The sequence below is a fragment of the Ensifer sp. Root31 genome, from assembly GCF_001424825.1.
GTDB classification, from domain to species: domain Bacteria; phylum Pseudomonadota; class Alphaproteobacteria; order Rhizobiales; family Rhizobiaceae; genus Ensifer; species Ensifer canadensis.
Genome location: NZ_LMCO01000016.1, coordinates 36639 through 93507, shown reverse-complemented (window position 1 = coordinate 93507; position 56869 = coordinate 36639). Strand labels below are relative to the sequence as shown.

The 56869-nt window shown below is 62.6% G+C and carries 53 protein-coding genes (1 of these 53 running past the window's edge); 25 read left to right on the top strand and 28 right to left on the bottom strand.

Annotated features, from left to right (window positions below; all coding sequences use genetic code 11):
• Positions 1-869, bottom strand: partial view of a PLP-dependent aminotransferase family protein gene (locus ASD00_RS16780; RefSeq protein WP_057207623.1) — the 5' portion only. The gene continues 610 nt to the left of window position 1, outside the view; 869 of the gene's 1479 nt are visible here — the first part of the coding sequence; its start codon is at positions 867-869; the stop codon falls past the left edge of the window.
• A gap of 74 nt (positions 870-943) precedes the next feature.
• Between ASD00_RS16780 and ASD00_RS16775 the strand changes: the two genes are divergently transcribed.
• Both ASD00_RS16775 and ASD00_RS16770 read left to right on the top strand, forming a co-directional pair.
• Positions 944-1582, top strand: a complete 639-nt coding sequence (locus ASD00_RS16775; RefSeq protein WP_057207622.1) for an FMN-binding negative transcriptional regulator — start codon at positions 944-946, stop codon at positions 1580-1582.
• Positions 1583-1591: 9 nt separating this feature from the next.
• Positions 1592-2155 (top strand): GNAT family N-acetyltransferase, encoded by a 564-nt coding sequence (locus ASD00_RS16770; protein WP_063963281.1) that lies wholly within the window; start codon positions 1592-1594, stop codon positions 2153-2155.
• Positions 2156-2274: 119 nt separating this feature from the next.
• Here ASD00_RS16770 and ASD00_RS16765 read toward each other — a convergent pair whose 3' ends face one another.
• On the bottom strand, positions 2275-3177 hold the full coding sequence (locus ASD00_RS16765) for a LysR family transcriptional regulator (protein ID WP_057207621.1): 903 nt from the start codon (positions 3175-3177) through the stop codon (positions 2275-2277).
• A gap of 191 nt (positions 3178-3368) precedes the next feature.
• On the opposite strand from ASD00_RS16765, the gene ASD00_RS16760 reads away from it, so the two are divergent.
• Positions 3369-5096 (top strand): amidohydrolase family protein, encoded by a 1728-nt coding sequence (locus ASD00_RS16760; protein ID WP_057207620.1) that lies wholly within the window; start codon positions 3369-3371, stop codon positions 5094-5096.
• A gap of 193 nt (positions 5097-5289) precedes the next feature.
• A complete protein-coding gene (locus ASD00_RS16755; RefSeq protein ID WP_057207619.1) occupies positions 5290-6000 on the top strand; it encodes a DUF6198 family protein in 711 nt (236 codons plus the stop codon).
• Positions 6001-6079: 79 nt separating this feature from the next.
• Here ASD00_RS16755 and ASD00_RS16750 read toward each other — a convergent pair whose 3' ends face one another.
• Entirely contained in the window at positions 6080-6460 is a 381-nt protein-coding gene (locus tag ASD00_RS16750) for a YciI family protein (protein WP_057207618.1), read from the bottom strand.
• 226 nt (positions 6461-6686) lie between these two features.
• On the opposite strand from ASD00_RS16750, the gene ASD00_RS16745 reads away from it, so the two are divergent.
• Positions 6687-6896 carry a hypothetical protein gene (locus ASD00_RS16745; RefSeq protein WP_025429512.1) on the top strand — a complete coding sequence of 70 codons (210 nt, stop codon included), beginning with the start codon at positions 6687-6689 and terminating at the stop codon, positions 6894-6896.
• Between the two features lie 226 nt (positions 6897-7122).
• Here the strand turns inward: ASD00_RS16745 and ASD00_RS16740 are convergent, their stop codons facing one another.
• The 9 genes from ASD00_RS16740 to ASD00_RS16700 form a co-directional block, all read right to left on the bottom strand.
• Positions 7123-7974, bottom strand: a complete 852-nt coding sequence (locus tag ASD00_RS16740) for an alpha/beta hydrolase (RefSeq protein ID WP_057207617.1) — start codon at positions 7972-7974, stop codon at positions 7123-7125.
• A 529-nt stretch (positions 7975-8503) separates the two neighbouring features.
• The gene (locus ASD00_RS16735) at positions 8504-9181 is read right to left on the bottom strand and encodes an RraA family protein (protein ID WP_057207616.1); all 678 of its coding nucleotides are present in this window, start codon (positions 9179-9181) and stop codon (positions 8504-8506) included.
• A gap of 119 nt (positions 9182-9300) precedes the next feature.
• Positions 9301-10329: a hydroxyacid dehydrogenase gene (locus tag ASD00_RS16730; protein ID WP_057207615.1), complete on the bottom strand. Its 1029-nt coding sequence runs from the start codon at positions 10327-10329 to the stop codon at positions 9301-9303.
• Between the two features lie 41 nt (positions 10330-10370).
• Positions 10371-11219: a CoA ester lyase gene (locus ASD00_RS16725; RefSeq protein ID WP_063963280.1), complete on the bottom strand. Its 849-nt coding sequence runs from the start codon at positions 11217-11219 to the stop codon at positions 10371-10373.
• On the bottom strand, positions 11216-12430 hold the full coding sequence (locus ASD00_RS16720) for a CoA transferase (RefSeq protein WP_057207614.1): 1215 nt from the start codon (positions 12428-12430) through the stop codon (positions 11216-11218). The genes ASD00_RS16725 and ASD00_RS16720 overlap by 4 nt, the downstream gene beginning before the upstream one ends.
• Before the next feature lie 22 nt (positions 12431-12452).
• Entirely contained in the window at positions 12453-13532 is a 1080-nt protein-coding gene (locus ASD00_RS16715) for an ABC transporter ATP-binding protein (RefSeq protein WP_057207613.1), read from the bottom strand.
• Entirely contained in the window at positions 13525-15243 is a 1719-nt protein-coding gene (locus tag ASD00_RS16710; RefSeq protein ID WP_057207612.1) for an iron ABC transporter permease, read from the bottom strand. Before ASD00_RS16710 ends, ASD00_RS16715 begins: the two co-directional genes overlap by 8 nt.
• A gap of 127 nt (positions 15244-15370) precedes the next feature.
• Positions 15371-16483 carry an extracellular solute-binding protein gene (locus tag ASD00_RS16705; RefSeq protein WP_057207611.1) on the bottom strand — a complete coding sequence of 371 codons (1113 nt, stop codon included), beginning with the start codon at positions 16481-16483 and terminating at the stop codon, positions 15371-15373.
• Positions 16483-17247, bottom strand: a complete 765-nt coding sequence (locus tag ASD00_RS16700) for an IclR family transcriptional regulator C-terminal domain-containing protein (RefSeq protein WP_057207610.1) — start codon at positions 17245-17247, stop codon at positions 16483-16485. The genes ASD00_RS16705 and ASD00_RS16700 overlap by 1 nt, the downstream gene beginning before the upstream one ends.
• Positions 17248-17601: 354 nt before the next feature.
• Here ASD00_RS16700 and ASD00_RS16695 point away from each other — a divergent pair, with 354 nt between their 5' ends.
• Positions 17602-17787 (top strand): hypothetical protein, encoded by a 186-nt coding sequence (locus tag ASD00_RS16695; protein ID WP_057207609.1) that lies wholly within the window; start codon positions 17602-17604, stop codon positions 17785-17787.
• 375 nt (positions 17788-18162) lie between these two features.
• Here the strand turns inward: ASD00_RS16695 and ASD00_RS16690 are convergent, their stop codons facing one another.
• Genes ASD00_RS16690 through mtnK form a run of 5 tightly spaced genes read right to left on the bottom strand, consistent with a single transcriptional unit; the run spans position 18163 to position 23586 of the window.
• Positions 18163-19281, bottom strand: coding sequence for a RuBisCO large subunit C-terminal-like domain-containing protein (locus tag ASD00_RS16690; RefSeq protein WP_057207608.1), 1119 nt, complete (start codon positions 19279-19281; stop codon positions 18163-18165).
• Positions 19281-20282, bottom strand: coding sequence for a transketolase C-terminal domain-containing protein (locus ASD00_RS16685; RefSeq protein WP_057207607.1), 1002 nt, complete (start codon positions 20280-20282; stop codon positions 19281-19283). The genes ASD00_RS16690 and ASD00_RS16685 overlap by 1 nt, the downstream gene beginning before the upstream one ends.
• A 2-nt stretch (positions 20283-20284) precedes the next feature.
• Positions 20285-21220 (bottom strand): hypothetical protein, encoded by a 936-nt coding sequence (locus ASD00_RS16680; RefSeq protein ID WP_057207606.1) that lies wholly within the window; start codon positions 21218-21220, stop codon positions 20285-20287.
• A 3-nt stretch (positions 21221-21223) separates the two neighbouring features.
• Positions 21224-22318: an S-methyl-5-thioribose-1-phosphate isomerase gene (gene mtnA, locus ASD00_RS16675; protein ID WP_057207605.1), complete on the bottom strand. Its 1095-nt coding sequence runs from the start codon at positions 22316-22318 to the stop codon at positions 21224-21226.
• On the bottom strand, positions 22315-23586 hold the full coding sequence (gene mtnK, locus ASD00_RS16670; RefSeq protein ID WP_057207604.1) for an S-methyl-5-thioribose kinase: 1272 nt from the start codon (positions 23584-23586) through the stop codon (positions 22315-22317). The genes mtnA and mtnK overlap by 4 nt, the downstream gene beginning before the upstream one ends.
• Positions 23587-23731: 145 nt before the next feature.
• On the opposite strand from mtnK, the gene ASD00_RS16665 reads away from it, so the two are divergent.
• From ASD00_RS16665 to ASD00_RS16655, 3 genes are read left to right on the top strand one after another with little or no spacing between them, the layout of a single operon-like run.
• Complete coding sequence (locus ASD00_RS16665) at positions 23732-25255, top strand: sugar ABC transporter ATP-binding protein (protein ID WP_057207603.1); 1524 nt, start codon at positions 23732-23734, stop codon at positions 25253-25255.
• A complete protein-coding gene (locus ASD00_RS16660) occupies positions 25245-26312 on the top strand; it encodes an ABC transporter permease (RefSeq protein ID WP_113569627.1) in 1068 nt (355 codons plus the stop codon). Before ASD00_RS16665 ends, ASD00_RS16660 begins: the two co-directional genes overlap by 11 nt.
• A 52-nt stretch (positions 26313-26364) precedes the next feature.
• A complete protein-coding gene (locus ASD00_RS16655; protein ID WP_057207602.1) occupies positions 26365-27408 on the top strand; it encodes a substrate-binding domain-containing protein in 1044 nt (347 codons plus the stop codon).
• An 82-nt stretch (positions 27409-27490) separates the two neighbouring features.
• On the opposite strand, the gene ASD00_RS16650 is transcribed toward ASD00_RS16655, so the two are convergent.
• The 6 genes from ASD00_RS16650 to ASD00_RS16630 form a co-directional block, all read right to left on the bottom strand.
• Positions 27491-28471 (bottom strand): sugar-binding transcriptional regulator, encoded by a 981-nt coding sequence (locus ASD00_RS16650; protein WP_057207601.1) that lies wholly within the window; start codon positions 28469-28471, stop codon positions 27491-27493.
• Between the two features lie 92 nt (positions 28472-28563).
• Positions 28564-28839 carry a LysR substrate-binding domain-containing protein gene (locus ASD00_RS16645; RefSeq protein WP_057207600.1) on the bottom strand — a complete coding sequence of 92 codons (276 nt, stop codon included), beginning with the start codon at positions 28837-28839 and terminating at the stop codon, positions 28564-28566.
• 284 nt (positions 28840-29123) lie between these two features.
• Entirely contained in the window at positions 29124-30350 is a 1227-nt protein-coding gene (locus ASD00_RS16640) for an alanine racemase (protein ID WP_057207599.1), read from the bottom strand.
• Between the two features lie 41 nt (positions 30351-30391).
• Positions 30392-31348 carry an ATP-binding cassette domain-containing protein gene (locus ASD00_RS38860; RefSeq protein WP_082523602.1) on the bottom strand — a complete coding sequence of 319 codons (957 nt, stop codon included), beginning with the start codon at positions 31346-31348 and terminating at the stop codon, positions 30392-30394.
• On the bottom strand, positions 31345-32271 hold the full coding sequence (locus tag ASD00_RS38855; RefSeq protein ID WP_082523601.1) for an ABC transporter ATP-binding protein: 927 nt from the start codon (positions 32269-32271) through the stop codon (positions 31345-31347). The genes ASD00_RS38860 and ASD00_RS38855 overlap by 4 nt, the downstream gene beginning before the upstream one ends.
• Positions 32272-32538: 267 nt before the next feature.
• A complete protein-coding gene (locus ASD00_RS16630; protein ID WP_025429490.1) occupies positions 32539-33492 on the bottom strand; it encodes a LysR family transcriptional regulator in 954 nt (317 codons plus the stop codon).
• A gap of 123 nt (positions 33493-33615) precedes the next feature.
• Here ASD00_RS16630 and ASD00_RS16625 point away from each other — a divergent pair, with 123 nt between their 5' ends.
• From ASD00_RS16625 to ASD00_RS16600, 6 genes are all read left to right on the top strand, one after another.
• The gene (locus ASD00_RS16625; protein WP_057207598.1) at positions 33616-35544 is read left to right on the top strand and encodes an ABC transporter substrate-binding protein; all 1929 of its coding nucleotides are present in this window, start codon (positions 33616-33618) and stop codon (positions 35542-35544) included.
• A 131-nt stretch (positions 35545-35675) separates the two neighbouring features.
• The gene (locus ASD00_RS16620; RefSeq protein ID WP_244496071.1) at positions 35676-36713 is read left to right on the top strand and encodes an ABC transporter permease; all 1038 of its coding nucleotides are present in this window, start codon (positions 35676-35678) and stop codon (positions 36711-36713) included.
• A complete protein-coding gene (locus ASD00_RS16615; protein WP_025429487.1) occupies positions 36710-37582 on the top strand; it encodes an ABC transporter permease in 873 nt (290 codons plus the stop codon). The genes ASD00_RS16620 and ASD00_RS16615 overlap by 4 nt, the downstream gene beginning before the upstream one ends.
• A gap of 34 nt (positions 37583-37616) precedes the next feature.
• Positions 37617-39293: a serine hydrolase domain-containing protein gene (locus ASD00_RS16610; protein ID WP_057207597.1), complete on the top strand. Its 1677-nt coding sequence runs from the start codon at positions 37617-37619 to the stop codon at positions 39291-39293.
• Positions 39290-40396 (top strand): pyridoxal phosphate-dependent aminotransferase family protein, encoded by a 1107-nt coding sequence (locus ASD00_RS16605; protein WP_244496070.1) that lies wholly within the window; start codon positions 39290-39292, stop codon positions 40394-40396. Before ASD00_RS16610 ends, ASD00_RS16605 begins: the two co-directional genes overlap by 4 nt.
• A gap of 17 nt (positions 40397-40413) precedes the next feature.
• The gene (locus ASD00_RS16600; protein WP_057207595.1) at positions 40414-41211 is read left to right on the top strand and encodes a M55 family metallopeptidase; all 798 of its coding nucleotides are present in this window, start codon (positions 40414-40416) and stop codon (positions 41209-41211) included.
• Between the two features lie 131 nt (positions 41212-41342).
• Here the strand turns inward: ASD00_RS16600 and ASD00_RS16595 are convergent, their stop codons facing one another.
• The 4 genes from ASD00_RS16595 to ASD00_RS16580 all read right to left on the bottom strand — a co-directional run bounded on the left by ASD00_RS16595 (position 41343) and on the right by ASD00_RS16580 (position 45464).
• On the bottom strand, positions 41343-41846 hold the full coding sequence (locus ASD00_RS16595) for a DUF1801 domain-containing protein (protein WP_057207594.1): 504 nt from the start codon (positions 41844-41846) through the stop codon (positions 41343-41345).
• Between the two features lie 168 nt (positions 41847-42014).
• Positions 42015-42719 carry a DUF899 family protein gene (locus ASD00_RS16590; RefSeq protein ID WP_057207593.1) on the bottom strand — a complete coding sequence of 235 codons (705 nt, stop codon included), beginning with the start codon at positions 42717-42719 and terminating at the stop codon, positions 42015-42017.
• A 155-nt stretch (positions 42720-42874) separates the two neighbouring features.
• A complete protein-coding gene (locus ASD00_RS16585; RefSeq protein ID WP_057207592.1) occupies positions 42875-43630 on the bottom strand; it encodes an alpha/beta hydrolase in 756 nt (251 codons plus the stop codon).
• A 58-nt stretch (positions 43631-43688) separates the two neighbouring features.
• A complete protein-coding gene (locus ASD00_RS16580) occupies positions 43689-45464 on the bottom strand; it encodes a cytochrome c biogenesis protein DipZ (protein ID WP_057207591.1) in 1776 nt (591 codons plus the stop codon).
• A gap of 356 nt (positions 45465-45820) precedes the next feature.
• Between ASD00_RS16580 and ASD00_RS16575 the strand changes: the two genes are divergently transcribed.
• The 5 genes from ASD00_RS16575 (at position 45821) to ASD00_RS40950 (ending at position 49982) form a co-directional block, all read left to right on the top strand.
• The gene (locus ASD00_RS16575) at positions 45821-46873 is read left to right on the top strand and encodes an alpha/beta hydrolase (RefSeq protein ID WP_057207590.1); all 1053 of its coding nucleotides are present in this window, start codon (positions 45821-45823) and stop codon (positions 46871-46873) included.
• A gap of 119 nt (positions 46874-46992) precedes the next feature.
• The gene (locus ASD00_RS16570) at positions 46993-47733 is read left to right on the top strand and encodes a response regulator (protein ID WP_057207589.1); all 741 of its coding nucleotides are present in this window, start codon (positions 46993-46995) and stop codon (positions 47731-47733) included.
• Complete coding sequence (locus tag ASD00_RS16565) at positions 47730-49052, top strand: HAMP domain-containing sensor histidine kinase (protein ID WP_057207588.1); 1323 nt, start codon at positions 47730-47732, stop codon at positions 49050-49052. Before ASD00_RS16570 ends, ASD00_RS16565 begins: the two co-directional genes overlap by 4 nt.
• A gap of 272 nt (positions 49053-49324) precedes the next feature.
• On the top strand, positions 49325-49741 hold the full coding sequence (locus ASD00_RS16560) for an organic hydroperoxide resistance protein (RefSeq protein ID WP_057207587.1): 417 nt from the start codon (positions 49325-49327) through the stop codon (positions 49739-49741).
• Between the two features lie 82 nt (positions 49742-49823).
• The gene (locus ASD00_RS40950) at positions 49824-49982 is read left to right on the top strand and encodes a hypothetical protein (protein ID WP_164474920.1); all 159 of its coding nucleotides are present in this window, start codon (positions 49824-49826) and stop codon (positions 49980-49982) included.
• A 71-nt stretch (positions 49983-50053) separates the two neighbouring features.
• Here ASD00_RS40950 and ASD00_RS16555 read toward each other — a convergent pair whose 3' ends face one another.
• Positions 50054-51436: a nucleobase:cation symporter-2 family protein gene (locus ASD00_RS16555; protein WP_057207586.1), complete on the bottom strand. Its 1383-nt coding sequence runs from the start codon at positions 51434-51436 to the stop codon at positions 50054-50056.
• A gap of 371 nt (positions 51437-51807) precedes the next feature.
• Here ASD00_RS16555 and ASD00_RS16550 point away from each other — a divergent pair, with 371 nt between their 5' ends.
• The 5 genes from ASD00_RS16550 to ASD00_RS41760 all read left to right on the top strand — a co-directional run.
• Positions 51808-52176, top strand: a complete 369-nt coding sequence (locus ASD00_RS16550; RefSeq protein ID WP_057207585.1) for a hypothetical protein — start codon at positions 51808-51810, stop codon at positions 52174-52176.
• A gap of 461 nt (positions 52177-52637) precedes the next feature.
• Positions 52638-54161, top strand: coding sequence for a sugar ABC transporter ATP-binding protein (locus ASD00_RS16545; protein WP_057207584.1), 1524 nt, complete (start codon positions 52638-52640; stop codon positions 54159-54161).
• A gap of 15 nt (positions 54162-54176) precedes the next feature.
• Positions 54177-55181: an ABC transporter permease gene (locus ASD00_RS16540; RefSeq protein WP_025429471.1), complete on the top strand. Its 1005-nt coding sequence runs from the start codon at positions 54177-54179 to the stop codon at positions 55179-55181.
• A gap of 72 nt (positions 55182-55253) precedes the next feature.
• Positions 55254-56213 carry a substrate-binding domain-containing protein gene (locus ASD00_RS16535; protein WP_057207583.1) on the top strand — a complete coding sequence of 320 codons (960 nt, stop codon included), beginning with the start codon at positions 55254-55256 and terminating at the stop codon, positions 56211-56213.
• Between the two features lie 144 nt (positions 56214-56357).
• On the top strand, positions 56358-56869 hold a 512-nt coding region (locus ASD00_RS41760), incomplete at its 3' end, for a TIM barrel protein (protein ID WP_244496074.1).

Sequence of the window (56869 nt, the reverse complement as noted above, 5' to 3'; positions counted from 1 at the left end):
TCGATGATATAGGCTCCGACCGCATAGGCCCATTGGAGCAACGCGTCCCGCCGGCTCTGCGGCAGGACGCCACCGAGCGGAAACTGGTGGCTCGGCGTCACGTAGGCGAGCGCTGATTTTCCACGGGACGGCAGGTGCCCCACGACAAGGCCGGCATGGTCGCAGGGAGCGGCAACGATTTCAGCGCCGGCGGCGACCATGACGTTGCGCGCCATGGCATAACACGGTTCCTCAACAATGACGCGGTCGCCGCGATCGACGAGAACGCGGGCGCAGAGATCCAGCGCCTGTTGCGAGCCGGAAACGACGACGATCTGATCGGCGTCGCAGCGGATGCCGCGCACACGCCAGAGATAGCCCTGAAGTTGTTGTTTCAGGGCGGCGGAGCCGGCCGGATGCTCGTAGGAAAGGCTATCACGGCGGCGCAGCAGCGCCGCATTCATCGCCCGCCGCCACAGCAGCGTCGGAAAGTCGGCGGCGGCAATATCGCCATAGCGAAAATCGAACTCCAGTGCCGGCCGCCTCTCAGCATAGTGGATCGGAAGCTCCATCAGCCGGGCAGCATAGTCCGACATCGGCCATTCCAGGCGAGGCTCAGCCTGTCGGCTGTGTCGCGTTCCTGGCCCGGCCATATCCGAGACGATCGACGCCGAGCCCTGGTGGCTGATCACGTAGCCCTCGGAGACGAGCTGGTCGAAAGCGGCCGTGACCGTCGTGCGCGACACGCCCAGTTCCTCGGCGAGCGCACGGCTCGATGGCAGCCTGTCACCGGGCGCATAGACGCCAGCACCGATCTGCTCTTGCAGCTCAAGGTAAATGCGGCGGGCTGCGCCCGTGCGTTGTGATCTCCCACCGCTCAACTGGCCCAATGAAAATCTCCGAAACTGGACGTTTATTTTGTGCCAGTTAACGCCGATGCTGCGCGAAGTTCAAGGAGAGTTCCATGTACACGCCGCCAGCTTTTGTGGTCGACGACACCAGCGAAATACACGCGATGATGCGGGCATGCCGCATCGCCAATTTTATCACCGCGACGGCGCAAGGTCCCTTGGCGACACCGCTGCCGATGTTGCTCGACGCTGAGGAGGGAGAGATGGGTATGCTTTATGCCCACCTCGCCCGCCCCAATCCGCAGTGGCAAACGCCCATGATTGGCGATGGCCTCGCTGTCTTCATGGGTCCCGACGCCTACATCACCCCGGCCTGGTATGCAGCGAAGGCCGAGCATGGAAAGGTGGTTCCGACATGGAACTACACTGCTGTTCAAGCAAAGGGCCCGGTCGAGTTCTTCGATGATCCGGCCCGGCTGCTCGATGTCGTCAAGCGGCTCACTGATCTCCACGAGGCGGCGGCCGCAAAACCGTGGGCCGTCAGCGATGCGCCTGCGGCTTATATCACAGCGCAATTGCGCGGCATCGTCGGTATTCGAATGTCGATCACGCATCTGACAGGCAAACGCAAGCTGAGCCAGAACCGTCCAGAGCCGGACAGGATGGGCGTCAGGAACGGCCTTTCGGAAAGTCATCGCGATTTCGACCGCGTAATTGCGGACATGATCCCCGTTCCATCATCATCATCATGAGACAAGAGCATGTTCAAGTCTGATTTCGATCCACAACCCGCATTGAGCGGCGACGCCATCCTCCTCAGGCCGCTGCGGCCGGAAGACCTCGAGGGCCTTTACTTCGCAGCAAGCCATCCCGACGTCTGGGCAGGGCATCCAGCAACGGATCGCTACAAGCGGGAGAAGTTCGAGCCCTACTTCGCGTTGTTGCTTGCAAGCGAAACGACGCTCGTGGCGATCGATCGGCAAAACGACAGGATCATCGGATGCTCCCGCTACTACGTCGCTCCTGACATGCCGGACAGCATTTCGATCGGTTTTACTTTCCTCAACAACGCCTATTGGGGCGGCGGCACCAACTTCGACCTGAAGCGGCTGATGCTCGGCCATGCCTTCGGTACTTATCCGGAAGTCTGGTTCCATATCGCGCCGACAAACATTCGTTCGCAAAAGGCGACTGCCAAGCTCGGTGCGGCGCATGTCTATGACGCGATATTGGACCTTTCGGGCACGCCGTCGCCGTGGATGTGCTTCCGGCTGCGGCAGGACGATTGGAACCGTGTCGTCGCCGGCAGGGCCGAGGTCGCTTGATCCGCTTCGTTGCCGCGGTCAGGCTTTTCCCGGCGTCGAAAGTCAGTGCAAACAAGCGCAAACCCCGAGGATGGTCGCGCGAAGAAGGTTGTTTCGACTGACCTGGTTTCGCCGGCTCGTTAATCCATCGTTGCCCGCAAGGCGCGGATGATTTCCTCCGCGAACATCGAGGTGGCGAGGCCGTGGCTGCGTTTTTCGCGCTGGACGAGGGAAAGCACGTTCTTTCCGAATGTACGGTCGCGGATCTGCAGATAGGTGAGCACGCCGTTGCGTTGCTCCTCGGCAATATCGAACTTGCTGAGGAAGGCGATGCCGTCGCCGGCGGCGGCCAGGCACTTCATCGCCTCGATCGAGTTGGTCAGGAACGCCGGCTCGACCGTGAGCCCGGCATTGGCGAAGGCGTCGGCGACGATGCCGTGGATGAGCATCGACCGGTCAGCGAAGATGAGCGGATAGGGCTCGCAATGGGCGAGCGGCAGGGACTCCAGGCCGACGAGCGGATGTTCAGGTGAGACGACCGCGCCCAGCCGCGTATCCATCTTCCAGAGCGTTTCGAGTTGCGGCGACGGCGGCAGGTTGAAGGCGAGGCCGAGATCGGCCTCGCCGTCGACGACCGCCTGGACGATGTCGTGGATGAACATCACCCGGATCGAGATCTTGAGGCGCGGATGGCGGGCGCAGAAGTTGGCTGCCGCCTTGGGCACGATGCCGCCGGCGAGGCCGTTCATGGTGGCGATGATCACCTCGCCGCTCTGAAGCGCCTTGAGGTCGCGGATCTGGGCCTCGACCTGGCTGTATTCCTTGATCGTCCGGCGCACATGCGCGACGAGAATCTCGCCGGCGGGCGTCAGCCGCAGCCCTCTCGGCAAGCGCTCGAACAGCGGCTCGTCGATCATCTCTTCCAGTTGCAGCACGTGCTTGTTGATCGCCGACGCGGCCACGTTCAGCCGTTCGCCGGCGGCGCGGATCGAGCCGGATCTTGCCACTTCGTCGATGTAGCGCAGCACGCGCGAGTGCAACATCTTCCGTTTCCTTTGCTCCGAGTGCTCTCGAAAAGAGAACGATATGTGCAGAAAATACTGCTTTTCGGAAGCGGTGCAATGATTTCTTATGGCCTCCGACACGTGAAGCGTTGGTGCGGGATGCCGCCCGCGACGGACCGGAAGCTCGGCCCTGCCGATGCCGACGAGACTTGAAAGTGGAGGAAATACGCGTGAACAAAACCGAAGCCGTTCACTATGCCAAAGTGCGCGCCATCTTTGATATCCTGAACGGAAAGAAGGTGGCGGATCTCCTTCTGAAGAACCTGAGCATTCTCGATGTGCACGGCGAGACCGTCTATCAGGGATCCATCCTCGTCTATGACAAACGCATCGTCGCGCTCAATCCCGATGAGACAATCCTGAAGGTGAAGGACGTTTTCGATGGCAAGGGGCTCTATGCTATCCCCGGCCTGATTGATGCGCATCTGCATTTCGAATCCCAGCTGGCGCATCCGACGGCACTGGCCGAGGCCTTGGTTCCCTGCGGCACCACGACGATCTATGCCGAATGCCTGGATCTGCTGAGTGCGGCGGGCGACGAAGGCGTTGAGGCGGCCGAAAACCTGTTTAAGGACTACGACAAGCTGCCTTACCGGCTCTATGCGTTTGCGCCGGGTAAGAAGACGGCCGCCTCCATCACCGAGGCGGTCTTGAAGATGGAACCGGTCATCGGTCTCGGTGAATTCGAACACTTCACCTATAGCTCGGGCGATGACGACGATTTCCGCAAGGCCGCCTGGGTGCGCGCCAAGGGCGGCTTCATGAACGGCCACTGGGGCGTGACCGCGCTGTCCGACATGGTCCTGAACTATCTGCCGGCGATCGGCGTGTCGAACAATCACGACGTCTGGAACGAGAAGGACATCGAAAAGAGCATTCGCTACGGTTTTCCGACGCACATCAAGTTCGGAGTCGGCAGCAGCGAGGTGATCAAGGTGCTGCTGCGCGCTATCGTCGACCGCAAGTGGCCGACCGACAATTTCATGCTGTGCACCGACAACATTTCCGTCGAGCGCCTGCTGACGATGGGGCACATGGACTGGATCATCTCTCTCTGCGCCGAGATGGGGTTCAACCCGATCCATGCGATCAAGATGGCAACCTACAACACGGCGAGGTCGTTCCACATGGAAGACCGGATCGGCTCGCTCACCCCCGGCCGGTTTGCCGACATCGTCCTGACCGACAGCCTGTCGAAGATCAACCCGCTCTACGTCTTCAAGGACGGCGAACTGGTGGCAAAGGATCGCAAGCTGCTCAGGAACGCCGACATCGACTATTCCGGCATGTGCAAAAAAGGCGTTCCGGGTCTCGATGACCTGACGCCCGATCAGCTCGACATCGTGCCGCTTGAACTCTCCGAGGATGGCAGCCGGGCCAAGGTCTACCTGTTTGATGTCTACGGCCGCGGACATGCGAAATTCTACCAGGAAGTCTGGGTGCCGATGAAGGACGGCAAGGTTGTCGCCGAGCATGAGGGGGTGAAACTGAGCCGGCTGTCGGTGGTCCAGCGCTATGCCGATGGCCAGCGCCACGTCGTCAGCGGCCTGTTCAAGGGGGTTCATGTGGATCGCGGTGCTGTCGCCACCTTCTGGCCGGCGCCAAAACCCTACTTCGTCGTCGTCGGGCAGGACAGCGCAGAAATGTGCCATTGCCTCAAGCAGGTCGACACCCATGCCGGTGCCTGCATCGTCACCGAGGACCAGGTGGAGAAGGCCGTGATGCCGCTGGAGATTTATGGCGTGATGGCGAACCTGACTGTGGATGAACTGACAACCAGCGCCAGCGCCATCGACACCGCGCTTGAGGCCTTGGGCAACCGCAACGAAGGCGAGCCGGTGGTCAACAAGCTCCTGAGCCTGTTCATCTCGTTGCACCGGTTCCGGTTCATGAACTAGGGATGCACTTGCGAGGCGTACGCCATGGAAAATGTCGGTGGGCAGGACGCCCGCCGGCAGGGGGAGACGATGGATGAACCGAAGATCGTGATCGCGGCACGTCCAAATGCACTGAACCGAAGCCCGGACGCCGGAGACCGGCGCGGCCGTGGGTGGTGAGAGGCCCACGTAGAAACCATGGGAGGGACGACCAATGGACCATAATGCGGCGGAAGCCGAAATCGTCGATACCGGCAGCCTGACCAGGCGCTGGATCATGTATGTGGTCGGCATCTACGTGCTGACCTTCGGCGTCAGCCTGGCGATCCGGGCAGGGATCGGCATCTCGCCGCAAAGCAGCCTGACGCGGACGATGACCCTGGTCTACCCGCCGTTGAGCCAAGGGACCTACAACTTCGCCCTTGAACTGATCATGCTGTTCCTGACCTATCTGGTCCTGCCTAAGGACTTCACGTTGAAGAACTTCGCATCCCTGATCCCGGCCTTCGTGCTCGCCGTGTTCCTGGATCTCAACCTTGGCATGACCGAATTCATCAAGCTCGATCTCTACCCGGCGCGCGTGGCGCTTCTGGTCTTTGCCGATGCGGCGCTGGCGTTCGGTCTGTTCCTGATGATCCGTGCCAATCTTGTGCTGATGCCGATCGACATGTTCGTCAACACGATCTTCAAGCGCACGGGCTGGAAGTGGGGGAACATCAAGACCGGCTTTGATTGCACTCTCTTGGTCCTGTCTGCCTGTATCGGTCTGCTCTTCCTCAGCGAGATCAAGTTCATTCGCGAGGGTACGATCCTGAACGCGATTCTGGTGGGTCAATACATCAAGCTGTACTTCTTCCTGTTCAAGAAGTTGGAGGCCAGGAAAGCCGTGCCGTCAGCGAAAAGGCTGGAACCGGCCGCCAAATAGGGCGTACTGACGGACGCAAAAAAGAGCAGGACTCTCCAGATCGGAGAGTCCTGTTTTCACTGTAAGCTAAGGCTTACAATTACACTTCCTTGAAACCCAATGACGTGCCGGGGAGATAAAGCGAAATCGGCCGGATCTCATAGGTGGCCGTCGGGTTGGCGCGGCGCAGATCACGGGCTGCCGCCACGGCTGCCTCAAGCGTTGGAAAATCCACGACGTAGAGACCGAGCAATTGTTCCTTGGTTTCGGCAAAGGGGCCGTCGATGACAATGCCCTCGCCTTTGCCTCGCAGCGTCACTGCATGCTGGGTGGGGCCAAGCCGTGCCGCCGGGCCCAAGGATTTTTCCCGCACGAGGCGGTCATTGACCTGGAGCAGGTCGGTCATCAGGGCCGCGTCCTCCTCCTCGGTCCAGGATTCGACCACTCCCTCTTCGTGATAGGCGAGGATGGCGTAATACATCAAAACATCTCCCTTGCGCGTTTTCGGTTTTCGCTCAGCCAGTAACCATCGGGACGTATTTGGGTGAGCGCCGCCGGGAATATATGGCCGGATCGGCGCGCAGACTATGGGCATGCACGTTTCAATTGAAGGAACGGTTCGAGGCGAAAGCGCTCACGCTTCAACAAACTGTCGCACAGGAGGGGTATCGGAGACCGCGAAGCAATCTTGACGTCCGCGCCCGCCCATGACGGCGCCGACGTTTGATGGGTATGACATGCGCACGTCTCGAATACTGGCCGGATTGATCGAACGACACGACGAGCTGGAGCTCAAGCTCGATTTTCTCGAGTGCACCAGCACCGCTCTCAGCGATGATGGCACTCTTGCCGAGTTGCGACACACGCTCAAGGAAATCAGGCGAGATATTGCCCGCAACAGAACCCGTTGTCGCTGACGTTCATCAGCGCGGACCTTGATGTTGGCGCAGGCGCCTCGCTGTCTCATCGCCAAACGGCGAGAGCACGCAGCACGTTGTCGGCGCTGCGTACTTTCGACCCATATTGTGCAGGCGGGATACTGCCTTCACCGAGAGCGCATCTGGTTTCGACGAGGTAGCAGAAACGCTCTATCTCTTTGTTTTTGCACATTTCCAGGAAAATCGCCTCGCACTTTTCCTGGCTTTAGTCCGTGTGTCTGACAATGGCCGGGATGATGACACCCCAATCGGCCCTGTGAAGTTCATGCCCGCCGCCGGCGATCGGAAGATATTCGGAGCCGGCCACAACTTCGGCAATGGCCATCCCATGCTCGACCGAGAAGATCGGGTCGGTGGTGCCATGGATTACCAGCAGCGGCGCTTCGAGCGATTTGAGCTTGCCTTTGACAGTGTCGCCGCCCTGAAGCATGAAGTGGTTCGTGGCGGAGAGTAGGCCGCCCGAGCGATCATGATCCCGCTCGATGAAGGCACGGATCGGGTTCGCGTCATGGGGGTGGGCTGTGCTCGCGACCATGCGGGCGTCCTTCGTCATGAAATCGATCACTTGTGTCCGATCCGACCAGTCAACGCTTTCGGCCGCAGCGACGTGTTCCATATAGTCAGCGCTTATCGGTGGAAGCTCAAGCTCGAGTCCCATTGGCGTAGTGCTGACAAGCGTCAGCGACGACACCCGTTCCGGAGCGGACAACGCCAGGATCTGAGCGATCATGCCGCCGAGCGACATGCTGACGAGGTGAGCCGATGCAATGCCATAGGCGTCGAGCACGGCAACTGCATCACCGGCCATGTCCTCCATCGAATAGGGAGGATTGCCGGGGGCATATTTGGTGGAAAGCCCCGTATCGCGGTTGTCGTAGCGGATGACATAGCGCCCGCTTGCCGCCAGCTTGCGGCAGAATTCGTCGGGCCACCACATCATCGAGGCCATCGCACCCATGATCAAAAGCACCGGCGGCGCTAAGGGATCGCCAAAGGTCCCCGTGGCGATGGTGACGCCGTTGCCGCCTACGACATTCTTGGACGTTTCCTCGGCCATGGGCCCTGCTCCTCGCTGTTGCACCAGTGGCGGCCAGGGCTGCTGCCACGAGCAGGAACTGTCGTCGGCGATGTAGGTATCTACAGCGCCGCGCGGCATATTAGACGCGCAAAGTTCGCTGTAGCACTTTGAATTGCTGCATGCTTTCATCCTTAAATCGAATGGGATTTAAGGAAACAGCGTGCTTTTCATCGTCGGCTCCCTCGCGACATCTAACGTCGGCATGGGCAGACACTACGGCCCCCGACCTTCTCGCTCGAGAGAGGAACTGGCCAAAATAGGGGCATTCGTGCCAGAGCGCTGTAAGTCGCGCAGCTTTTGTTAGGTCGCGTCTAGACCGGCGGGTCCACGAGGCTCTGATGGCGGAAGGCACGGGCGTCGCAGACGCCGCGTAACGGGGCGCTTGGCCGACAACCGGCTGGCGGCCACGTCGATCACTGCGTTGTTGAAACGGTCGGGCAGTTATCGCCGTAAAACGACCGGGTGGGGAACCCGGTCGTGTTTGGTCCGCGCCTTTTGATCGAGCAGGCTAGTCGACCAGGGCGCAGCCCAGCCGCTCGAGTTCCCGGTCCACCCAGGACCTGTCTATCGTTCCAGAAAGCGTCGCCGCCATCTGCTTGGCCTCGGCATCCTGTTTGGCCCGGGTTGCCTTGAGGACCGCTTCGGCATCCGCCTTCGGCACGCAGACGATACCATCGATGTCGCCGAGCATCAGGTCGCCCGGATTGATGACCATTCCGGCGATGGAAATCTGGAAGCCGATCTCGCCCGGTCCCGTACGATAAGGGCCGCGATGGGTGACGCCAAGCGCATAGAGCGGCAAGGGCTGGGCGCGGATGGCTTCGGCGTCGCGGATCGCGCCGTTGAGGACGAAGCCGGCGACGCCCCGCTTGACCGCATGCGCCAGCATCAGTTCACCCATCAGCGCATTGGTCGTGTCGCCGCCGGCATCGACGACGATCACGTCGCCCGGTGCCGCCATGTCGATCGCCTTGTGCAGCATCAGGTTGTCGCCCGGGCAGGTCTTGACCGTCAGCGCCGGGCCGGCGAGCACGCCGCCGCTATGCATCGGGCGTAGCCGATCACCGCCGGCGACAAGCCGCGACATGCTGTCGGACACGTTGGCGACGGGCAGGACGCGGAAGGCCTCGACATAGGAAGCGTCGATACGCTTCATGCTGTTCTTTACTCTGAAACCGATGGGCATGTGGTCTTCCTTCTGGGACTCTCGAGCGTTTCCGGTTTAGGCGGGTCGTAGAAACGCTCTATCTCGTTGTTTTCATGCATTTCCCGGCGGAAATCCGCCTCGCGTTTCCCGGGAAAGCTTCAGGCGGTCGCCTTGCGCAGGCCGAGGCTCTGCGGAGCCGCAAGGCTGAGGGCATCAGGCGCTTGGCCGTTGAGGACGCTGATGATGTGGCGCGCGGCAATTTCGGCCATCGCTTTCGATGAGCCGTGGGTGACGCCACCGATGTGGGGCGTCGCCAGCACCAGCGGCGAGGCCCAGAGCGGGTTGTCGGCAGCCGGCGGTTCGGCTGCGAAGCTGTCGAGCGCGGCACCCGCTATACGCCTGTCGCGCAGGGCGACGGCGAGCGCCGCCTCGTCGATGATGCCGCCGCGGGCGGTGTTGACGATGAAGGACGTCGGCTTCATCAGCGCCAGGCGACGGGCATCGATCAGGTGGCGAGTCTCTGCCGTCAAAGGGCAATGCAGGCTGACGATGTCGGCGCGGGCGACAAGCTCGTCGACGTCGTCGATGGCGGTTATGTTCCCCTGAGCGAGTGTCGCTGCGGGATGCGGATCGTAGACGATGACGCCCATGCCGAGTGCGTGCGCCATGGCCGCTGTCTCGCGGCCGATCGAGCCATAGCCGATGAGGCCCATGAGGGTGCCGGCGATGTCGCGCCCCATGAAGGTCGGTTTCGGCCATTGGCCGCCTTTGACCGCCGCGGTCAGCGGTGCGATCTCCTTGATTAGCGCCAGCGAAAGCGCGATCGTGTGTTCGGCGACTGCGCGCGCGTTCGAGCCCATCGAGCGTAACACGGGTATGCCGCGATCGGCGGCGGCCTGGATATCGACATTGTCGACGCCGACGCCATGTTTGACGATGACCTTCAGCTTCGGCGACGCGGCAATGACAGCCTCGTTGATCTGGCCCTGCCGCACCATGATCGCGTCGACGCCGAGATCGGCGGCGCGTGCGGCGACGACATCCGAGGCGTCATAGGGTGGAGAAAAGAAGACATCGCAGTCATGGGCGTTGAGCAGCGCGACGGCGCTCTCGGCAATCCTGTTGTGGGTTACAAGGACGCGCCATTTGCGGTTTGTATGGTTCTCGGCAGCTGGAAAGTCGGACACTCTGTTCTCCAGGATAGATGCGGGGTCGCCGGGCGGTTGGATCAGCCCGCGGTGCGCGCCAGCAATCCGCGGGCGCGCGTGACGATCGGCAGGTCGACGAATTTGCCCTCGAAGGTGAAGGCACCGATCCCGGCCAGTGCGGCGGCATCGGCGGCGGCAATCAGCCGTCGGGCGCGGTCGAGCTCTTCCGCGGAAGGCGAGAAGCCGTCATTCAGCAGCGAGATCACGCTCGGGTGAATGCAGGTGGCGCCGTCGAAACCGAAGTCCTTGGCTTCCCTTATGGCTGCAGCCAATCCCTCCTTGTCGGCATAGTCGGCCGTGCTGCGCAGCAGCCCGAAGGAGAGGACGCCAGCGGCCTTCGCGGCGTAGTGGATCATCAGCTTCGGTATGCGCAAAACCTCAGGCGTCGGCTGGGCGCCCATGGATGTCGCAAGGTCCTCGCCACCAGCCGACAAGGCGAAGACCCGCGGGCCTGTGGCGATCGACGTGGCGTTGAGCAATCCCGCGGGATCTTCGATCAGCGGCGCAAACCGCATCGGCGGCCGGTTCGCGGCCGATTCCAGCGGCTCCAGGTGCCGATCGAGATGATGCAGGACTTCAGGCGAAGACACCTTGGGAATGTAGAGCGCCAGTGCGCCGGCCTCGCAGGCCGCACTGGCGTCGGCCAGCATCGTGGTTTCGTCATGGGTGTTGATCCGCACGATCACCGCAGCGCCGCGCTGGCCAACCATCGGCACGGTTCGAGCAAGAGCGACCCTTGCCGCGTCCTTCTCGTTGGCGGCGACCGCGTCCTCGAGGTCGATGATAATGGCATCGGCGCCGCGTTCGTGGGCCTTTTCCAGAAAGCGGGGCGAACTGCCGGGAACATAAAGTAGCGAGCGCAGCATCATTCGGTTCTTCCCCCCATGATCAGGTCGATTTCGTCGGTCGACAGGCCGACTTCGTTGAGGACGTCGCGGGTGTTTTCGCCAAGCGCCGGTGCGGGGTTGCGCCAGACGCCGGGGGTCGCCGACATCCGCGGCAGGATGTTGTGCATGGGCAGCGACCCGTGCTCACGATCCTCCACTTCGGTAAAAACCTCGCGCTGGATGAAATGCGCGTCGCTGAAGGCATCGGCGATGTTGTAGACCGGCCCGACCGTTGCACCGGCCCGGCGCATGACGTCGAGTGCGTCGTCGCGCTCCCTCGTCGCAAACCAGGCACTGACGGCCTCGTCGACCAGCGGCCGGTTGCGGACCCGGTCGGTATTGGTGGCAAAGCGCGGATCGGTGATCATTTCGGGACGGCCGATGATCTCGAAGATACGTTTGGCAACCGCCTGGGTGGAGCCGGACAGCGCGACGTATTTGCCGTCGGCGCATCGATAGACGTTGCGTGGCGATGTCGTGTTGGAGCCACTGCCGACCCGTTCCTTGATCTTGCCGGTCGTCTTGTAGATCGCGGCCTCCGGTCCGAGCACCGAGAACATCGGCTCCAGCAGCGACAGGTCGATGACCTGCCCGCGCGCCGTGCCACGCTGGCGCGCCAGCAGCGCCATGCTGACAGCCGAAGATCCGTAGATGCCGGCGATCATGTCGGCGAGTGCCAACGGCGGCAGTACCGGTTCCCGATCGGGAAAGCCGGTGCGGGCGGCAAATCCGCTCATCGCTTCCACCAGCGTGCCGAACCCCGGCAGGGTGGCGTAAGGACCGGTCTGACCGAAGCCGGAAATGCGCACGACGATCAGGTCGGGATTGCGGGCAAGCAGCGTCTCCGGCGCCATGCCCATCTCCTCGAGCGTGCCCGGGCGGAAGTTCTCGATGAACACATCCGCCGTGTTGAGCAGCTTGAGCATGGCACCCATCGCAGCCGGTTCGCGAAGGTTGAGCATGACCGAGCGCTTGTTGCGGCCATAGGTCTTCCAATAGAGCGAGCTTCCGCCGTCGCGCCAGTCGCGCAAGGGGTCGCCGACCGGCGGCTCCACCTTGATGACGTCGGCACCGAAATCGCCGAGCTGCAGCGACAGCATGTTGCCCGCGACCAGCCGCGACAGATCGACGACGCGAATGCCGTCAAGCGGGCCTTTGGCGGCGGCGTCGAAGCTTTTGGGTTCCTTGGTCATGAGGTGCTCCGCGTTTAAGGGCTCAGGCCTGCGGCCGGGATTGCGCGGCAAACAGCGTCGAGGCTTCCGGCGGCACATAGACGAAGACATGCTTGTCGGCGACCTCGCGCGCGGTCTGGACGCGGAAGGTGCTGCCGGCGCCTGTCAGCTCGTACTGATAGACGGAGCCGAGATAGGAGCCGCCCTGAACGGTTGCCTGTACGACGTTTTCACCGGCGCTGCCGACGATCTGCAGCCGCTCCGGACGCACGGCAATCACGACTTTTTCGTCAGCACCGTTCCGGCCGGTGTTCGCCTTGATCATCGTTCCGTCTTCGAGGCGAACATTGGCGATGCCGGCGGCGCGATCGACCACGGTACCTGTCAGGAAGTTCGAGGAGCCGATGAAGTCGGCGACGAAGGCATCGGCCGGCGTCTCGTAGATTTCCTTCGGGGTGCCGAGTTGACGGATACGCCCCGTGTCCATCACCGCGATGCGGTCGGAAACCGCAAGCGCTTCCGCCTGATCGTGCGTCACGTAGACGGTCGTGACGCCGAGACGTTCCTGAAGCTCGCGCAACCAGACACGGGCGCGCTCGCGCAGCTTCGCATCGAGGTTGGACAGCGGTTCGTCAAGCAAAAGCAGGCCCGGTCGATAGACGAGTGCGCGCGCGAGCGCCACGCGCTGCTGCTGGCCGCCGGAAAGCTCGAAGGGGTAACGCTCGGCGAATTTGGCCATCTCGACCAGTTCAAGCGCTTCCTTTATGCGCTTGTCCTGCTCGGCGCGGCCGATCTTGCGCAGTTTCAGCGGGAAGGCGAGGTTTTCCGCCACCGACATATGCGGCCAAAGCGCGTAGCTTTGAAAGACGAGCCCGATGTTGCGCTGTTCCGGCGGCACCACCGTTTTGGTCTTGCCGTCGAAGAGCACGCGGTCGCCCATGCGGATTGCGCCCGATGTCGCGTGGTTCAGTCCGGAAATTGCAAAAAGCGTCGTCGACTTGCCGCAGCCGGAGGGGCCGAGCAGCGTCAGGAACTCGCCCTTCGGAATGGTCAGCGAGACTTCGCTGACGGCCTTGTAGGAGCCGTAGTTGATGGAGAGGTTGTCGAGGATGAGATCAGCCATAGATCTTGGCTCCCAGCAGACGGCGCGCCATGAAGACGAACAAGGCCGTGATGATGACTTGGATGGTGGCAAGGGCGGAGACGGGTCCGTTGTCGCCCTGGGCATAGAGCTGCAGCATGGTCGAGCCGATGATTTCGGACCCCGGCTGGTAGAGGAAGACTGCCGTCACATACTCCTTGAAGAAGTGGATGAAGAGCAGCGCGAAGCTGGAAAACAGCGCTGGCTTTAACAGCGGCAGGACGATGCGCGTCACCGTCGTCCACCAGTCGGCGCCGGAAATGCGCGAGGCGCGGTCAAGCTCCTCACCGATCTGCGACAGCGCCGGTGCGATCGCGCCGAAACCGATCGGAATGTAGCGCACGACAAAGGCGGCGATCAGGATCCAGATCGTGCCGCGGATCATGTCGAGGCCCGGGACCCAGACCACGGCATAGAAGAAGCCGAGGCCGGCGATGATGCCGGGCAGCGAGCGCGGGAACAGCGCGACATATTCCAGCGCGCGGCGGAAGCGGAATTCGGAACGCTTGGCGACAAGCGCGATGAGCACGACGCAGGCGGTGCCGATGATGCCGCCGAGGAAGGAGATGACGACGGAATTGAGGATCGCCCTGACATATCCCGGCTGATTGAAGATCAGCTCGAAGTTGGCAAGGGTCAGTAGCTTCCAGAACGGGACCAGCGGCGTCAGGAAGCTGACGCTGGCGCGCATGAAGATGCCCGCAAAGACGGCGACGATGGTGAAGAGCACATAGGCCGCGACGGCGGCGAATGCGACCCAGCGCCAGTGTCCGAGGTCGACGAGCGAGGGGCGGGAGGCCTTGCCGCGCACGGTGACGAAGCGACCGCTGTCCTTCATCAACCGGCCCTGGAGCCAGACGAGCAGACCGACGATCACAAGCAACATGACCGCGCCGGCGCCGACGATGCCGTAGTCGGATTGCACCGCGGCGTTGATGCCCTGGTCATAGAGGAAGGTCGTGACGGTATGAATGCCGCTCGGGCCGCCGAAAACCAACGGGATTGCCAGCATCTCGATGCCGATGACGAAGTTCAGAACAGCGGAATAGACCATGGCCGGCCGCATCATCGGTACGGTGATGCTGATTAGCGCTCGCATCGGGCTGGCGCCGGCCGAGCGGGCAGCATCTTCCAGCTGGGCATCGGCCTTGGTGACGGCGCCGATGCACATGAGATAGGCGAGCGGCGCCTGGCTCAAGCCCGCAACGATGCTCATGCCGGTCAGGCTGTAGAGGTTCCACGGGCTAAGCCCGGTGCTCGCCTTGAAGGCGAGGGTGATATAGCCCGACGGTCCGTACATGGTGAACCAGCCGAAGGCCATGACGAGGTTGCTGACGAAAAGCGGCCAGATCAGGATCTCGCCGATCCATTTGCGTCCGGGCAGATTGGTGCGGCCGACGATGACGGCCATAACCGAGCCGAACAGCTGGGCAACGACCATCGTGACGACGGCGAAGAACAGCGTGTTGAGCACGATCTTGCCCATGCCCGCCTCGGTGAACAGGCGAACGAAGTTGCCGGCGGTGACGACGGCGTCGGGCTTGTAGAGCGGCCGGTCGAGAAAGGCCTGGAGAATAATGGGCGCAATCGGCCCGATCACCAGGATCGTGGTCAAGATGCTTACGGCCCAGAAGGTGATGGTCGACCGGTCACGCGTGGCGCTCGGTGCCGACCCTGCTGTGAGCTCGGTCATGGCAATAGTCCTCGAAAGCCGTCCGCGAACGCGAAAGACGGTCGTCAGGCTTCGTAGAGTTGAAAATGAGGGCAGAGGAACCGCCGGCCGGCCGTATCGCGGCCGACGGTTGCTGAGTCGAGGCCCGTTAGTTGCCGGCCATCGCGGCGGTCCACTTGGTGGCAAAGCCCGCAGCGTCATCGATGATCGCCTTGTCGAAGCCGACGGCGATCAGGTTTTCCATGCCTACCTTGGCAGCGATCGCCTGATAGGTGTAGCGAACCTCGGCTTCTTCGACGTCCTCGCGATAAGGCGTCAATCCGCCCTTGCCGACCTGCGTCTGGCCCTTCTGGCTGAGCAGATAGTCGACGAACAGTTTTGCCGAGTTCGGGTTGGCCGCCTCGCTCGGGATGCCGAGGCCGCGAAGCATGACCGGCGTTCCGTCATCGGGGAAGGCAAAGCCGAGGATCTCGCCGCCGGGCTGCTCCAGGCGGGGGAAGATGGTGATGCCGGAGACGGCGATGCCGACGAGATATTCGCCGGTGGCGATCTTCTCGTTCATCGGGCCGCCTGAGACTTCACCGCGGATCATCGGGCCGATTTCGCGCAAGCCCTTCCAGCCGTCGTCGCCCTTGACCTGCAGCGTCTTCCACCAGGCAGCAAGCCCAAAGGAGTTGCGGGCGGCGTCATAGGTGGTGATCTTGCCGTCGAACGTCGCCTTGTCGGCGGCTGCCGCCTTGACGAGCGAGGCGAAACCGGTCGGGCGCTGGCCCTCCGGCAGCAGCGCGGCATTGTAGGTGATGACGAGCGGGTCCGCCGACATCACGTAGATGCCGGGATAGGGATTGGCAAAGCCCGGCAGGCGTTCGGTTTCCGGGCTGGCATAATCGAGCATGCGGCTCTCGCTGCCATAACGTGCCCAGCGGTCGTTTGCGCCGGAGACCAGGATGTCGGCGGTGCGCGCACCGCTGCCAGCTTCCGCTTCCCAACGGGTGTGCACGGTGCCGGAGCCGAGGTCGAGCGTCTCGATCTTGATCCAGGGATAGAGTTCGTTGAAGCCCTTGATGACAGGCTGCCAGTTGTTGTCGGCCATGTTGGAATAGACGACGAGGCCAGCTTCCTTGCGCGAGGCTTCGACTATCTGGCCGTAATCGGCCGGATAGTACTCAGGCAGCTTCGGCTCCTGGGCAAAGGCGCTGGTCGAGACCATCGCCGATGCGGCCAGCAGCCAACCGGCGAGCTCTCTCTTCAAATAGGACATCAATTCCTCCCGTGGGTTTTCCCATTTTTGAAAATGCGTCGCGAGAGCTCCTCACTTGCGCGACGCGCGGCTTCGACCGTCGCCTCGGTGACGCGATCGAGATTGTTGGCGATCCGCTCGCGTGGACCGGAAATATTGACGACGGCTACGATGCGGCCATCAGGATCGCGAATGGGCGCCGCGACGCCGGCGGCACCCTCGACCCGGCCGTAGAGGTTGGCGACATAGCCTTCTCGGCGGCCGGCGCTCACGCGCTCGGCGATGGCATGCGGATCGTCTTCGGTCGGGACGGATCGGCCGAGATAGGTTTCGAGCTCCTGGTCCGTCAGGCCGGACAGTAGCATCAGTCCGCTTGCGACGTAGTGGGCGACACGCTGTGTGGCGATATCGCGGTCATAGCGGATCTCGCGAATGGGCAGGATCTTGTTGAGATAGCGGACCTGCCGGTCGTCCGTCAGCACGGCGATGAAGCCGGTCTCCTCGATCGCCGCCACCGTTTCGCGAAGGATCGGCTCAGCCACCCGCAGGATCGTGCCCCAGCCGCTGTTTGCCTCCGACGGCTCACCCGGGAGCCGGATCAACAGGTAGCGTCCGTCGGTCTGGCGGGTGACGTACCGGGCTTCAACTAGGGTGCGCAGCAGAAGCAGCGTGCTGCTCTTCGGCAGGGCAAGGGCCTGGACGACCTCGGCGAGCGAGACGGCTTCGCTGCGCGACGCCAGCCACTCGATCAGGTCCAAAATTCTTTCCGCGCCCCGGCCGCTCATCGCGATTTTTTCCTTGTTCAATATGTTGAACGTGTGCTATATAGTGAACTTACCGAGCGTGGCCGCCCTTGTCAAGGTGCGGCCAGTGCTTTCGTTTCCTGTGCCCCTTGCCGTTCGCCAAAGAGTGCCAGCAGGCAAAGGACAAGTGCCGGTTCCTCGACACGATGGGGGAGTTGGGAGGTTCCGGTTCATCCGATCGAACCCGAAACGTCATTTCAGACCGCAACAAATCTTGAATCGTCTGATCAAACGCTCGCCTCCATTGGCGGGCACGCTCCCATCGTGTCCGGTCTCAGATCGCGCCTCGTCAAGGTGCATGAACGACCTGGGCAGTGTTCGACTGAGGAGTGAACTATGCGTAAGCCAAAGCTTAATTCCACGGCCCATCCCGTAATCGAGCCCGGCTACAAGCCGGTGGCGCTGCCGGCGGTGCGTGCCGCTCACCTGATGCTGAAGAGCAAGCGCGATGCCGACGTGCGCCACGCACAGCGCAAGACCGCCATGCGCATCGTCAATCAGTTCGATCGTGACACCGACTGACGAACAGGCGCCCGCTTCGCACGGACGTTTCCCGAAGGCGGGATGCGCATCGTCGCAGGAGTGGTAAGTTATCCGGCGATATCTGAGCGTGGGGGCCGACGGCCGTCGAGCGACGGCAGTCGCTCAGTTCGCGGATACGGGCGAGACCACCTGCCAGTTTCCAAACAGCGTCAAGCCAGCGGCCTTGGCAAGAGCCACGGAGGCTCATTGTCGAGCTGGCATCTGCGGGGGAATGGACACCCGGAAAGCGCTTTGCGCCGCGTAGGGCGGGCCGTCTTGCCGCGTCTTTGCTGCGACGGCGATCAAACCTGCCGGGCGCACCATCGCGCCCGGCAGAGCCTTGGGAGGCTATCTCGTAGCCGAACCGTCGTACGCTCAGCGTGCAACCGCTTCGACGATCCGGCGGCTGGCCGAAACGATGTCCGTGTCCTGAAGCAACGCGCCGCCGATCAGATACATCACGTCGTTTCCGTAGGCCTCGCGCATCTCCGGCACACGGCTAAGATTCATGCCGCCGCCTGGCGCCGGCACGATCGCCTTCGGGCCACCCATGTCGTCGGCGCAAGCCTTGGCGATCGACTGGCATTCCTCGCGAGTGAAACCGAAACGGCCGCCGAAATTCGGATAGATCGCCGCATCGGCACCCATCAGCCGCTGCAAGGCGCCGTAGAAGCACCGATGGGAAAAGCCGGTATCCGGCGAGACGACGTTGGCGCCCGAAAATGCGGGGTGTGAAACGATCGGCAACGTGAAATCCGGGTCGGACGCCAGCGTGTGAATGACGTGATAGCCGGCCAGCGCCGGGGATATCATGACCGCGCCGGCGCCGGCCTCTTCCGCCATCTTCGCCCGCTCGAACAGCTCTTTTGACGACGCTGTAATATTCGGCACGAAACTGGCTCGCCCGCCGCCCTTCGCATTGGCTTCGCCGACGGCGTCGACGCAAGCTGCCAAGCGTGCGGCAAATGGTGACGTCCTTTGATCGACCAATCCGTGGTCGTCCTTGACGAAATGCATGCCGCCGAGCGCGAAGTCGTGCGCGCGGCGCGCCAGTTCGGACGTAGACAATCCGACCGGCTTGATGGCCGACATCAACAGCGGTTGCGCGCCGATGCCGGCTTTTTGCCGCAGCCCGGCAATGCCATGTCGCGGACCATGGCAGAGAGCAAGGATGCCCTTGGACAGGCCGATGTCCTCGACCTTCAATCCCGGTTTGATCGAACTGTTGCCGAAGACGATGTTGAGGAATTGTAGGAAGTCGCCGCCGACATCGTCCTCGCTATAGGAAATGGTGGCGAGGTAGCCGGGGCGCCCGACCGGGTCCTGCGCGAGGGCTTCGAGCATGCCGAGGATTTCATCCTCGACATAACCTTTGGGCACGACATCGCGCGGGATTTCGACCGTCTGTTCCAGGGCGATATCCAGCGCCCGTGCGCGCGCCTCGGCTTCATCTGCGGCCCTGACGTAATAGCTGACGGTAAACCGGGGCGCCATCAGAGCGCCTCCGCCTTCTGTGCCGAATGCACGTGGTCGAGACGAACCTCGGTCAGTTCGTCCTCGCCGATTTCGAGCGATCTGCCGGTAAGCTCCTCGATTGCCGACACCAGCGCGCCGGCATCAAGGCCGTACTTCTTCATCAGGTAAGGCTTCGAGGCGCCATGGGCAAAAGTGTCCTTCAGGCCGAGGCGCTTCAGACGGACGCCAAGCCCCTCTTCGGCGAGGATCTCGGCCACCAACGATCCGAGCCCGCCGACGATGGTGTGGTTCTCGAGCGTGACGATGCCCTTCTTGCCGCGCGCAGCCTTGATCAACCCGTCGCGGTCGAACGGCTTGAGCGTCGAGGCGTGCAGGTGATGCAGCCCGATCCCGCGGGCTTCGATCGGCCGTGTCGCCCGCAGGGCCTCTTCGGTGCAGACGCCCGAGCTGACGACGAGGATGTCGTCGCCTTCCGAGAGCGTGCGCAGTTTGTTGAAGGCGAACGGCGTAGAAAAAAGCCGTGGAACTTCGCCGCGAAGGACGCGGACATAGACCGGGCCGTCGATCGCATCGGCAACCTCGAGCACGGTCTCGACCTCGGTCGCGTCGCCGGTCTCGAAGATCGTCATGTTCGGCACGGCGCGCATGACGGCGATGTCTTCGATGGCCTGGTGGGTGATACCGCCCGGCGTGGTGATGCCCGGCAGGAAGCCCATCAGCCGGACCTTGCGATTGGAATAGGCGATCGAATTGATCAACTGATCGTACGGGCGGCGGTAGAGAAAGACCGAGAAGGTGTGGATGAACGGCCGATAACCCTGCATGGCAAGCCCGCCGGCGAAGGAGAGCATGTTCTGCTCAGCCATCCCCAGCGACAGGAACTGCTCCGGATGCCGATCACGGAAACCGTCGACTTCGCAGGAAGAGGTGAGGTCAGCCGAAAGGCAAAGCACTTCCGGGCGCGCTGTCGCGAAAGCCTCGAATGCTCTCGCATAAGGGCGGTTGACGATTTCGACCATGGTCAGGCCCCTTCCATTTCGTTCGGGCTCACGCCCAGTTCGACAGCCAGTGCCGCCTGCATCTCAAGCCGCTCCTCGGCGCTCTTGAAGCGCACGTAATGAAGGCGGGGGAAGCGTTTCTGCAAAAAGTTCATTCCCTGGAACGGCGACGTATTGGCGAGGATGATCAGCGGCTTGCCGGGTTCTGCGCTGTTGGCAGCAATGCGCATGGCCTGCAGATCGTGACCGTCGATCGAGCGGCAGGTTGCCCCGAAGGCTTCGACCCGACCGGCGAGGTCGCTCAGATCGAGAACCGAGGACATGGCGCCGTCGCATTGCTGGCGGTTGACGTCGACGATGACGCGGATGTTGTCGATCCCGTGATGGGCCATGGCGGCAAGGCACTCCCAGGTTTGTCCCTCCTGGAATTCCCCGTCGGACATGTAGACCCAGACCTTGCCTGGTTCGATGCGCTTCTTGCGAGCGAAGGCGACGCCGGAGGCCATGGAAAGCCCCTGTGCCAGCGAGCCGGTCGTAACCTCCATGCCCGGGCTGTGTTCGGCGCCGATCATCTCGACCGAGCTTCCGTCCTTGTTGAAATGGTCGAGCGCGCTATCGTCCATACGGCCGACTTCGATGAGCGCGCTATAAATCACCAGCGCATAGTGCGCCGGCGAGATGAAGAAGCGGTCGTACTCGGGTGCTGCCGGGCCGTGATAGCCCGCGCCGGTGAAGGCCTCCGGGTTATCGGCAGAGGGCACGCCGCGAAACGGCAGCGGTACTTTGGGCAAGGTCGGCTCGCCGAGCGTCAGGATCTCGTTGTAGAGCAAGGCAAGGCTTTCGGCGGCCGAGCAGGCCTGGCTCAGATAGCCGCCGTTGTTCTTCATCGTGTGGAAGAAGACGCGGCGGCGAATGCCGAGCGCGATTTCTTCGGTGGTCTTCTGGTTTGTAAGGCTCATCGGTCAGCTCCTTTCCGGAAACAGCGCTTTGAGGCCTTCGGGCGAGGGCACGGCGACGCCGCGCTCGGTGATGAGGCCAGTGATGAGCCGGGCCGGCGTCACGTCGAAGGCCGGGTTTGCCGAAGGGCTGCCTTCTGGCGAAACGCGAACCGTGATGATCGAACCGTCGGGGCCGCGGCCCTGGACGAAGCTCACCTCGTCGCCGGTGCGCTCCTCGATCGGAATCTCCTTCACGCCGTCCTTGACCGTCCAGTCGATGGTCGGCGAGGGCAGCGCGACATAGAAGGGGACGTCGTTGTCGCTGGCGGCAAGCGCCTTCAGATAGGTGCCGATCTTGTTGCAGACATCGCCATTGGCGGTGGTGCGGTCGGTGCCGACGATCACCATGTCGACTTCGCCGTGCTGCATCAGGTGGCCGCCGGCATTGTCGACGATCAGCGTGTGCGGGACACCATGGCCGTTCAATTCCCAGGCTGTCAGCTGCGCACCCTGGTTTCGCGGCCGGGTCTCGTCGACATAGACGTGGACGGGGATGCCCGCCTCCGTCGCCATATAGATCGGCGCGGTCGCCGTTCCGTAGTCGACGGTCGCGAGCCACCCGGCATTGCAGTGGGTCAATATGTTGACGGGCTCCCCGGGCTTCTTGGTTGCGGCGATCTCGCGGATGATCTTGAGGCCGTTGGCGCCGATCGCACGATTGAGTTCAACATCCTCCTCGGCGATTTCGGCGGCGCGCTGGTAGGCGGCCACGGCACGCTCTTCCACCGGCAGCGGACGGAGGAACTGGCGCATGGCGTCGAGCGCCCAGCGCAGGTTGATCGCCGTCGGCCGGGTCTCGTTGAGTTCCTCCCAGACCGCGTCGAGATGGCGGTCGGACGGGTCGTCGGCCACTGCGATGGCGATGCCGTAGGCGGCGGTGACGCCGATCAGCGGTGCGCCGCGCACCCACATGTCGCGGATGGCAACGGCGACGTCGGCGACGGTTTTCAACGTCACGATCCGGAACTCGTGCGGCAGCCAGCGCTGGTCGATGATGTCGACCGAACGGCCGTCGGCGTTGAGCCAGATCGTATGGTAGTGCTTTTCTCCGACTTTCACGAAAGTGTCTCCTGCTGAAGCCGTTCCGCAGTGGCGCGAATATCCCAGAGGCTCGCAATGCGATCCCGGTTGACGGCAAGATGGCGCCCGAGCTTCAGCGCCTTGCTTTCGCATTTGGCGCGGCGGCTGAGGTCGGCGATGGTTTCGAAATCGGCATTGTGGGCAAGGCCGAGGATGCGGCGCAGGATCTCCACCCCGGCAAAGCCGAGCATCTCGCGGTAGATCTCATCAAGAACGATGGTCAGCGCCTGTTCGGCGCCGAACGGGTCGGCGCGCTCTTCGAAAAGGCTCGCCTGATAGAGGATACCCTTGCGCTCGCTGCGCCAGAGCTCGGTAAACTCGTCGCAGAAGGTTTGCCAGATCGTCTCTGCCGTATCCAGCAGGTAGGCGCGCATCTGATCGCGTTCGCCGGCAGCGCTCTCGTGGCCTTCCTGCGAGAAGTAGCTCATCCAGAAGTTCGCCAAGAGCATGCCGACATCGAAGCTGATCGGGCCGTAGAAGGCGAATTCCGGATCGATGACGCGCGTCTCGTCGTCGGTGACCATGACCGAACCCGTATGTAGATCGCCGTGGCAGAGGGTTTCGGCCTTGGCGGAGAAGATGTGTTTCAGCCGCTGGGCCTCGACCTTCAGGTCGCGGTCGCGACGCAATTCCTCGACCAGGCTGTCGAGGTGCGGGGTGGTGTGGCGGTTCATTTCCGCCTCGAAGTAGGGATCGGAAAAGACCAGGTTTTCGGTGATATCGCAGAGTTCGACATTGTCCGCGAAAAGGGCGAGATCGGCCTTCTTGTCGCGCGTCGGCATCGAAAGGTCCGAGCCGCGGAAAAGCGTGCGGGCCGCGAAAAGCCCGAGATCGCGACCGATCTTCGGCAGCCTGCGCCCCGCGATCAGCGCACGCCGCAGGATCACGTGCGGCGCCAGATATTCCATAATGATCATCGCCTGCTCGGCGTCGAAGAACAGGATTTCCGGCACCATGCCCGGGTCGCGCGCCGCCTGGCGGGTAAGGGCGTGGTATTCGAAGAACGAGCGCTTCAACGGCAAGGGCCAGCGCTCACCGACGAGCCTGACATAGGGGAGCGCCTGCTTGACGATCGCCGCGCCCTTATCGCCCGTGACGATGAAGACGAGATTGAGGTTGCCGTCGCCGACCTCCTTGACCTGCCAGCGGCGATGATCACCGCCGATCCTGTCACATAGCGCAGCATTGCCGCTCAGCCTTAATGGCAGCGTTTCGGCGCTGAGCGCCTCGAAAACGTGCTTGTCCATATGGTCCTCCCTATGGGCATGGCCGGCCTCGGCCGCTCCTCGCCATGCTGTCATGGGCCATAGCTAAATCGGCATTCTGTCAAATGTCAATCGCCTTGACATTTGATGGATAGCCATCCTAACCTGACTTCATTGGGAGGAGAGCATGAGCGAACAAGCAGTGTTTCGCGTCGAGGGCGTGCGCAAATCCTTCGGGCCGATACCGGTTCTGAAGGGCGTCGATCTCGAATTGCGCAAGGGTGCCGTGACGGTGCTGATGGGCGCCAACGGCGCTGGAAAGTCGACACTGGTGCGCATCCTCAGCGGCGTCTACGTCGGAGACGCCGGAGCCATGCAGCTGGATGATCTCTCTTTTTCGCCGACAACACCGGCGGAGGCGATCCGTGCTGGTGTGGTGACGGTTCACCAGAACATCAATGATGGCGTCGTTGCCGACCTCGACGTCGCGACCAACCTCACGCTCGACCGGCTGAACGGCCGCGGTGCGCGCCTCTTCTTCAACCCGCGCCGGGTAAGGCGCGAGGCTGCCGTCGTCGCCGCCCGCATGGGCCTCGCCATAGATCTTTCCGCTGATATCAACGATCTGACGCTCGCCGACCGGCAGATGGTGGCGATCGCCCGCGCCATGGCGCACGAGCCGCAGGTGCTGATCCTCGACGAGCCGACCTCGTCGCTGTCGAGCGCCGAGGCCGATCGGCTGTTCGAGCTTCTCGATCGGCTGAAAGCCCGTGGCGTCGCGATCCTTTATATCTCGCACCGGATGTCCGATATCCGCAGGCTCGCCGACAGCATCGTCACCCTGCGCGACGGGCGCATAACCGGCCGCTTCGAAGGCGCGGATCTGGACTATGAGGGTGCCGTCAATGCGATGCTCGGACAGAAAGTCTCGGCAGGCGACGTGACCGTGCGCGAAGGGCTCGGTTGCGTCTTTTCTGCCCAGGGACTGAAACTTACCGACACGTCGCGTCCGTTCGATCTCAAACTGGGCGATGGAGAAATCGTCGCGGTCACGGGCCTCGTAGGCGTCGGCAAGACGGCGCTGGCCGAGACGCTCTTCGGAGCCCGCCCGCCCGCCGCCGGCCAGATGACGCTCGACGGCGCTTCCTATCGCCCGCAATCGACCGGCCAGGCGATTGCCAAGGGCGTGTTTCTGGTGGCGAAGGATCGATCCGACAGCGGCATCGTTCCCGATTTCAACATCTACGAGAATATCAGCCTGCCGTTCCTCAAGCGGCTGTCGCGCTTCGGCATAGCGAACCGCCGGTCCGAACGGGCGAAATCGCGGGCGCAGATCGCCGCCCTCGGCGTCGTCTGCCGCAGCGAGCGCGACGAAATGCAGACGCTTTCCGGCGGCAATCAGCAGAAGGTGATGGTCGGGCGGTGGCTTTCCGAGCCGTCGCGTCTCCTGATCCTCGACGAGCCTTTCCAGGGCGTCGACATCGCCGCACGCCGCGATATCGGCGCCAAACTGCGCGCCTCGGCGGCGGGTCGCGCCACTATCGTCTTCCTGACCGAACTCGACGAAGCTTTCGAGGTCGCCGACCGCATTCTGGTGATGTCGGAACATACTGTGGTCGGCGAGCATCGCAACGCTTCGGTCGACGTCGAGCGCCTCCTGCAGGAGATCGCCGGTCAACATCATCAGCAGGGACAGCCCCATGAGCAGTGAACAGATGAAACCCGCGGTGCCCGCCGCTTCCGCGTTGCCGGTGCTGCCGCCCACGGCCACGGTTGGCCTGCGCGATATCGCCATCAAATACGGTTTCCTTGTCCTTCTGGGCGGACTGGTCGTCTACTTCTCGCTGGTGACGAACGGGTTTTCCTCGCCGCAGAGCGCCGTCTTCATCCTGCAATCCGTGTCGATCACCGGCATCCTGGCGCTCGGCGTCACGGCGACGCTGGTTGTCGGCGGCTTCGACCTGTCGATCGGCTCGGTCGCGACCACGGCGATGATGGCGTCGTCCTATGTGATGGTGGTGATGGGCGGAGATGCGCTGACGGCGACGCTCGTCTGTCTGGCGATCGGCGTTCTCGTCGGGCTGATCAACGGTATCATCATCGTCTACATGCGTGTGCCGGACCTGCTCGCGACGCTCGGCATGATGTTCCTGCTGCTCGGCCTGCAGCGCATACCGACCGAGGGACGCTCTATCGCCGCAGGCATGACGCTTCCTGACGGCTCGGTCGCAACAGGCACTTTCAGCCCCGCTTTCCTGGCGCTTGGCCGCCATCGCTTCGACCTCATCCTGCCGAACCTCGTACCCGTCGCCGTCGTGGTGCTGATCGTGCTGGCGGTGCTGATCTGGTTCTTCCTCGAATACACCCGCTTCGGACGCATGATGTATGCGGTCGGCTCCAACGAGCGCGCCGCCGGCCTGGCTGGCGCTCCGGTCAACGCCTATAAGATCTCGGCCTATGTCATTTCAGGCGTCTTCGCGTCGATCGGCGGCATCCTGCTCGCCGCGCGCCTCGGCCGCGGCGACATCGCCTCGGGCAACAATCTCTTGCTCGATGCCGTCGCTGCCGCGCTGATCGGCTTTGCCGTCTTGGGGGCGGCCAAGCCGAATGCGTTCGGCACAGCGATCGGCGCGCTCTTCGTCGGCATCCTGCTCCAGGGCCTGACGATGATGAATGCACCCTATTACACGCAGGATTTCATCAAGGGCGCGGTTCTCGTCATCGCCCTGATCTTCACCTTTGCGCTCTCGAAAAGAGGCAAACGCTGACGGGAAAGCCCCGCCCGCGGACAACAAACGTTCACCAGTGGAGGAGACTGAAATGAACATGACACGCAGAGCATTGGGCAAGCTGGCGCTTGGCCTTGCCGGAACCGTGGCTTTCGCCACCGCTTCCTTTGCCGCCGATATGCCGAAGCCCTTCGACAAGCCGGCTGACGTCAAGATCGCGCTGGTGCGCTATCTCTCGACCGGCGATTTCTTCCAGTCCTACCTTGCCGGCGTGGAGGCGCAGGCAAAGGCCCTCGGCGTTCAGTTGCAGGTTCTCGACAGCCGCCAGGATGCAGCGCTGCAGGCCGACATGGTCGACCAGGCGATCGCGCTCGGCGTGCAGGGGATCATCATCCAGCACGGCCTGACCGAATCGATGAAGGAAGCGGCACAGCGCGCCGTCGAGGCCGGTATCAAGGTCGTGGCCTTCGACGTGAACGTCGAAAACGAGAAAATCCCGCAGGTCGAACAGTCCGACCGGGATCTTGCCCGCCTTGCTCTGGAACAGGCGATCAAGGACAATGGCGAGAGCTTCAAGGCGGGCTACGTCTATGTCGCCGGCATCGCTCCGCTCGACCGTCGCGACGAGACCTGGAAGGAATTCAAGGGCAAGTATTCCGGGATCAACGAGGTCTCGCAATTCGGCACCATGGACAACCCGATTGCCAACTCGGTTGCCAACCAGGCGCGCTCGGTCATCTCCGCCAATCCCGATATCACCGTGATGTTCGCGCCCTATGACGAGTTCGCCAAGGGCGTCAAGATTGCGGTCGACGAAGCCGGTCTTTCGTCCAACGTGAAGATCTATTCCGCCGATATCTCGACCTCCGATATCGCGGCAATGCGCGAGCCGGATTCCGCCTGGGCTGCGACTGCCGCCACCAACCCGGCCGTGGTCGGACAAGTCTCGGTTCGCACACTCGCCATGCTGCTTGCCGGCGAGGATCCGGGCCGCAGCGTCATCGTGCCCCCGACGTTGATCACCCAGAAGGACCTGAACGATCAGGACATCAAGAACATGGAAGAACTCGGCACCAAGCTGCCGCAGTTCGCCCACGCGGATGTCGCCATGCCGGCGTGGATGCCGAAGCCCTGATCACGCGGTTTGTTGATGAAAGTGGGGCGGTCGAAAGACCGCCCCGTTTGCGTACTGCCAGCCCTACGCATCACAACGCGCTTTAAGTCGTCGTTGCGCCTGCCTTGCCGAGACCGTCCCGGCTCCAGCGCTCCATGACGCGGCGCGCCATTGATGTCGTGACCACCAGATGCGAGGCGAAGCCGCCCTTCAGCGCCGCCATCAGCGGTTCGAATTTGCTCTCTTCCTGGACGACCAGCATGCGCTTCTCGATGGCGCGGATCGACGAGAGATCGGCGGAGATGCAGCGCCGATTGTGGGCGCAGTTCACCCATTGGCCGTCACCATCGATCAGCTGTCCGGCGATGACACCGACAGCGCCTTCCTCGCCCATGCGGTGCATCTCGCTGGCGCTGAGCGCGCCGCACTTGACGAGGTGGCTGTCGTCCTCGATGCCGCCGACGGAATAGAGCGCCAGATGACAGTCGGCGATCGTCGACAGCTGCTCGCGGATCACCGGCTCGCCGCGAAGCTCCTCGGCCAGCCGCTCGGACGACAGCACGAGCGGCGCGTAGAAATTGATGCCTTCGGCATTGAGCCGGCGGGCGATCTCCGTCGTGCACTGGTCCGGCCGATAGGAATAGGGCGCGCCGAGATTGCCGCAGAGCTGGACCACAGTGACGCCACGCAGGTCGGCGAAGGGCATCACGTCGGCGATATGATAGACCGTTCGCCCCCAGGCGACGCCGACGCGATCGCCCTTGTTGATCAGTTCGAGAAAGACGGATGCAGCCAGCACCGGCATCTCAGCCGTCGGGTCCATGGCCTGCCGGTCCTCCGGCACGATCCAGGCCGCCGTGACCCCGGTTGCATCCTCGAGCTCGCGCGCCAGCACGTCGTCGGTGAAAAGCTCGGTCGAAGTGGTGATGTTGACGATCCCGGTCTCGCGTGCTCGCCTGAGATAGGTCGCGACAGAGGCGCGGGAGATCCCCAGTTTCTGCGCAACTTCGTCCTGCCGTAACCCATGGCTATAGTAGAGCCACGCGGCTTTGTGCATGATCTGATCGGTGTTGCGGATAGGCATGGGGATCCTTCAGTTGTCGATTGCTGACATTATTCATCGGTCGTGACATAAGTCAAATTGCCATTCAGGCAAAGTTGGAGGCGGGCGTTGCCTCAGGCGTTGGAGCCGCGAAAGTGTCGCGCTTGCGCCTCTTCCATCAGCCAGTCGACGAAATGCGCAATTGCCGGCCGTTCGGTCGCCGCAGGCAACGTCACGATATAATAGGCGAATTCGCTCGGCCATGGTCGATCGAGAGCGACGGCTAGGCGGCCGTCGGCGATTTCTTCCCGCGCATAGATACCGCGGACAAGTGCAACGCCCTGACCAATGACAGCAGTTCGGTCCAGACGGAACGGAAGACCGTCTGCCGTTGGTAACGAACGTTTCACCGGCCGGGGTCGCTTGAGAGCGGGGCTGATCCTTAGGGGTAAAGGTGGCGTGCCGGCGGGCAGGTTTTGCCGGCTGAAGGCGAAGGCCCGCCTTCAGTTCTACAGCGCCACGCGTCTTAATAGACGCGCAAAGGTCGCCGTAGCACTTTGAATTGCTGCATGTTTTTATCCTTAGGTCGGATAGGACTTAAGGAAACATGCAGTGGGCTCCGGTTGGGCCACACGGCCATCGCGTAGCACGGGCGGCGATGTCGTTGTGACGCATCCGTGCGTCACACGCCCGATCAGGTCTGGCAGCAGCGGGCATCGACCGGCAGTGTCGTCGCCCCGCCATCGGCGTGATGCAGCGTGAAATGATCGAAGTTGGCGATCGATGCGCAGGAGTGGTTGGGAAAGACCCGCACACGGCTTCCGAGGGTCAAGGGGCGTCCCGAGAAGGGAACGAAGCCATGTTCTTCAGACAGCCGCTCGAGCGTCCAGACACCTGTTTCGCCATCGCCTTCGGCGCTGACGACGGTGCCGAAGCCGGCGCCGCCCATGCCGTGTGCGCCGCGATCGGAGCTCATCGACTTGGAGCCGGCGTCGATGATGAAGTGCGTGTCATTGGAGGCAACGACGCGCGCAACTACCGAGAGCGCCAGGTCGTCGGCCGTGCAGATGCCGAGCCTGAGCGCGGTTCCGTCGAGGAACACGTAATTGCCGGGCCGGACGCAGTCGACCTCCTGGGACAGAGGCGCGCCGGCACAGGTCGGCGTTGCGCCGACGGAAATGCAGTCGACGGCGATGCCGCGGTCCCGAAGCCCGCCGGCGAGACCGGCAAGGTCTGCGGCCTCATCGCGGGCGACCTTGGCCAGGCCCTGCGGGCCAGTGGCCGCGTAGGAATGGCCGGCGTGCGAAAGCAGGCCGGCAAAGTGCAGGCCGTCGGAAGCGGCGATCTGGGCGCACAATTTGAGCGCAGCCGGATCGTTCGGCTTGAGGCCGACGCGGCCGAGGCCGACATCGACCTTGAGGAAGACGCCGATTTCGACACCGTGACTTGTGGCGGCCGCCGACAACGCTTCGACGCCCGTCGCGCTTGCCGCAATCGTGCGCAGCTGCGTGCCGCGCGCCTTGACCACGGGCAGCAAACGGTCGAGCGACTGCGGCTTGACGATGGGATAGGCAAGGATGATCGACGGTATCCCGGCTTCCGCAAAGACCAGCGCCTCGCTTGGCTTGGACGCGGTGATGCCGCGGGCGCCAAGTGCCAGCTGCCGTCGCGCGACATAAAGGCTCTTGTGCGTTTTCACGTGCGGAAACATCGAGACGCCGGCTTGATCGGCACGCTGCTGCATGGCCTCAATGTTGCGGGCAAGGCGCAATTCGTCGACTTCGATATAGGGCGTCGGTCGCTCTGCGGCCGCAGGGCGCAGGAAGCCGTTGGCTTTCGGTTGCGCCGGGGCGCTGTCGATGTCTGCGGTCACGTTGCCGGTAGCGTTCGCAGCCGCCAGCGTCACTTCGGAAGTGTTCATCTCGGAATGCTCTGATCTGAAGAGGGGATTGGTTGTCGTCGTCAGCCCGTTGCGACCTGTCGCACGAAATGGCTGGATGAGACCTGTTGCATCGGCAGTTCGCGCGGCACGAAGTCCGGCGGGCGCACGGCGCTTGGGATCTCGTCGGACATCGGCTGGCGGCCTTCCGGGCGGCGTGTCGGGTCGGCGATCGGAACGGTCGACAGGAGCTTGCGGGTATAGGGATGCTGCGGATTGCCGAAGACCGAACGGCGGTCGCCGATCTCGACGATTTCGCCGAGATACATCACCGCGACACGGTGGGCGATGCGCTCGACCACGGCCATGTCGTGGCTGATGAACAGGAGGGCGATCTGCATCTCGCGCTGCAAGTCCATCAGGAGGTTGATGACCTGCGCCTGGATCGTCACGTCGAGCGAGGCGACGGCCTCGTCGGCGACGATCAGGCGCGGGTTGAGCGCAAGCGCGCGGGCGATGCAGATGCGCTGGCGCTGGCCGCCGGAAAACGCGTGCGGATAGCGCTCGAGATGCTCAGGCGACAGCTCTACTTTGGAGAGAAGCTCGGCGGCGCGGGCGCGCATGACCGCGGTCGAGCCCAGCTTGTGAACACGCATAGGGTCCATCAGCGACTGCTCGATCGTCATGCGCGGGTTGAGCGACGAGAACGGATCCTGGAAGACCATCTGGGCGTCGCGTCGAAACCGCGCGAGCATAGCACGCGGCGCGCCGATCAACTCGGTTCCGTCGAACCGGATCGAGCCCGAACGCGGTCGGTCGAGCTGCATGATCGAACGGGCAACCGTCGACTTGCCACAGCCGGATTCACCGACCAGCGCCAGGGTCTCTCCCGGAAAGATGTCGAAGGAGACGTTCTCCACCGCGTGCACCCGACCCGAGACATGGCCGAACAATCCGGCCTTCAAATCGAAGCGCGTCACCAGGTTGCGCACCTCGACGAGCGGCTTTCGGGTTTCCTTCATCGGCGCGGACGCGTTCATTCTGTCACCTCGGCAAGCAGGCGCTCGGGTTCGAACACAAGCAATGGAAATTTCTCCGGCGCGTCCTTGTCCGCCATGCTGCCGAGGCGGGGCACGGCGGAAATCAGCGCGCGTGTGTAGGCATGTTTCGGCTTGGCGAAGATGTCGTAGACCGAGCCTTCCTCGACGATCTCGCCCTTGAGCATGACGCAGACCCGGTCGGCGACTTCGGCAACCACGCCCATGTCGTGGGTGATGAACAGCACCGACATGCCGATCTCGCGCTGCAAGGCGCGAACCAGATCGAGGATCTGCGCCTGGATGGTCACGTCGAGCGCGGTTGTCGGCTCGTCGAGGATCATCAGCGAGGGGCGGCAGGCAAGGGCTATGGCGATCATGACGCGCTGGCGCATACCGCCGGAAAGCTGGTGGGGATACTGGTCGAGCCGGCGCTCGGCATCGGGCACACGGACCAGCTTCAGGGTATTGAGCGCGATCTGGCGCGCCTGTTCCGGCGTCTTATCCTGATGATGGATCACCGCCTCGGCGATCTGATCGCCAACAGTGAAGACCGGGTTCAGGCTCGACATCGGATCCTGGAAGACGATCGAGATTTCCGCGCCGCGCAGCGCCTCGACCCGCTTTTCCGAGAGCTTGGCGAGGTCGGCGACCTTGCCGTCCTTCAAACGCATCAACACCCGTCCGCCGGTGATGGCTGCGCCGTCATATTCGGTCAGCCGCATGATTGTCATCGCCGTGACCGATTTGCCCGATCCGGATTCTCCGACCAGCGCGACGGTCTCGCCGCGCGCGATGCTGAAGGAGACGCCACGCACCGCGCGCAGCTGCGCCCGGGTGCCGGCAGCGAAGGAAACTTCGAGGTCTTCCACGGAAAGGATGACATCCTCGGGCAGCTCAGGCTTTGCGGATTTGGACAGGATCATCAGCACATGCACCCGATTTCGAAGGGACGTTGCGCTTTCAGGTCTCGCAACGAGGTCGCATCCTGTCAATACGGAAGGGAGGTGCGATCAGCCCTGTCCGCCGGGTCGCTGGAGCAGACATCGGCCTCGCTCCCAATCCGCTGCCGCCGCAAAATCCAGTGAAATCAATGTGTCACGATTGTGGCAGGCAAAACTATGTGCTTTGCGCATTGTATCGCCTGTCTTCGCATATCGCGCCGGTCGTGCGATTTCGGGCGGATTGACGCCTCAGGCCGCGTCGGTCGTTGCCTCGAAGCCGCTCTTGTACTGGGGCAGTGCGGCACATTGCTTGAGATGCTGCCATAGCGCATCGCTGTCATGGCTACCGGGGCCGGCGCGCCTGAAGATCCGGATCTCCATTTCCAGCGACATCTGCTGGCCGCCGATCTGGGCCAGGCGTCCCTGCCGCATGGCCTCGGCGACGCAAATCTGCGGCAGCCAGGCGACGCCCCGCCCGGCAACGGCCATGTGCTTCAAGCCATCGGCAAGGCCGGACTGGTAGACGGTGCTGAGGTTGAGCGGGCGGCGCCAGCGCGATTGGATCAGCGTTGCCAGCTTGCCGATATAACCGTCGCTCCAGGAATAGGCGAGATAGGGGATCTCGGTGGTTTCGGGCACGTCGATATCGAACAGCGGCCGGCCGTTGTCGTCGGTTCCCGATACGAGAATGAGCCGGTCCTTGCCGATCTGCAGGGATTCGAACGGGCCGCCCTCCAGCACCGGAGGGCCGTCGGGATGGACATAGGTGATGGCGAAATCGCACTGGCCGGAGCACAGGTGATCGATGCTTTCGAGGAAGTCGGCCGCATGCATGCTGGTGCGAAGCGGCATGCGCGAGATCAGCGGCGAGCCGATCCACTTTGGAAAGAAATACATCGCCAGCGTATGCAGCGAGGTGAAGGTGAGCATGGCCGAGCTTTCGCCGGCGACATTGCGGCAGTCGGTGCGCAGGCGGTACGCTTCGCGGACGAGCCGTTGGCAGCCGGGCAGGAACATCGTGCCGGCCCGGGTCAGCTGCACGGGGTAAGTGCTGCGGTCGATCAGGTCGGCGCCAATCCAGTTCTCCAGCGATTTGATGCGTCGGCTGAAGGCCGGTTGGGAAATATTGCGCGCGGTCGCCGCCGTCGAGAAATTCCGCGTCGCGGCGATTTCCAGAAAATCTTCAAGCCATTGCAGTTCCATGCCGGCCCTCATGCGTGTTTTGCATAGTCTATCCTAACTACACATTGGACAGACCTGCAAGCGCTCTTCTAGCCTCCCTTATAACGAGAAGAAAACTTCCGCCTCCACCAAATGGGAACAACGATGAAACGCACCTTAGCCCTAGCCCTCAGCCTGGGGCTCGGCATCGCGGCTGCGCCCGCTATGGCCGAGACCAAGAACCCCGGCACTTTCGTCTTCATGTGGACCGACGACATCCAGTCGTTCGATCCGGCCTATATCGCCAACACGCCAAGCTCCTACGGCGCGCTCAACATCTACAGCCGGCTGTTGAACTTCAACGGCTCGAAGATCTCCGAGTTCGTGCCGTCGCTTTCGACCGAGGTGCCGTCGCTTGAAAACGGCCTCATCAAGCAGGGCGACGACGGCTCGGTGAGCTATACCTTCCCGATCCGCAAGGGCGTTTTCGCCCACAAGGTCGGCGTCAAGGGCGCCGACGGCAAGGTCACCTGGGAATATTACGACAAGCTGACCGACGCCCAGAAGGCGACGATCGAGCCGGGCTACGGCCAGATCACGCCCGAGGACGTGCGCTATTCGCTGCTGCGCGCCATTCTTCAGGGTCAGTCGTGGATGTCGAACGCGATCACCGAGGTGATCACCGCCGGCAAATATACCGACATCGCCAAGTGGGTAGAGACCGAAGGCGAGGTCAAGTCCATCAACGACGCCAGCCCCGAGATCCTGCGCAAGGTCTATGACCAGCTCGCCTCGCAGATTATCGTCGATGGCGACAATCTCACGCTGAAGCTGCCGAAGTCGTTTCCGGCCACCCTTGGCGTGATCGCGCTGCCGTTCGGTACCTCGGTTCTCGACAAGGAATGGGTTGCCTCGGTCGGCGGCTGGGATGGCTCGGGCGATACCTGGAAGGCCCACTATCGTCCGGAACTCGGCGCCAATCCGCTGTTTGCCGAGGAGAACGGCACAGGGCCATTCATGCTCGAGGAATGGGACCGCACCGACCGGCGCATCACTCTGAAGCGCTTCGACAATTATTTCATGGGGCCGGCCAAGCTCGAGCGGGTGGTCATGCGCACCGTTCCGGAATGGACGACGCGACGCCTGCAGCTTCTGTCCGGCGACGCCGATTTTGTCACCGCGCCGGTCGAGTTCATCGACGAACTCAGCAAGACCGAGGGCGTCAAGGTCATCGACGGCCTGCAGAAGGTGTTTTCGCGCGGCGTCTTCTTCGCCTGGCCGCTCGACGACAACGACAACCCGGCCATCGGAAGCGGCAAGCTCGACGGTGCCGGCATTCCGCCGGACTTCTTCGCCGACATCGATGTGCGCAAGGGCTTCAACTACGCCCAGAACTACGATGCGCTCCTGAACCAGGTGCTGCTCGGAAAGACCGTGCAGTCGCGCGGGCCGACCGTGCGCGGCATCATGGGCTATCGCCCGGATTCGCCTGTTTACAGCTACGATCCCGCCAAGGCCGAGGAACACTTCAAGAAGGCGTTCGGCGGCAAGCTCTGGGAGACCGGCTTTGCGTTTACGGCCTATGTCACCGAAGGCAACCCGCAGCTGACCGCCGCACTTTCGGCGCTGCAGCAGGGCCTGTCGCGCATCAACCCGAAGTTCAAGATGCAGATCCAGGCGCTGCCATGGGCATCCGTTTCGGACAAGCTCAACAACCGCGAAAAGCCGGCCGCACCCTTGACGGTGATGGGCTGGGGGCCCGACTATTCCGACCCGGGCGGTCCGCTCGGTGCCGCCAGCTACTATCTCTCGCCCACGGGTCTCGTCGGCGGCATGGTTGGCCAGGGTTATCGCGACCTGATGGCGGAGAAGTTCAAGCCGTTGCTCGATGAGGCCTGGGCCTCGGTCGATCCCGCCGTGCGCGAGCCGATCTACGCCAAGCTGCAGGAAATGTCGTACGAATACGCCACCACCCAGTTCCTGTGGGAGGACTTCGGCTACGTCGTCACCCGCAGCAACATCGATGGTTATGTCGACAACATGATCCTCTACGGTGCCTGGGACTTCTATCCGGTCACCAAGGCCAACGACTGATTGGCTACTGCGCCGCGCGTCTTATTAGACGCGCAAAGGTCGCTGTAGCACTTTGAATTGCTGCATGTCGGGCGGCATCCCCGCCCGACATGCCTTTGTTTCATTTTCCCTGAAATCGGAACGTGTGAACCGTGCTGAACTATGCACTCAGACGACTGATGATGTTGCCCATCGTTCTCTTCGCTCTGTCGTTGATGATCTTTGCGCTGCAGATGTCGCTTTCGCCGACGCAGAGACTGGCGGCCTATGCGCCGTCGCCTGATTATCTCAAGGGTGGTCAGGAAAGCATCCGCAGGATGATCGAACAGTACGGGCTGAACGATCCCTTCTACATTCAGTACGGCCGCTGGATCGGCGGCATCCTGACCGGCAATCTCGGCTGGTCGGAGACGGCCCGCCAGCCGGTTTCGACCGCGCTGATGTCGCTGTTTCCGGCGACCCTGGAACTGGTGGTGCTGGCCTTCGTTCCATGCCTGCTGCTCGCGATCTTCCTTGGCTCACGGGCGGGCATCTATCTCAATCGTTGGCCGGATCACCTCATCCGCATCTTCACCATTCTCGGCTGGTCTTTCCCGGTCTACGTTTTCGGTCTGCTGATGCTGTTGATCTTCTACTCGGCGCTCGACTGGTTTCCGCCCGGCCGGCTCAGCCAATGGGCACAGACCGTGGTCAGTTCCGGCGACTTCGTGCGTTATACCGGCGCCAACACTGTTGATGCGCTGCTGAACGGCAATCTGGCGATCTTCGGCGATGCGCTTCGCCATCTGGCAGCGCCGGTGATCACGCTGACCTATGTCAACGTTGCCAGCATGACCCGGGTGATGCGCACGTCGATGCTGGAGACGCTGCGCCAGGACTATGTGCGCACCGCTCGCGCCAAGGGTCTGCCGCGCCGCGTCGTCGAACTGCGCCATGCCCGGCGCAATGCGCTTCTGCCGGTTGCGACCATCGCCGGCATGGAGCTCGCCGTGATGATGGGCGGTGTCGTCATCACCGAGACGATCTTCGACTATGCCGGCCTCGGCCAGTTCGCAGCCAAGACCGCCGCCAATCTGGATTTCCCGGCGGTTCTCGGTTTCGGCCTCTATTTTGCGGTCGTTCTGGTGCTGATGAACCTCATCGTCGACCTTATCTATCCGCTGCTCGATCCGAGGGTGAAGACGCAATGAAGGTTCTTCGTTACCTCGCAAGAAATCCGGTGTCCCTCTTTGGCGTCGTGGTGCTTCTGGCCTTCGTGCTGATCGCCGTCTTCGCACCCGTTCTGGCGCCGCCGCAAAGCTTCCAGCTTTCACCCTACGACACGCCGCGCGCAGGCTTCCTGGCAACGCCGCAGCCACCTTCGCCGGAGGCCGTTTTCGGCACCACGCAAGGCCAGTACGACATCTTCTACGGTGTCGTCTGGGGAACGCGCACGGCGTTCAAGATCGGTCTCGGGGTCGTGGCGATCTCCGTGCTGATCGGCACGGTGGTCGGCGCGGTCGCCGCCTATTATGGCGGGCTTGCCGAAGAAATCCTGATGCGCATCGTCGACGTGTTCATGGCGGTGCCGTTCCTGATCGCGGCCATGGTGCTGACGGCGCTGCTTGGCAAGGGCATCGTGCCGATCACCATTGCCCTGACGACGTTCGGGTGGATGAGCTATGCCCGTATCGTGCGAAGCGAGATCCTGAGGATCCGCGAGATGGACTATATCCATGCGGCACGCAGCTACGGCGCCAGCGATCTCAGGCTGATCGTGCTGCACATCCTGCCCAACGCCATGTTCCCGGTGCTGGTGCTGGCAACGATGGCGACTGGTTCGATGGTGCTGTCTGCCTCGGCGCTCAGCTTCCTCGGCGTCGGCACCGAAGAAGGCTATGCCGACTGGGGACAGTTCATCGCCTACTCGCGCAACTGGATCGTCGGCCAGCCCGGCAACCCTTTCCAGTTCTGGTACACGCTGGCCTTCCCCGGCGCTGCCGTCTTCCTTTTCGTGCTGTCGTGGAACCTTGTCGGCGATGCGTTGCGCGACATGCTGGACCCTCGCCATTCCCATTGAGACCCATTCCTATCGAGACCCAAGGAGCGTACCGATGCCCTCTCTGTCTGCCGCCTCGATCGAGCTTTTCGAGGATCTAATACGTTACGAGGTCGAGGACAAGGCGATCCCGTCGATCTCCTATGCCCTTGTCGACCGTGACGGCGTGCTCGCCGAAGGCCATGTCCAGCGTCATGACCGGCATTTCGACATGGGCAGGGACACCTGCTTCCGCATCGGCTCCATCACCAAGACCTTCACCTCACTGGCGATCATGCAATTGGTCGAGAAGGGGCTCGTCGATATCGATGTCGACGTGTCGACCTATCTCCCCGGCTTCAAGCCGATAAACCCGTTCGCCGGCGCCGAAGGCGGGCCCTACGGCTCGGTCATCAGCCTGCGCAAGCTGATGACCCATACGGCCGGCCTTGTACGCGAGCCGAAGAGCGGGCACTATCTCGATGCCACCCGTCCGCCGCTCGAAGACACGGTCAACGAGCTGGCAAGCTCGACCTTGAAGCAGGACCCGAGCCTCGGGGTGATGCATTACTCCAACGCCGGCATCGCCGTCGTCGGCCGGGTGATCGAGACGGTCAGCGGCCAGAGCTACTCCGATTATGTCGCCGCCAACATCCTAAAGCCGCTCGGCATGGACAGCTCCTCGTGCGGCATGGCACCCGGCATTCGTGAAAGGCTTGCACCAGCTGACATGTGGACGCTCGACGGCGACACGCCGGCGCCGGTGTTCAGCCTCGGCGGATCGCCGGCCGGCAATATCTTCTCCACCACCGGCGACATGGCGCGTTACGCCCAGTGCCTGCTGCGCGGCGGGTTCGACGTGCAAGGCAATTCCATCATCTCGCCGGCGGCGCTGCGCGAAATGTGGACGCCGTTCGGCATGCGCCCGGCCGGTCACGACAAGACGCTTGCCGGCTACGGCCTGTGCTTCGGGTCCGGTGATGTCGACGGCTGGACCTCTGTCGGCCATGGCGGCGCCGTCTATGGCTATGCTTCGCAAATGATGCTGCTGCCGGCCGCCGGCGTCGGTGTGCTGATCTTCGCGACGCTTGACTTCTCCAACCAGATCGCCTCGCGGCTGGGCGTCGACGGCGTGCGCATCGTCCTTGCCGAACGCAGGATGGGCAAGATGCCGGAGCGCGTGCAGCGCCCGCCTGCAATCTCCGAGGCGCAGTTCAAGACGCTGCCGGGCTATTACCGCGACGACGCCACGCAGGAGATCGTCGAGGTCAAGTCCAAGGACGGCAAGATCTACCTGATGGGCGAGGGCGTGCCACACCAGATTCGTCCGGTCGCCGGCAACGACTTCGTCATAGACGGCCGCATCTACGGGCGCGGCGCTGATTATGCCCATATGAACCTCTCCTTCCCGGAAGCCGGCAAGCTCCTCTGGAAGGATGCGAACTGGACGCGCATCGAGGCACCTCTCGACGAGACCGTGCCCGACGCGATCAAGCCGCATCTCGGCGAATACGGGCCGGATTTCAACATCACATACCTGACCTACAGCCAGGGTGGGCTGAAGTGCCTGATCGAGTATTTCTGCACGCACACGTGCGAGCCGGTCGAGGAAGGGCGCTTCCGCATGCACGGCCGGCTCTACGAGGACGAGATCCTCGAACTCGACGCCGTCGATGACAACGGCAAGCGCGGCATCCGCGTCGGCCCGATGTTCCTGGAACGGCGCAGCCCGTCCCAGGCGGAAGCGGCGTGATCCGGACCATGGTTGCTCCGATCAAGATGGAATCGCCGCTCGGCGCCCGTATGTTCATCGGCGGGCGCGAGGTCGACTATTACTGCGGCACGTCTTACTTCTGCCTGCACGGCCACCCCGACGTGATCGAGGCGGCCTGCGACGCCACCCGGCAGTACGGCATGGGGCCGGGAACGCTCGCCCACATGCAGGTCTATGCCGACCTGCAGGAGCGGCTGCGCGACTGGTTCGGCACCGAGGAGGTCGTCTACATGATCTCCGGCTACACCAGCCCGATGGTGCTGCTGCAGGGGCTACGCGACGATTTCGACGTCATCCTCATCGACTCGGCCACCCATTACAGCACCCGTGACGCGATCCCGACGCTCGGCAAGCCGATCCACGAGTTTCGCCATGCCGACCCGGAAGATCTCGCAGCGCAACTGTCGCTGCATGTGAAGGCAGGCGAGCGGCCGGCTGTTCTGACGGACGGCGTTTTCCCGTCGTCAGGCAAGCTTGCACCGCTTGCCGACTACCGCCAGGCGATGGCGGCCTACGAGGGCGCGCTGCTCTGCATCGACGATTCCCACGGCGTCGGCGTTCTCGGCGAAACCGGGCGTGGCTCGCTGCAGCATGCCGGGCTCGAGGGCGAGGGCAATTTTCTGGCCGGCACCATGAGCAAGGCATTCGGCGCACTCGGCGGCGTCGTTCCGGGCGACGCAGCGCTTGCCGAAAAGATTGCCCGCAACGCAATGATCATGCGCGGCGCCTCGCCGGCGCCGCCCGGTCTTGCGGCGGCGGCGGCCGCATCGCTCCGGGTCCTGCAAACGACGCCGGAAAAGCGCGCGAACCTCACCCGCAACATCAAGCATGTGCGCAGCGGCCTGCGAGCGCTGGGCTTCGAGGTCGCCGACACGCCGGTGCCGATCGTCACCGTCAAGGGCGTGACCGATCTCGAGCAGCTTCGCGACCGTCTCGCCGAACGCGACATCATCGTCCGTGTGCAGCCGGCGGGCGGCTATTCCGACGCACCCGACGTGCCGACCCTGCGGCTCGCGGTGTTTTCCGAACATTCCCCAGCTCAGATCGATCGGCTGCTGCAGTCGATGGCCGAGCTTCTTTGAAATACGAGGCAACGATCATGAAGGTTTTCATCAGCGCAGATATCGAGGGCACGGCGGGGATCACCGCCTGGGACGAGGCCAAGAAGGGGCATCCGGAATACGAGGAATTCCGCGAATACATGACCGACGAGCTGGTGGCGGCCTGCGAAGGGGCGAAGGCGGCCGGTGCCAAGGAGGTGGTAGTCAAGGATGCGCATTCGACCGCGCGCAATCTGATCCTGTCGAAGCTGCCGGCCTATGTCAGCATCGTCAGGGGCTGGAGCGGTCATCCCGATCTGATGATGTTCGGCATCGACAAGAGTTTTTCGGCAGCCCTCTACACTGGCTATCACAACAAGGCCGGCACCGACACCAATCCGCTCGCCCATACGCTGACCGGCACGGTGTCGCGGCTTTTGATCAATGGCGACGTGGCGTCGGAATTCACGCTGAACGCATTTTGCGCCGCACGCTACGGCGTTCCGTCGGCGTTTCTCTCCGGCGACGCCGGCATGTGCGCTGAGGCCAGGGCGATTGTTTCCGGCATCGGCACCGTTGCCACCAGCGAAGGTTTCGGCCCCGCGACCCGATCGCTGACGCCGAAGGCTTCGGTTGCAGCCATTAGCGAGGGCGTGGAGAAGGCGCTGTCGGGCGATCTGAGGGCCTGCCTACCGAAGCTCGCCGACCGCTTCGAGCTTGTTGTCGAATACACGACCCCGATCGAGGCCTATCGCGGCAGCTGGTATCCCGGCGTTGAACATGTCGCCGCCCGCACGCTGCGCTTCGAGGCCAAGGACTTCTTCGAAATCCAGCGCGCCATCCGCTTCATCGTGTGAGCGAGGCGATTTGCGGCAGGTCCGAAATCGCCTCCTGGCCTGCCCAACCCTTCATCGACGGGCCGCGGGCCCCCGCTAGAACGATCATCGACTGGTGGTGTCGAACTGAGACAGCCGCGGACCGCGTCAGCTCAGCTGCTTGTTGAACCAGTCCACGTGCAGACCCGCTGATCGTGATGATAGGTTAGTGCCGCCCGCAGGCAGAGCGCCAGCGGTTCTCGCGGCAAATCGCCGATGGCGGGGATGAGGAGGGCGCGATTGCCCTCGAAGGTGAAATCATCGGCAAAGTGAATGCGGAAGGTTTCGACGAGCGTCGTCCTGCAATTGAAGAACACAGCGCAACGTTCGGGCGCTGATTTGGCGACGCCGAGCCGGATGGTCGTTCCGCTTCCGCTTGCCTCCGTCAAATAGGCCGGCTCTCCCCATTTGAGTGTCTCGGTCAACGGACCGACCCCATCGGTCTCGCCTGCCAGGGCATAGATGAGATCGCGAACCTGCAGGAGGCGCGCCTGTATTGGCTCGGCGTGGCGCGCGAGAACCTCGGCAACGTCGCGCGGAACGGGCGGCCTCGTTACGGTGCGTCCGTCGGCGCCGGGATAGGTCCGTAATTCCCGCTGCGGCAGATCTTTACGCATGTTCGTGTCCTCTCCGCTCTCCACAGCGAAAAGATTTGCACGAACGGGCAGACAAATCTTGCGGAGTTGAAAGCATTTCGATGCAATCAGCTCTCCTGATCGTCACGGGGTCTGCCACAGCGAACAGCGACCGGTTCCAGTCGTTCTAACTCGGTCTGGTGTCGATCGTCAGTAGCTGAGCTTCGGATACCAGTCTGTGCCGCGACCCTCCGGCGTCAGGTCCAGGATCGACCAGAGCGAGGCGATGTCCGGCGCCTCTCTCGGATCTTGGCCGGGGTCGGCCATCTCCGTCGTCATCTCGCTTGCCCAGAAGAGCCTGACGGCGTTGCCTTCACGTTTGAAGACGCCAAGCGCCGGATTCTCGCTTCCGTCCGCATTGATGAGGCCGAGATCCCGAGCATAGTCGTCGCCGACCGTCTGGACGAAATCGAGGTCTCGCCAGCCACGCTCCTGGGCAAACGCCAGTTGGCGCTCGACGGGGCTGCGGCCGAGGATCTTCAACGCCACCCGCTGTTTGATATCGGCGGCGTTGCCGTTCACCGCGCCGAGCCAGTTCGTGCACATCGGGCAGGGGCGCGCGCGCTGCGGCCCGTACATCCAGAAATAGGCGACGAGCGTCTGCTTGTCGCCGAAGAGGTCGAGCAGGCCGATGTCGTTGCCGTTGGCATCCTTGAAGCGATAATTCTTTTCAATCACCGGCCCATCCGGCAGCGACCGCCGCTGCTCGACCAGCCGCGTCATCTGCCGCCGGAACTCGATTTCTTCGCGCAGCAAAGCCTGCCGCGCCTTTCTGTACTCAGCCGTTTCGCCGGGAAAGGGCGATTTGCCCTTGGCTGCGAGATCCGGCGCCGGAACGAGTTGATCGTAGCTCATGTCCTTGCCCTCGTCTTATCGATCCCAACTAACGGCTTCGAGCCGTCCAGGTTCCCGAACGAGTGAAGGAATGCCCGGCCGGGCGCCGCTGCGCCCGGACCAGCTGCGATAAACGCTGCAGCCAGATGTTTGCACGTCAGTTGCCGTTCATCGACTTACTGGCCGAGCTGTTTGGCTGCCTTTTCGATGACATCAGCAACCATCTCCGGTTGGGAGGCAAAGACCGCATGGCTCGCCTTGATCTCCGTCACCTCGCTGTTTGCCCGCTTGGCCATGTGGCGCTCGAGATCGGGATTGATCGCGCGATCCTGCGTCGCCACGATCGACCAGCTCTTCTTGGTTCGCCAGGCCGGATCGTCGACCTTGGCCGAAAACGCCGCCTTGGCGGCAAACACCTGCGATTTTGCAAGGAATGCCGCTTCGTCCTTCGGAAGGTCCGCAGCGAAATCGGCGGCGAAGGCGCTTGGGTCGAGATAGAGGTATTTTCCGTCCTTGGTCTCCCTGATGTTCATGCCGCCGGCCGGTTTGGAGCTGGCGAGGGCGAGCAGACTTTCGCCCTTGTCGGGCTGAAAGGCGGCGACATAGACGAGACCTGCGACATCGGCGCGATTGCCGGCTTCGGTGATGACGATGCCGCCATAGCTGTGCCCGACGAGCAAGGTCGGACCATGCTGCAGATCGAGCACGCGATTGGTGGCGGCAACGTCATCCGCCAGCGACGTGATGGGTTGTTGAACGATCGTCACGGCATAGCCCCGCCTCTCGAGAATTTCGGTTGCCTGGCGCCAGCCGGAGCCATCGGCCAATGCGCCGTGAACGATGACGATATTCTTGACCTCGGCTGCCTGGGCCCCAAAGGCAATCGCGCTGGTGAAGAGGGCGAGCGCGAGGGTGGAAAGATGACGGTTCATGGATTTCACTCCTTGTCGGTTTGATGGCGATTGGCAGGTTTGAACATGTCTCGAGGTCTCAGCCGAAGGTGAAGGCGTAGGCCTGAACGCCTGGGTCAAGGAACCGGATGCTGAAGTTGCGCGCCGAGACGTCGCCTGCCTGGCGCACCAGCTGATAAAGCCTTGTTGCCGTGACCGTGCCGTTTCCATTGGCGTCGATATCGGCGCCGTGGTCCTTGCCCGGCGCCTTGCCGTCGATGGTCACCTGAAAGCGGACCGGCTTTCCGGCCGCTCCCGGCCCAAGAACGAGATGCAGGTCGCGGGCGCTGAAACGCGAGGCGATGCCGCCTCCCGGCTCGTCGAGCGTTGCCTGTTCCGGGCCGACGGTCCAGGTGCCGGTGAGGCCCCATTCGTTGAGACCCGGTTCGGCGACCGTGTATTTGCGCGCCGCATCGGCGCTCAGGCTCTCGTTGGAGGCGAAGTTCGAAGCGCGCTGGTATCCGAGATAGGTTTCGCTCGAGCGGATATTGTTGAGGTCGGCGCCGAGTTCAGCGCCCTTGGTCTCGGGCACTACCGGCCTGCTCGCCGCCATGTCGCTACCGGCTTCTCTGAGCAGGTCCTGGATGGCCTTCTCCGTCTGCGGGTAATTGCCCTCGCCGAAATGATGGTAGCGGATCTGCCCCTTGGCATCGATCAGGTAATGGGCCGGCCAGTAGCTGTTCTCGAAGGCGCGCCAGATGCGGTAGTCGTTGTCGATGGCGACGGGATAGCCGATGTTGAAATCGCTGACCGCCTTGCGGACATTGTCGATCTTCTTCTCGAAGGCGAATTCAGGCGCATGCACGCCGATGACGACGAGGCCTTGATCCCGGTATTTTTCCGCCCACGCGCGGACATAGGGGACGGTGCGAATGCAGTTGATACAGGAATAGGTCCAGAAATCGACGAGCACCACCTTCCCCCGCAAGGCTTCCGCGGTGAGCGGCGGCGAGTTCAGCCACTCCACCGCTCCATCAAGCGATGGTGCAGCGCCTTCGACGGGCAGGTCGCTTTGAAAGGGGCGGGTCGTATCGGCCGATGCGACGTCCACGCCCTTGTCGGCAGCCGCGGAGAATGGTCCGCCAGCGGCTTTGGTATCGAGCTTTTCGAGCACGGTCTGTTCCAGGGATGCCGTGCTGGCGTAGGAAAGCTGGGCCAGCAAGCCGGTATCGAGGCCGAGCGCGATTGCCGCAACGCCGGCGAGCACCGCGGCACCCAGGACCTGGCGAATGCGCTCGCTGATCCCCAGCGACCGCTTCATGGCGGCGAAAACCTTTCCGCCGACAAACATGGCTGTGGCAAGCGAGGTGGCCGCACCGGCAGCATAGGCAAGCAGCAGGAATGTCGTCGCAAGATTGGCACCCTGCAGTGCCGCGCCGGTCAGGACCAGACCAAGGATGGGCCCGGCGCAAGGGGCCCAGAGCAGGCCGGTCGCGATGCCGAGAACAAACGAACCGGCCACATCGGGCGTCGCGCGCCCATGGCCGGTGGCCCTCATCAGGCGGTTGCCGAAATCGACGACGGGCTGTGAAAGCGCGCTGGCGATCCGCGGTGACAGCAGGCTTGCGCCAAACGCCGCAAGCAAGGCAATCGCGGCAATGCGGCCATATTCGTTGGCATGGATGGCCCAGCTGCCGCCGATGGCTGCCAGGGTGGCGACAAGCGCAAAGGTGATGGCCATGCCGGCAAGCATCGGCAGCGTGCTTCGGAGGAAGGACTGTTCGGCGCGTGCGAAAACGAAAGGCAGGATAGGCAGGATGCACGGACTGAAGATCGTCAGCGCGCCTCCGAGATAGGCTATGATGAGAAGCGTCATCATCGTTTCCTTTGAACCGATTGATCGGGCTCTGGACGGCGATGTGCCTTGACCAGCAACGGATACGCATCTGGTCTTTGCGACGTATCCCGCATGTGTCCGCTCAGGTATGAAAATGTACCGGGATGTAGGCGTAGCCCGGCCTGCTACAGAGCGATACAAATCGGCTGCCGATGATCAGCCATCAGACACGCGCCGGCGGATCGAGTTGGCTGGTCGCAAGGCGTCTTTGTATCAGACTGTATCCGGGCGGGTCGGCGCTACATTGGTATTCAAGATCGGGCGGGAGCGACACACGCAGGATACAAGCGGCCCGTCTTTCTCCCATTGTGTTTGGGTTCAAAAAGGAGAGGCCGATGTCTGACGAAATCAACCATGAACGCCGCAAGTTTTTCGGGGTGGCTGCCATGACCATTGCTGCGGTCGAGCTTGGCATGGCGGGTGCCGCGATGGCGCAGTCGGGGCAAGCGTCCGCCGCACGGCTGCCTGACATCAAGCCCGGCACACACACCTCCTTTGCCGCACTCAAGCAGATCCGGGCCGGCGTGCTCGAAGTCGGCTACGCGGAGGCAGGTCCCGCCGATGGGCCGGCTGTTCTGCTGCTGCACGGCTGGCCCTATGACATTCATACCTATGTCGACGTCGCGCCCTTGCTTGCTCAAGCCGGCTACCGCGTGATCGTGCCTTACCTGCGCGGTTACGGAACGACGCACTTCCTTTCGCCGGATACGCCGCGCAACGGCCAGCAATCGGCGATCGCTGCGGATATGATCGCCTTGATGGATGCGCTGGGCATCGAAAAGGCGGTGCTTGGCGGTTGCGACTGGGGCGCACGCACGGTCAATATCATGGCAGCACTTTGGCCGGAGCGCTGCAAGGCGATGGTCTCTGTGAGCGGCTATCTCATCGGAAGCCAGGAAATCAACAGGAAGCCATTGTCGCCCAGCGCCGAGCTTGCCTGGTGGTACCAGTTCTATTTCGCCACCGAGCGCGGGCGGCTGGGCTATGAGGAGAATCGGCGCGCCTTTGCCAAGCTGATCTGGCAGACCGCCTCGCCCACCTGGAAATTCGATGATGCGACCTTCGAGCGTTCGGCTGAAGCCTTCGACAATCCCGACCATGTCGCCGTCGTCGTCGACAATTATCGCTGGCGATTGAGCCTGGCGGAAGGCGAACGCAAATACGACGCTTACGAAAAGCGGCTTGCCGCGGGACCGAAGATCTCGGTTCCCACCATCACGCTGGAAGGTGATGCCAACGGCGCGCCGCATCCGCAGCCTGCCGCCTATGCCGGCAAATTTTCGGGAAAGTACGAACATCGCACCGTCAGCGGCGGCATCGGGCATAACCTGCCGCAGGAAGCGCCGCAGGCGTTCGCACAGGCGGTTATGGACGTGGATCGTTTTTAGACCGACGATAGTCGGCAACAGGGCGCGCGACCTTGTGGATGCCTGCCTCGCGCAAGCCGCCTTGGGTCTAAAGGCATCAGGCGCTGTGGCCGAGTGCATAGGGGAGTGGGAAGTCGGATATGGAACACGTCGATCACATCCTGATCGTCGACGACGATCGCGAAATTCGCGAGCTGGTGTCGAGCTATCTAAGGAAGAACGGGCTGCGCACGGCCGTTGCCGCGGATGGCCGCCAGATGCGCGCCTTTCTGGAAGCCAACACCGTCGATCTGATCGTGCTCGATGTGATGATGCCCGGCGACGACGGACTCGTCCTCTGCCGGGAGCTGCGCGCCGGCAAGCACAAGGCGACGCCGATCCTGATGCTGACGGCTCGCAGCGATGAGATGGACAGGATCATCGGCCTGGAAATGGGAGCGGACGACTATCTGCCCAAGCCATTTGCTGCGCGCGAGCTCTTGGCACGCATCAAGGCGGTGCTGCGCCGAACCCGAATGCTGCCTCCGAACCTGCAGATCACTGAGGCGGGTCAATTGCTGACCTTCGGCGACTGGCAGCTCGACACGGTCGGCCGCCGCCTTCTCGACAGGCAGGGCACGGAGATCGCCTTGAGTGGTGCCGAATACCGGCTGCTGCGTGTCTTCATCGATCATCCGCAGCGCGTGCTCAACCGTGATCAGCTTCTCAATCTGACCCAGGGGCGCGACGCCGAGCTGTTCGATCGCTCGATCGATCTTCTCGTCAGCCGTCTGCGCCAGCGGCTCGGTGACGATGCGCGTGAGCCGACCTACATCAAGACGCTGCGCAGCGAAGGTTACGTCTTTTCCGTTCCGGTCGAGATCTCGGAGCCCAGGCAATGAGCTTGGGCGTCACATCGACTGTCAGCTGGTATTGGCCGAGCACCTTACGCGCTCGGCTTTTTCTCGTTCTTCTCCTCGGTCTCGCAATCGCCTATGGCCTTTCTTTCAGCGTCCTGATTCTCGAACGCTATATGTCGGCGAAGGCGGTCATGCTCGGCACGCTGGAAACCGATGTTGCCACATCGATCGCCATTCTCGATCGACTGCCGGCGAGCGAGAGAGAGGGTTGGCTCGATCGTCTCAGCCGCGGCAGCTATCGTTTCGTGCTGGGGCCCGGCCTTCCCGGCGTGCCGGATCTCACCACCCGTGGTGCGGAGATCGCTACCAAGATCGAGGAGGCGGCCGGGCATCGCTTTCCCCTGCACGTGGAGGCGATTCCGGGTGACGACAAAAGATTGCAGGCCCATCTGACGCTCAGCGACGGCGCGCCCCTGACGATAGACGTGACGCCACGGGGCGTCATGCCGATCGCCGAATGGCTTCCCTATGTGCTGGCGACCCAGATGGCACTCCTGCTCCTTTGCGTCTGGTTTGCCGTGCGCCAGGTCATCCGCCCTTTGAGCGACCTTGCCGCTGCCGCCGATGCGCTGGACCCGAACAGGAAGGCCGCGCCGTTGAGCGAAGCCGGCCCACGTGAAGTCGCGCATGCCGCCCGGGCCTTCAATGCCATGCGCGACAGGATCGCCCACTATCTCGAAGAGCGCGTGCAGATCCTTGCCGCCATTTCCCACGATCTCCAGACGCCGATCACGCGCATGCGGCTTCGCGCCGACATGGCGGATGAATCGCCTGAAAGGGATAAGCTGGTGCAGGATCTCCGCGAGATCGAACGACTGGTTCAGGACGGTATTGCTTACGCCCGAAGTGCGCACGGCAATGTCGAGAAGACTTCCCGCATCGACCTCGCATCCTTTATCGACAGCCTGGCCTATGATTATCAGGACACCGGAAAGTCCGTGGCCGTCGTCAGTGCCGTTGACGGGACCATACCCGTCAAGCCGCATGCGTTGCGCCGGATCCTCTCCAACTTCATCGACAACGCGCTGAAATTTGCCGGCGCTGCCGAGATCAGTGTCGAGCGACGGGAAAATGGCGAGGTCGCCATCACGGTGATGGATCGGGGGCCGGGCATTCCGGACGACATGCTCGAGGCTGCGATGCAGCCGTTCTTCAGGCTCGAACAGTCCCGCAATCGGGAGACGGGCGGCACCGGGCTCGGACTTGCGATCGCCCAGCAACTGGCAGGGGCCATCGGCGGCTCGGTGCGGCTCTACAATCGCGCCGGCGGCGGTTTGGCGGCGGAGGTCGTCATCCGCTGATATCGCGGTCAAAGTTCGCCGAAGCGGTTTGTAGCTCTACAGCGCCGCGCGTCTTATCAGACGCGCAAAGGTCGCTGTAGCACTTTGAATTACTGCATGTTTTATCCTCAAATCGAATAGGATTTAAGGAGCCATGCAGTAGGTGTCCGGAGCGACCACCGCTACGCTTTGGTACATTTCCGGCTGTTTCGGAAACATGCCGGATACCCCAGCCGGTCAAATCTCCCTCCGTCAACGCAGTCGCCACAAGCGACACAACAACGGAGTGTTCCATGACACAGGTCGACAAGGTTCTCTACACCGGCAGGACGCATACCAGCGGCGGTCGCGACGGCGCCGCACGCAGTGATGATGGGCGGCTGGATGTCAAGCTCTCGCCACCGGGAAGCGCCCATGCCGGGACCAATCCCGAGCAACTCTTTGCGGCCGCATGGTCGGCCTGTTTCATCGGCGCCATCGGTAAAGCGGCGGGAAAGCGCGACGTCAAGCTTCCTGGAGATCTCTCCGTGGCTGCCGAGATTGATCTCGGATCGACCGACGGCGCCTATCTGCTGCAGGCCCGGCTGAAGGTGAACATGCCCGGCATCGAGCGGGAACTGGCGACAGCCCTAGTTGAAGAGGCGCATCAGACCTGCCCCTATTCGAAGGCGACCCGCGGCAACATCAACGTCGAGTTGACGGTCGCCTAAAACGATGAAAGCTCGCCGCGTCGCGGCGAGCTTTCATGGAAATGGAATGGGCGATGCTTGCGCATCGCCATCGGAGGATCCAATGAAGCTGATGATCATCATCGCACTTGGAGCGGCGGTTTTTGCAGCACCGTGTATCTATGATGTGAGCTCGCAAGAACCTTCGCCCTTGATAGGCCTGTTTGCTGCGGCTTCCACGATTGAGGGTGCCACCGTCAATTTCGCGCCGAGCAGGCACTGACCTCTCGAAGGTGACCCCAACCGGCCCCGCTCGTGCGAGCGGGGCCGGTTGGGGTGGCGATCCCCTTGTTGTCAGTCGATGATTTCTTCCTGGCGCTCGGGCAGAAGCCAGTTGAGGAAGACCGCGCAGATGCCGCCGGTTGCCACGCCCGATTCCAGTACGTCCGCGAGCGCCCGGGGCATATGCGTGACGAACTCGGGAACCTGAGAGACGCCGAGCCCGAGGGCAAGCGAGATGGCGATGATCAGAAGCGCGCGGCGGTCCAGATGAACGCCGGCGAGGATGTTGATGCCGGAGGCGGCAACCGCGCCGAACATGACGATGACGGCACCGCCGAGGACCGGTTCCGGCACGGCCTGGATGACGCCGGCAACCGTCGGGAACAGCCCTAGCAGGGCCAGCACGGCAGCGATGTAGATGCCGACGTGACGGCTGGCGACTCCGGTCAATTGGATGATGCCGTTGTTCTGCGCAAACACAGAGCTTGGGAAGGTGTTGAAGATGCCCGCCAGCAGCGAGTTCACGCCGTTGACGAGAACGCCGCCCTTGATCCTCTCCATCCAAAGCGGACCTTCGATCGGCTGGCGCGAGATCTTGCTGGTGGCGGTGATGTCGCCGATCGCCTCAAGCGACGTGACGAGATAGATGACCACCATCGGCGCAAACAGCGACCACGAGAAGTCGACGCCGAAATGAAACGGCACCGGCGCCTGGAACCAGGCTGCCTGATGCACGCCGGCAAAGTCGAGGCGACCCATCCATGCCGCCAGCAGATAACCGGCGGCGAGCGCCAGCATGATGGCGCTACTGCGGACCCAGACGACCGGAATGCGGTTGAGCGCAATGATAAGCCCAAGCACGACGCCTGACAGCAGCAAGTTTTCGCCGTTGGCAAAGGTGCCCTGCGACATCGCGGCAAAGCCTCCGCCCATGCTGATCAGGCCGACCTTGATCAAGGTAAGGCCGATCATCAGGACGACGATGCCGGCGACGAGAGGGGTGATCAGGCGCTTGACGAAGGGCAGCACGCGCGAAAGGCCCATTTCGATGAAGGATCCGGCGATGACGACGCCGAATATGCACGCCATCACGGTTTCGACCGGCGTCCCCTGCTTCACCATCAACACGCCGCCGGCAATCAACGGGCCGACGAAGTTGAAGCTTGTTCCCTGAACGATCAGCAGGCCCGCGCCGAGCGGGCCGAAACGGCGACATTGAACGAAGGTTGCGATCCCCGAGATGACCAAGGACATCGACACGATCATGTTCGTGTCGCGAAGAGAGACACCGAGTGCCTGGCAGATCAGCAGGCCTGGCGTGACGATCGGCACGATGATTGCCAGCAAATGCTGCAGCGCTGCAAGAAAGGCGATCGGCGGCGAGGGGCGATCGTCGAGGCCGAGCACGAGTTCGGTCGGCCGCGTCGGCGCGGCGGTGGGATTGTGTATGTTCATGTGCGTCGACCCATGGTCAGGGTCCCGAGCAGGTTCGGCGTGCGCGATTTCGAAGTCCGTCGGTCGGCTGAAAGTTTCGACCTTGTTCCTCCCTTGTCGATCGCCGAATGTCTCGAAACATTCGGTGCGGCGCCCGCCGTCCTCCAACGTTGGGTGCGCGGCGAAAGCTAGATGAATTCGACGTTTCTCATTCACAAGAAATACGTGAAGCTGTTTCGCTGGTGCTCAGCGCAATCATGCGGAGTGCCGCCGGCCCGCCCTGCAAGACCAAAGTCTGATGCAAGATCTTGCCGTCGACAGATCGCGCCCATTGACCTCAACTATGCTTGAGTTTCTATAAGGCACTCCGTACAGCGCTATGGAGAAACATGATGACCGACCAATTGCTCTTTCGAAATGTCATGAAGATCAAAGCCGGGCATCTGCAGCCCTTCCGTGAAGCGGTGCGGGCAGCGGTCGACTTCGTGGAAGAGAACGCTCCACAATTGATGGTCCGCACGTTCATCGACGAGACAGAAATGCGGGCGTTCAGCTACCAGCTCTACCGAAATTCCGCCGATGTCCTGCGCCACTGGCAGATGTCGGATGCGCATATTCAGAGCGTGTCTGCGCATTGCACCGTCGAAAAATTCGAAGTCTACGGCGATCCGAGCGAGGAGGTGGCGAGAGGCGTGTCCCAGTTCATGGGTGACGGACGCGGCATGATCATGCCACCGCTGAAAGGCTTCTCGCGCTTCTAGGCGCACGCGTATCCGGCCATGCGGCGTGTGTGCCAATCGCCCCCTCTGACAGCGCGCGCGCACTCGGCCATGCCATCATCGGACTGGCTGATGCGTCCTGTAGTTGTCGATCCGCTCGGTCTGAGAAAGTGCGCCAGATGCCGCCCTTTGACTCCACTCGCGAATGTCGCCTGTCCGTCTGTCTGGAGCCGAGCATCGGGTCGGCTGCGGCTGAGCTTCTCTCTTCCTAAAACCGATAGTCCGTGCTGACGCTGCGCTGCCTCGGGGCTCTCTCTTTGGCTTTTGGCCTCGCCGTTCGAAATCAACAGGCTGAAAAACAAATTCTGATTTACGTACCTCAGAAAATGGGTTAGCAGTACTTCCGGAGGAGTTCTTATGACATTGTTTCGTTGCGTTCGTGCCCGAGCACGGGGCGTGGCGGCCGACCCTATGGGGCGTGGCTTGACGATTGCGGTCGCCACATGACGGCTGCGGCATCCCAGAGTGCGCTACCCGTCCTCGAGGCGAGGGGCATTTCAAAGACGTTTGGCATCGTCGAGGTGCTGCGCGACATCGATGTGTCCGTGCGGCCCGGCGAAGTCCACGCCATCATCGGCGAAAACGGCGCCGGCAAATCCACGCTGATGAAGATATTGGCTGGCAACCATTTGCCGACCCGGGGCGAGCTGGCGATCGATGGAAAACCGGTGAGCTTTTCCGGCCCTGTCGATGCCGAACAGGCGGGTATCGTCCTTGTTCACCAGGAAATCCTGCTCGCACCGGATCTGACGGTGGCGCAGAACATTTATCTCGGCCGCGAACTGCGCAAAGGTCTTTCCGTCGACGACCGGGCCATGAACGATGGCGCGGCCAGAGCGATCCATGATCTCGGTGCCGATCTCGACCCAAGGACCATTGTGCGCCGTCTGTCGATCGCCCAGCGCCAGCTGGTCCAGATCGCGCGGGTGCTGCTGGTGCCGCACCGGGTGGTGATCTTCGACGAGCCGACGGCGTCCCTGACGCCGCATGAAACTGAAGCGCTGCTCAAAGTGATCAAGGATATCCGCGCCAAGGGCGTCGGCGTTCTCTATATTTCGCACCGACTGCCGGAGGTGAAGGAGATCGCCGACCGGGTGACGGTGCTGCGCGACGGCCGGGTCGTTGCTGGGCACACTGCCGCTGAGCTGCAGCCGGCCGACATGGCGCGGCTGATGGTCGGGCGCGATGTCGCAAAACTTTATCCCGAACGCCACGGTGGGCCTGCACGCGACGTCGTGCTCGAGATCGAAGACTTTTCGGTGCCGGGCTTCGCGCGCAACGCCACCTTTCAACTGCGCAAGGGCGAGATCCTCGGCTTTGCCGGTCTTGTCGGCGCCGGCCGAACCGAGTTGATGGAGGGCATTGCCGGGCTTCGTCCGGGCCACGGCAGGATCAGGCATCACGGCCAGGCGGTGAATTTCTCCAACGTTGAGGCGAGCCTCAAGGCTGGATTGGTCTATCTAAGCGAGGACCGAAAGGGCAAGGGCCTGTTGCTGACCAAGGATCTGAGGGTCAACCTGACGCTTGCCTCGCTATCCCGCTTTGTCAAAACCCTGCAGATCGACCGCAAGAAGGAAGCCGACGCGCTCGACGGGGCGATCCGCGAGTTCGACATCCGAACCGGCCGCAAGGATATCCTTGCCGGGCAGCTGTCCGGCGGCAACCAGCAGAAGCTGCTGCTTGCCAAAATGATGATGCTCGATCCGGAGATCGTCATCATCGACGAGCCGACGCGCGGCATCGACATCGGCAACAAGGAGCAGATCTACAAATTCATCGCCAAGCTCGCAGAGGAGGGGCGGTCGATCATCGTCGTCTCCTCGGAAATGCCGGAGCTGATCGGCATCTCCGATCGCATCCTGGTCATGCGGGAGGGCCATATCGTCGGCGAAGTTACGGGAGAGAAGATGAACGAAAACGAGATCGTCGTTCTTGCGACAGGCGCCAATACTGGGGAGGCCGCGTAAGCGCGGGAGACGATCATGACGAATGTTGCAACCGAAACGCAGAAGGCGCCGCGAACCTCGCGAGACTGGGACATGGCGGCGATCGCCCCCTTTGTCGCGCTGGCACTGCTGCTCATCCTTGGCTATTTCGCCAACCCGAATTTCATCTCCGTCGCCAACCTGTTGAACGTCATCACCCGCAGCGCCTTCATCGCCATCATCGCGCTGGGTGCGACCTACGTGATCTCCTCCGGCGGGCTCGATCTGTCCGTCGGTTCGATGGTCGCCTTCGTCGCCAGCCTGATGATCCTGTTCATCAACAGCGGCGTCATTGCCGACCCCGTGCTGATGCTGATCTGCGCCGCGATCCTGGCGCTGGTGCTGGGGGCTGCCTGCGGGCTCGTCAACGGGCTCATCACCACCCTCGGCCGGATCGAACCCTTCATCGCCACGCTCGGCACCATGGGCATCTATCGCGGGTTGACCACCTGGCTGTCGCAAGGTGGCGCGATCACCCTACAGGACCGCGAACTGCAGCAGATCTACCGGCCAGTTTATTTCGGATCGGTCGCCGGTGTTCCCGTGCCAATCATCATCATCTTCGTGACGGCCGCGATTGCTGCCTTCGTGCTCTATCGCACGCGTTATGGCCGTCACGTCATTGCGGTCGGCTCCAACGAGGACGTGGCCCGCTACTCCGGCATCTCGGTCAATAAGGTTCGCACCATCGCCTATGTGATCCAGGGCCTCTGCGTCGCCGTCGCCGTGCTGCTCTATGTGCCACGCCTCGGCTCCACATCGGCTACGACGGGCATTCTCTGGGAGCTACAGGCGATCACCGCTGTAGTCGTCGGCGGAACGGCTCTGAGGGGCGGCGTCGGACGTGTCTGGGGCACGGTCTGCGGTGCCTTCATCCTGGAGATCGTCGGCAACATCATGCTGCTTTCGAATTTCGTCAGCGAATACCTGATCGGCGCCATCCAGGGCGCGATCATCATCATCGCCATGCTGGTGCAGCGGTCGCTCATGCGTCGCACATGAGATTGGCCGGGCCGTTGGGGCGAGCCCGGCTTCATTGCAATCGAGCCCCGTGGAACTCTTGGGAGGGAGACTATGCGTAAACAAATTATCGGCCTGGCCGTTGCCGCCGTGGCGGCTTTTGCGGGTGCTGCACCGGGCGCGTGGGCGCAGGACAAGAAGGTCACCATCGGCGTATCGATCCCGGCGGCCGACCATGGTTGGACAGCCGGCGTCGTGTTCCATGCGGAACGCGTCGCCAAGCTTCTGATGCAGGAGCATCCGGGCCTCAACGTCATCGTCAAGACGTCGCCGGACGCGGCCACTCAGGCAAATGCAGTGCAGGACCTTGCGGTGCAGGGGCTCGACGCGCTGGTCATCCTGCCGTCGGACCCGGATCCGCTGGTCAACGCCATCCAGCAGGTCAAGGACTCCGGTGCCTTCGTCGCTCTCGTCGACCGCGCGCCGTCGGTCAACGACAGCTCGATCCGCGATCTCTATGTCGCCGGCAACAACCCGGCGCTCGGCCAGGTCGCGGGCGAATACATCAAGAAGACGACGCCGGATGCCGAAGTCGTCGTTATCCGCGGTCTGCCGATCCCGATCGACCAGCAGCGCCAGGACGGTTTCGACAAGGGTATCGCCGGCTCCAACGTCAAGGTTCTCGACCGCCAGTACGGCAACTGGAACCGCGACGACGCCTTCCGCGTCATGCAGGACTACCTGACCAAATACCCGAAGATCGACGTGGTCTGGTGCCAGGACGACGACATGGCAGTCGGCGTTCTCGAAGCCATCGGCCAGGCAAAGCGCACGGATATCCAGTACATCGTTGCCGGTGCCGGCTCGAAGGACATGATCAAGAAGGTCATGGACGGCGACAAGATGGTCCCGGTCGACGTGCTCTATCCGCCGGCGATGGTCGCAACCGCAATGCAGCTGACCGCTGCCAAGTTCTACGACCAGGTCCCGGTCAGCGGCGAATACATCCTCGACGCCACGCTGGTGACCAAGGACAATGCCGAGCAGTTCTACTTCCCGGATTCTCCGTTCTGATAAGCCAGGCGCGCCCATCGGTCGGGCGCGCCTTTTCCTTTCGCACTCATTTTTCAGGTCACAATCGCGCTTGGCCAACCCTGTGTCCGGCGCCTCTTCAGCGTGACATCGATCCGGTCACGGCAGCTTAGACGAGGAAAAATCATGAAAACGATTAAGGGCCCCGGTCTGTTTCTTGCGCAGTTTGCCGGGGATGCGGCGCCGTTCAACTCGTTTGCGGCGATCACCAAGTGGGCTGCCGATTGCGGCTACAAGGGCGTGCAGGTGCCGACCTGGGATACCAGGCTGATCGATTTGCAGCAGGCGGCRACGTCAAAGGCCTATTGCGACGAGCTTGCCGGCATTGCCCGCGACAACGGCGTCGAGATCACCGAGCTGTCGACCCATCTGCAGGGCCAGYTGGTYGCCACCCATCCGGCCTATGACGAGGTGTTCGACGGTTTTGCCGTGCCRGAAGTGCGCGGCAATCCTGGGGCACGGCAGCAATGGGCGGTCGAGCAGGTGAAGMTGGCGCTGACGGCGTCGAAGAACCTCGGGCTTAATGCGATGGCGAGCTTYTCCGGCGCGCTTGCCTGGCCGTTCGTCTATCCCTGGCCGCAGCGGCCGGCCGGCCTGGTCGAGACCGCCTTCGACGAACTGGCGCGGCGCTGGAAACC

Bases quoted from the DNA above. Each gene is read 5' to 3' on its own strand.
- ASD00_RS16775 (WP_057207622.1), top strand. From the start codon at position 944: ATGTACACGCCGCCAGCTTTTGTGGTCGACGACACCAGCGAAATACAC.
- ASD00_RS16770 (WP_063963281.1), top strand. From the start codon at position 1,592: ATGTTCAAGTCTGATTTCGATCCACAACCCGCATTGAGCGGCGACGCC.
- ASD00_RS16765 (WP_057207621.1), bottom strand. From the start codon at position 3,177: ATGTTGCACTCGCGCGTGCTGCGCTACATCGACGAAGTGGCAAGATCC.
- ASD00_RS16755 (WP_057207619.1), top strand. From the start codon at position 5,290: ATGGACCATAATGCGGCGGAAGCCGAAATCGTCGATACCGGCAGCCTG.
- ASD00_RS16750 (WP_057207618.1), bottom strand. From the start codon at position 6,460: ATGTATTACGCCATCCTCGCCTATCACGAAGAGGGAGTGGTCGAATCC.
- ASD00_RS16745 (WP_025429512.1), top strand. From the start codon at position 6,687: ATGACGGCGCCGACGTTTGATGGGTATGACATGCGCACGTCTCGAATA.
- ASD00_RS16740 (WP_057207617.1), bottom strand. From the start codon at position 7,974: ATGGCCGAGGAAACGTCCAAGAATGTCGTAGGCGGCAACGGCGTCACC.
- ASD00_RS16735 (WP_057207616.1), bottom strand. From the start codon at position 9,181: ATGCCCATCGGTTTCAGAGTAAAGAACAGCATGAAGCGTATCGACGCT.
- ASD00_RS16725 (WP_063963280.1), bottom strand. From the start codon at position 11,219: ATGATGCTGCGCTCGCTACTTTATGTTCCCGGCAGTTCGCCCCGCTTT.
- ASD00_RS16720 (WP_057207614.1), bottom strand. From the start codon at position 12,430: ATGACCAAGGAACCCAAAAGCTTCGACGCCGCCGCCAAAGGCCCGCTT.
- ASD00_RS16715 (WP_057207613.1), bottom strand. From the start codon at position 13,532: ATGGCTGATCTCATCCTCGACAACCTCTCCATCAACTACGGCTCCTAC.
- ASD00_RS16710 (WP_057207612.1), bottom strand. From the start codon at position 15,243: ATGACCGAGCTCACAGCAGGGTCGGCACCGAGCGCCACGCGTGACCGG.
- ASD00_RS16705 (WP_057207611.1), bottom strand. From the start codon at position 16,483: ATGTCCTATTTGAAGAGAGAGCTCGCCGGTTGGCTGCTGGCCGCATCG.
- ASD00_RS16700 (WP_057207610.1), bottom strand. From the start codon at position 17,247: ATGAGCGGCCGGGGCGCGGAAAGAATTTTGGACCTGATCGAGTGGCTG.
- ASD00_RS16695 (WP_057207609.1), top strand. From the start codon at position 17,602: ATGCGTAAGCCAAAGCTTAATTCCACGGCCCATCCCGTAATCGAGCCC.
- ASD00_RS16690 (WP_057207608.1), bottom strand. From the start codon at position 19,281: ATGGCGCCCCGGTTTACCGTCAGCTATTACGTCAGGGCCGCAGATGAA.
- ASD00_RS16685 (WP_057207607.1), bottom strand. From the start codon at position 20,282: ATGGTCGAAATCGTCAACCGCCCTTATGCGAGAGCATTCGAGGCTTTC.
- ASD00_RS16680 (WP_057207606.1), bottom strand. From the start codon at position 21,220: ATGAGCCTTACAAACCAGAAGACCACCGAAGAAATCGCGCTCGGCATT.
- mtnK (WP_057207604.1), bottom strand. From the start codon at position 23,586: ATGGACAAGCACGTTTTCGAGGCGCTCAGCGCCGAAACGCTGCCATTA.
- ASD00_RS16665 (WP_057207603.1), top strand. From the start codon at position 23,732: ATGAGCGAACAAGCAGTGTTTCGCGTCGAGGGCGTGCGCAAATCCTTC.
- ASD00_RS16660 (WP_113569627.1), top strand. From the start codon at position 25,245: ATGAGCAGTGAACAGATGAAACCCGCGGTGCCCGCCGCTTCCGCGTTG.
- ASD00_RS16655 (WP_057207602.1), top strand. From the start codon at position 26,365: ATGAACATGACACGCAGAGCATTGGGCAAGCTGGCGCTTGGCCTTGCC.
- ASD00_RS16650 (WP_057207601.1), bottom strand. From the start codon at position 28,471: ATGCCTATCCGCAACACCGATCAGATCATGCACAAAGCCGCGTGGCTC.
- ASD00_RS16640 (WP_057207599.1), bottom strand. From the start codon at position 30,350: ATGAACACTTCCGAAGTGACGCTGGCGGCTGCGAACGCTACCGGCAAC.
- ASD00_RS38860 (WP_082523602.1), bottom strand. From the start codon at position 31,348: ATGAACGCGTCCGCGCCGATGAAGGAAACCCGAAAGCCGCTCGTCGAG.
- ASD00_RS38855 (WP_082523601.1), bottom strand. From the start codon at position 32,271: ATGATCCTGTCCAAATCCGCAAAGCCTGAGCTGCCCGAGGATGTCATC.
- ASD00_RS16630 (WP_025429490.1), bottom strand. From the start codon at position 33,492: ATGGAACTGCAATGGCTTGAAGATTTTCTGGAAATCGCCGCGACGCGG.
- ASD00_RS16625 (WP_057207598.1), top strand. From the start codon at position 33,616: ATGAAACGCACCTTAGCCCTAGCCCTCAGCCTGGGGCTCGGCATCGCG.
- ASD00_RS16615 (WP_025429487.1), top strand. From the start codon at position 36,710: ATGAAGGTTCTTCGTTACCTCGCAAGAAATCCGGTGTCCCTCTTTGGC.
- ASD00_RS16610 (WP_057207597.1), top strand. From the start codon at position 37,617: ATGCCCTCTCTGTCTGCCGCCTCGATCGAGCTTTTCGAGGATCTAATA.
- ASD00_RS16600 (WP_057207595.1), top strand. From the start codon at position 40,414: ATGAAGGTTTTCATCAGCGCAGATATCGAGGGCACGGCGGGGATCACC.
- ASD00_RS16595 (WP_057207594.1), bottom strand. From the start codon at position 41,846: ATGCGTAAAGATCTGCCGCAGCGGGAATTACGGACCTATCCCGGCGCC.
- ASD00_RS16590 (WP_057207593.1), bottom strand. From the start codon at position 42,719: ATGAGCTACGATCAACTCGTTCCGGCGCCGGATCTCGCAGCCAAGGGC.
- ASD00_RS16585 (WP_057207592.1), bottom strand. From the start codon at position 43,630: ATGAACCGTCATCTTTCCACCCTCGCGCTCGCCCTCTTCACCAGCGCG.
- ASD00_RS16580 (WP_057207591.1), bottom strand. From the start codon at position 45,464: ATGACGCTTCTCATCATAGCCTATCTCGGAGGCGCGCTGACGATCTTC.
- ASD00_RS16575 (WP_057207590.1), top strand. From the start codon at position 45,821: ATGTCTGACGAAATCAACCATGAACGCCGCAAGTTTTTCGGGGTGGCT.
- ASD00_RS16570 (WP_057207589.1), top strand. From the start codon at position 46,993: ATGGAACACGTCGATCACATCCTGATCGTCGACGACGATCGCGAAATT.
- ASD00_RS16565 (WP_057207588.1), top strand. From the start codon at position 47,730: ATGAGCTTGGGCGTCACATCGACTGTCAGCTGGTATTGGCCGAGCACC.
- ASD00_RS16560 (WP_057207587.1), top strand. From the start codon at position 49,325: ATGACACAGGTCGACAAGGTTCTCTACACCGGCAGGACGCATACCAGC.
- ASD00_RS40950 (WP_164474920.1), top strand. From the start codon at position 49,824: ATGAAGCTGATGATCATCATCGCACTTGGAGCGGCGGTTTTTGCAGCA.
- ASD00_RS16555 (WP_057207586.1), bottom strand. From the start codon at position 51,436: ATGAACATACACAATCCCACCGCCGCGCCGACGCGGCCGACCGAACTC.
- ASD00_RS16550 (WP_057207585.1), top strand. From the start codon at position 51,808: ATGACCGACCAATTGCTCTTTCGAAATGTCATGAAGATCAAAGCCGGG.
- ASD00_RS16545 (WP_057207584.1), top strand. From the start codon at position 52,638: ATGACGGCTGCGGCATCCCAGAGTGCGCTACCCGTCCTCGAGGCGAGG.
- ASD00_RS16540 (WP_025429471.1), top strand. From the start codon at position 54,177: ATGACGAATGTTGCAACCGAAACGCAGAAGGCGCCGCGAACCTCGCGA.
- ASD00_RS16535 (WP_057207583.1), top strand. From the start codon at position 55,254: ATGCGTAAACAAATTATCGGCCTGGCCGTTGCCGCCGTGGCGGCTTTT.